Annotated in this window: 44 protein-coding genes (1 of these 44 only partly in view); 17 read left to right on the top strand and 27 right to left on the bottom strand. The window is 73.0% G+C overall.

Going from position 1 to position 57,671, the window contains the following annotated elements:
• The 6 genes from ACIRF8_RS02545 to ACIRF8_RS02520 all read right to left on the bottom strand — a co-directional run.
• A protein-coding gene (locus tag ACIRF8_RS02545) for a CDP-glycerol glycerophosphotransferase family protein (protein ID WP_404210058.1) crosses the window boundary here: on the bottom strand, positions 1-281 show its 5' portion. The gene continues 2,455 nt to the left of window position 1, outside the view; the window shows 281 of its 2,736 coding nt (coding positions 1-281); its start codon is at positions 279-281; its stop codon lies off the left edge, out of view.
• Positions 278-3,736 (bottom strand): CDP-glycerol glycerophosphotransferase family protein, encoded by a 3,459-nt coding sequence (locus tag ACIRF8_RS02540; protein WP_404210056.1) that lies wholly within the window; start codon positions 3,734-3,736, stop codon positions 278-280. The genes ACIRF8_RS02545 and ACIRF8_RS02540 overlap by 4 nt, the downstream gene beginning before the upstream one ends.
• 102 nt (positions 3,737-3,838) lie before the next feature.
• Positions 3,839-4,657 carry a TylF/MycF/NovP-related O-methyltransferase gene (locus ACIRF8_RS02535; RefSeq protein WP_404210054.1) on the bottom strand — a complete coding sequence of 273 codons (819 nt, stop codon included), beginning with the start codon at positions 4,655-4,657 and terminating at the stop codon, positions 3,839-3,841.
• Positions 4,658-4,696: 39 nt separating this feature from the next.
• Complete coding sequence (locus tag ACIRF8_RS02530; RefSeq protein ID WP_404210052.1) at positions 4,697-5,854, bottom strand: acyltransferase family protein; 1,158 nt, start codon at positions 5,852-5,854, stop codon at positions 4,697-4,699.
• Positions 5,851-7,686, bottom strand: coding sequence for a hypothetical protein (locus tag ACIRF8_RS02525; RefSeq protein WP_404210050.1), 1,836 nt, complete (start codon positions 7,684-7,686; stop codon positions 5,851-5,853). The genes ACIRF8_RS02530 and ACIRF8_RS02525 overlap by 4 nt, the downstream gene beginning before the upstream one ends.
• A gap of 99 nt (positions 7,687-7,785) precedes the next feature.
• Positions 7,786-8,199, bottom strand: coding sequence for an organic hydroperoxide resistance protein (locus ACIRF8_RS02520; protein ID WP_404210048.1), 414 nt, complete (start codon positions 8,197-8,199; stop codon positions 7,786-7,788).
• Positions 8,200-8,339: 140 nt separating this feature from the next.
• Between ACIRF8_RS02520 and ACIRF8_RS02515 the strand changes: the two genes are divergently transcribed.
• Genes ACIRF8_RS02515 through ACIRF8_RS02505 form a run of 3 tightly spaced genes read left to right on the top strand, consistent with a single transcriptional unit; the run spans position 8,340 to position 11,751 of the window.
• Positions 8,340-8,798 carry a MarR family winged helix-turn-helix transcriptional regulator gene (locus ACIRF8_RS02515; protein ID WP_404210046.1) on the top strand — a complete coding sequence of 153 codons (459 nt, stop codon included), beginning with the start codon at positions 8,340-8,342 and terminating at the stop codon, positions 8,796-8,798.
• A 43-nt stretch (positions 8,799-8,841) separates the two neighbouring features.
• Complete coding sequence (locus ACIRF8_RS02510; protein WP_404212238.1) at positions 8,842-10,107, top strand: glycosyltransferase 87 family protein; 1,266 nt, start codon at positions 8,842-8,844, stop codon at positions 10,105-10,107.
• A gap of 3 nt (positions 10,108-10,110) precedes the next feature.
• Positions 10,111-11,751, top strand: a complete 1,641-nt coding sequence (locus ACIRF8_RS02505; RefSeq protein ID WP_404210044.1) for a glycosyltransferase family 2 protein — start codon at positions 10,111-10,113, stop codon at positions 11,749-11,751.
• Here ACIRF8_RS02505 and ACIRF8_RS02500 read toward each other — a convergent pair.
• Complete coding sequence (locus ACIRF8_RS02500; RefSeq protein WP_404210042.1) at positions 11,745-13,175, bottom strand: threonine/serine exporter ThrE family protein; 1,431 nt, start codon at positions 13,173-13,175, stop codon at positions 11,745-11,747. The genes ACIRF8_RS02505 and ACIRF8_RS02500 overlap by 7 nt on opposite strands.
• A gap of 126 nt (positions 13,176-13,301) precedes the next feature.
• Complete coding sequence (locus ACIRF8_RS02495; protein ID WP_404210040.1) at positions 13,302-13,643, bottom strand: hypothetical protein; 342 nt, start codon at positions 13,641-13,643, stop codon at positions 13,302-13,304.
• 394 nt (positions 13,644-14,037) lie between these two features.
• On the opposite strand from ACIRF8_RS02495, the gene ACIRF8_RS02490 reads away from it, so the two are divergent.
• A complete protein-coding gene (locus tag ACIRF8_RS02490; RefSeq protein ID WP_404210038.1) occupies positions 14,038-15,789 on the top strand; it encodes a CocE/NonD family hydrolase in 1,752 nt (583 codons plus the stop codon).
• A 4-nt stretch (positions 15,790-15,793) separates the two neighbouring features.
• Here the strand turns inward: ACIRF8_RS02490 and ACIRF8_RS02485 are convergent, their stop codons facing one another.
• A complete protein-coding gene (locus ACIRF8_RS02485; RefSeq protein ID WP_404210036.1) occupies positions 15,794-16,495 on the bottom strand; it encodes a LuxR C-terminal-related transcriptional regulator in 702 nt (233 codons plus the stop codon).
• Positions 16,492-17,796 (bottom strand): PspC domain-containing protein, encoded by a 1,305-nt coding sequence (locus ACIRF8_RS02480; protein ID WP_404210034.1) that lies wholly within the window; start codon positions 17,794-17,796, stop codon positions 16,492-16,494. The genes ACIRF8_RS02485 and ACIRF8_RS02480 overlap by 4 nt, the downstream gene beginning before the upstream one ends.
• A gap of 196 nt (positions 17,797-17,992) precedes the next feature.
• On the opposite strand from ACIRF8_RS02480, the gene ACIRF8_RS02475 reads away from it, so the two are divergent.
• From ACIRF8_RS02475 to ACIRF8_RS02465, 3 genes are all read left to right on the top strand, one after another.
• Positions 17,993-19,303: a PspC domain-containing protein gene (locus tag ACIRF8_RS02475; RefSeq protein ID WP_404210032.1), complete on the top strand. Its 1,311-nt coding sequence runs from the start codon at positions 17,993-17,995 to the stop codon at positions 19,301-19,303.
• Positions 19,293-19,502 carry a hypothetical protein gene (locus tag ACIRF8_RS02470; RefSeq protein ID WP_404210030.1) on the top strand — a complete coding sequence of 70 codons (210 nt, stop codon included), beginning with the start codon at positions 19,293-19,295 and terminating at the stop codon, positions 19,500-19,502. The genes ACIRF8_RS02475 and ACIRF8_RS02470 overlap by 11 nt, the downstream gene beginning before the upstream one ends.
• Before the next feature lie 182 nt (positions 19,503-19,684).
• Positions 19,685-21,679 (top strand): glycosyltransferase, encoded by a 1,995-nt coding sequence (locus ACIRF8_RS02465; protein ID WP_404210028.1) that lies wholly within the window; start codon positions 19,685-19,687, stop codon positions 21,677-21,679.
• A gap of 37 nt (positions 21,680-21,716) precedes the next feature.
• Here the strand turns inward: ACIRF8_RS02465 and ACIRF8_RS02460 are convergent, their stop codons facing one another.
• Complete coding sequence (locus ACIRF8_RS02460) at positions 21,717-22,253, bottom strand: DoxX family protein (protein WP_404210026.1); 537 nt, start codon at positions 22,251-22,253, stop codon at positions 21,717-21,719.
• Between the two features lie 102 nt (positions 22,254-22,355).
• Positions 22,356-23,627: a hypothetical protein gene (locus ACIRF8_RS02455; RefSeq protein ID WP_404210024.1), complete on the bottom strand. Its 1,272-nt coding sequence runs from the start codon at positions 23,625-23,627 to the stop codon at positions 22,356-22,358.
• Positions 23,628-23,804: 177 nt separating this feature from the next.
• Between ACIRF8_RS02455 and ACIRF8_RS02450 the strand changes: the two genes are divergently transcribed.
• On the top strand, positions 23,805-24,668 hold the full coding sequence (locus ACIRF8_RS02450) for a DUF4429 domain-containing protein (protein ID WP_404210022.1): 864 nt from the start codon (positions 23,805-23,807) through the stop codon (positions 24,666-24,668).
• Positions 24,669-24,720: 52 nt separating this feature from the next.
• Here ACIRF8_RS02450 and ACIRF8_RS02445 read toward each other — a convergent pair whose 3' ends face one another.
• Positions 24,721-25,512, bottom strand: coding sequence for a class II aldolase/adducin family protein (locus ACIRF8_RS02445; RefSeq protein WP_404210020.1), 792 nt, complete (start codon positions 25,510-25,512; stop codon positions 24,721-24,723).
• Positions 25,513-25,629: 117 nt separating this feature from the next.
• Between ACIRF8_RS02445 and ACIRF8_RS02440 the strand changes: the two genes are divergently transcribed.
• Positions 25,630-26,109, top strand: a complete 480-nt coding sequence (locus ACIRF8_RS02440; protein ID WP_404210018.1) for a pyridoxamine 5'-phosphate oxidase family protein — start codon at positions 25,630-25,632, stop codon at positions 26,107-26,109.
• Positions 26,110-26,176: 67 nt separating this feature from the next.
• Here ACIRF8_RS02440 and guaA read toward each other — a convergent pair whose 3' ends face one another.
• Entirely contained in the window at positions 26,177-27,757 is a 1,581-nt protein-coding gene (guaA, locus tag ACIRF8_RS02435) for a glutamine-hydrolyzing GMP synthase (RefSeq protein ID WP_404210016.1), read from the bottom strand.
• A 335-nt stretch (positions 27,758-28,092) separates the two neighbouring features.
• Between guaA and ACIRF8_RS02430 the strand changes: the two genes are divergently transcribed.
• The 3 genes from ACIRF8_RS02430 to ACIRF8_RS02420 all read left to right on the top strand — a co-directional run bounded on the left by ACIRF8_RS02430 (position 28,093) and on the right by ACIRF8_RS02420 (position 32,105).
• Positions 28,093-28,374: a chorismate mutase gene (locus ACIRF8_RS02430; RefSeq protein ID WP_404210014.1), complete on the top strand. Its 282-nt coding sequence runs from the start codon at positions 28,093-28,095 to the stop codon at positions 28,372-28,374.
• A gap of 466 nt (positions 28,375-28,840) precedes the next feature.
• Positions 28,841-30,922 carry a glycosyltransferase gene (locus ACIRF8_RS02425; protein WP_404210012.1) on the top strand — a complete coding sequence of 694 codons (2,082 nt, stop codon included), beginning with the start codon at positions 28,841-28,843 and terminating at the stop codon, positions 30,920-30,922.
• Between the two features lie 133 nt (positions 30,923-31,055).
• Complete coding sequence (locus ACIRF8_RS02420) at positions 31,056-32,105, top strand: LPXTG cell wall anchor domain-containing protein (RefSeq protein ID WP_404210010.1); 1,050 nt, start codon at positions 31,056-31,058, stop codon at positions 32,103-32,105.
• A gap of 85 nt (positions 32,106-32,190) precedes the next feature.
• Here ACIRF8_RS02420 and ACIRF8_RS02415 read toward each other — a convergent pair whose 3' ends face one another.
• From ACIRF8_RS02415 to ACIRF8_RS02380, 8 genes are all read right to left on the bottom strand, one after another.
• Positions 32,191-33,984: a GMC oxidoreductase gene (locus ACIRF8_RS02415; RefSeq protein WP_404210008.1), complete on the bottom strand. Its 1,794-nt coding sequence runs from the start codon at positions 33,982-33,984 to the stop codon at positions 32,191-32,193.
• Positions 33,985-34,016: 32 nt separating this feature from the next.
• Positions 34,017-35,642: a succinic semialdehyde dehydrogenase gene (locus ACIRF8_RS02410; RefSeq protein ID WP_404210006.1), complete on the bottom strand. Its 1,626-nt coding sequence runs from the start codon at positions 35,640-35,642 to the stop codon at positions 34,017-34,019.
• A gap of 136 nt (positions 35,643-35,778) precedes the next feature.
• Positions 35,779-37,452 carry a serine/threonine-protein kinase gene (locus ACIRF8_RS02405; protein ID WP_404210004.1) on the bottom strand — a complete coding sequence of 558 codons (1,674 nt, stop codon included), beginning with the start codon at positions 37,450-37,452 and terminating at the stop codon, positions 35,779-35,781.
• A gap of 93 nt (positions 37,453-37,545) precedes the next feature.
• A complete protein-coding gene (locus ACIRF8_RS02400; RefSeq protein ID WP_404210002.1) occupies positions 37,546-39,123 on the bottom strand; it encodes a serine/threonine-protein kinase in 1,578 nt (525 codons plus the stop codon).
• Positions 39,124-39,181: 58 nt separating this feature from the next.
• Positions 39,182-40,816: a serine/threonine-protein kinase gene (locus ACIRF8_RS02395; protein WP_404212236.1), complete on the bottom strand. Its 1,635-nt coding sequence runs from the start codon at positions 40,814-40,816 to the stop codon at positions 39,182-39,184.
• Between the two features lie 123 nt (positions 40,817-40,939).
• Positions 40,940-43,204, bottom strand: a complete 2,265-nt coding sequence (locus ACIRF8_RS02390) for a protein kinase (protein ID WP_404210000.1) — start codon at positions 43,202-43,204, stop codon at positions 40,940-40,942.
• A gap of 156 nt (positions 43,205-43,360) precedes the next feature.
• Entirely contained in the window at positions 43,361-45,391 is a 2,031-nt protein-coding gene (locus ACIRF8_RS02385) for a protein kinase (protein WP_404209998.1), read from the bottom strand.
• 335 nt (positions 45,392-45,726) lie between these two features.
• Positions 45,727-47,433 (bottom strand): glycerol-3-phosphate dehydrogenase/oxidase, encoded by a 1,707-nt coding sequence (locus ACIRF8_RS02380; protein WP_404209996.1) that lies wholly within the window; start codon positions 47,431-47,433, stop codon positions 45,727-45,729.
• Between the two features lie 301 nt (positions 47,434-47,734).
• Here ACIRF8_RS02380 and ACIRF8_RS02375 point away from each other — a divergent pair, with 301 nt between their 5' ends.
• Positions 47,735-49,108 (top strand): nucleotide sugar dehydrogenase, encoded by a 1,374-nt coding sequence (locus tag ACIRF8_RS02375; protein WP_404209994.1) that lies wholly within the window; start codon positions 47,735-47,737, stop codon positions 49,106-49,108.
• 62 nt (positions 49,109-49,170) lie between these two features.
• Positions 49,171-49,716 carry a hypothetical protein gene (locus ACIRF8_RS02370; RefSeq protein WP_404209992.1) on the top strand — a complete coding sequence of 182 codons (546 nt, stop codon included), beginning with the start codon at positions 49,171-49,173 and terminating at the stop codon, positions 49,714-49,716.
• Between the two features lie 71 nt (positions 49,717-49,787).
• On the opposite strand, the gene ACIRF8_RS02365 is transcribed toward ACIRF8_RS02370, so the two are convergent.
• From ACIRF8_RS02365 to ACIRF8_RS02350, 4 genes are all read right to left on the bottom strand, one after another.
• Positions 49,788-50,912 (bottom strand): GuaB3 family IMP dehydrogenase-related protein, encoded by a 1,125-nt coding sequence (locus tag ACIRF8_RS02365; RefSeq protein ID WP_404209990.1) that lies wholly within the window; start codon positions 50,910-50,912, stop codon positions 49,788-49,790.
• A gap of 102 nt (positions 50,913-51,014) precedes the next feature.
• On the bottom strand, positions 51,015-52,520 hold the full coding sequence (guaB, locus tag ACIRF8_RS02360) for an IMP dehydrogenase (RefSeq protein WP_404209988.1): 1,506 nt from the start codon (positions 52,518-52,520) through the stop codon (positions 51,015-51,017).
• A 128-nt stretch (positions 52,521-52,648) separates the two neighbouring features.
• Positions 52,649-53,236, bottom strand: a complete 588-nt coding sequence (locus ACIRF8_RS02355) for a sigma-70 family RNA polymerase sigma factor (protein ID WP_404209986.1) — start codon at positions 53,234-53,236, stop codon at positions 52,649-52,651.
• A 299-nt stretch (positions 53,237-53,535) separates the two neighbouring features.
• Positions 53,536-54,147, bottom strand: coding sequence for a response regulator transcription factor (locus tag ACIRF8_RS02350; protein WP_003948568.1), 612 nt, complete (start codon positions 54,145-54,147; stop codon positions 53,536-53,538).
• A gap of 390 nt (positions 54,148-54,537) precedes the next feature.
• Between ACIRF8_RS02350 and ACIRF8_RS02345 the strand changes: the two genes are divergently transcribed.
• On the top strand, positions 54,538-54,879 hold the full coding sequence (locus ACIRF8_RS02345; protein WP_404209984.1) for a WhiB family transcriptional regulator: 342 nt from the start codon (positions 54,538-54,540) through the stop codon (positions 54,877-54,879).
• A 79-nt stretch (positions 54,880-54,958) separates the two neighbouring features.
• Here the strand turns inward: ACIRF8_RS02345 and ACIRF8_RS02340 are convergent, their stop codons facing one another.
• On the bottom strand, positions 54,959-55,855 hold the full coding sequence (locus tag ACIRF8_RS02340; RefSeq protein WP_404209982.1) for a LysR family transcriptional regulator: 897 nt from the start codon (positions 55,853-55,855) through the stop codon (positions 54,959-54,961).
• Positions 55,856-55,937: 82 nt separating this feature from the next.
• Between ACIRF8_RS02340 and ACIRF8_RS02335 the strand changes: the two genes are divergently transcribed.
• Both ACIRF8_RS02335 and ACIRF8_RS02330 read left to right on the top strand, forming a co-directional pair.
• Entirely contained in the window at positions 55,938-56,615 is a 678-nt protein-coding gene (locus ACIRF8_RS02335; RefSeq protein ID WP_404209980.1) for an MOSC domain-containing protein, read from the top strand.
• Between the two features lie 62 nt (positions 56,616-56,677).
• Positions 56,678-57,451: an SDR family NAD(P)-dependent oxidoreductase gene (locus tag ACIRF8_RS02330; RefSeq protein ID WP_404209978.1), complete on the top strand. Its 774-nt coding sequence runs from the start codon at positions 56,678-56,680 to the stop codon at positions 57,449-57,451.
• Positions 57,452-57,671 lie beyond the last annotated feature (220 nt).

Genomic DNA, 57,671 nt, shown 5'->3' with positions numbered 1-57,671 from the left:
CAGCGGAGGGCCGCCGCGAGGAGGTTGCGGCACGCGTCGCGCTCCAGGAGTTCGCCGGGGGCCAGCGGCAGGACGTAGGTGCCGCGCGGGGCGCCCCTGTGGACCCGGTGGGCGTGGGCGTCGGCCGGGGCGTAGTCCGCGCCGTCACCGGTGAGGGCGATCTCCGTACGGGCGAGGGTCTGGGCCAGGGCCGAGCCGACCGTGGCCCTCAGGAGCGCCGGGTCGGTGCCCGCCGGGCAGTCGACGAGGACGCTGACGTCGAAGTCCCCGGCGGCGGTCATCGGCGGCCCTCGTCCGCGCCGTGGGCCAGCATCGCGTCGGCCACCTGCGCGGCGGCGGTGCCGTCGTCGAGGTCGCAGAACGCCTCACGGAACCGCGTGTACGCCTCCCGGTGCCCGGCGACCGCGGCGTCCGGGTCGAGCAGCGCGGCGATCACCTCGTCGCTGGTGCGCAGCAGCGGCCCGGGCGCCTGCGCGGTGAAGTCGAAGTAGAAGCCGCGCAGGGAGTCGCGGTAGTGGTCGAGGTCGTAGGTGTGGAACAGCATCGGGCGGCCCGTCTGCGCGAAGTCGAACATCATCGAGGAGTAGTCCGTCACCAGCACGTCGGCGATCAGCAGCAGCTCCGCCGCGTCGGGGTGGCGGGACACGTCGCGCACGAAGTCGCAGGTGGGCACGGAGCCGCCGACCAGGTAGTGGCGGCGGACCAGCAGGACGTGGTCGTCGCCGAGCGCCGCCCGCGCCGCGGCGAGGTCGAGCCGGAGGTCGAGGCCGTACCGGCCGGACCTGCGGGGCTGGTCCTCGCGCCAGGTCGGGGCGTAGAGGATGACGCGCTTGCCGTCGGGGATCGCGAGGCGCTCGCGCACGGCGGTGGCGAGCTTGTCGCGGTCGGGGGCGTGCAGGATGTCGTTGCGCGGATAGCCGGAGGCGAGGACGGGTCCGGTGTAGCCGAAGGCGCTGCGCAGGATCGGTGTGGAGAAGCTGTTCGGGGAGACGAGCAGGGACCACTGGTCGGCGCGGGCGGGCAGGGTGGCGATGTACTTGGCGTCGGCGGAGGCGTTGCCCAGGAGGTCGCGGCCGATCCGCTTGAGGGGGGTGCCGTGCCAGGTCTGGACGACGTACTGGCCCTCGGCGCGCTCGAACCACTCGGGCAGGTGCGTGTTGGTGACGACGTAGCGGCAGCGGGCCAGCGCCTCGTGCCAGTCGGCGCTCCACAGGGCGACGGGCGTGGCCCCGGGCGGCAGCTCCACCTGCTGGTCGCGCACCGCCCACAGGTGTTCCCACTCCGTACCGCGCGCCACGAGTTCGTCGAAGATCGCGCGCGGTGAGTCGGAGTGCTGGCGCCCGTCGAAGCTGATGTAGAGGACGGCGTCGCGGCGCCGCAGGGTGCGCCCGTCGCGGTAGGCGTCGCGCAGCGCCTGCTGGGCGCCGCGTCCGCGGTCCCCCTCGGGCAGGGAGGTGCCCGAGGTGAGCAGGAGCTGGTCGTGGTGGCGGCGCTGCACGACGAAGTCCCGGCCGCCCAGCGGCTTGATGAGCGGCAGCTCCGGGTGGCGGGCGGGGGCGACCAGTACGGGCACGCCGGGGTCGCCGTCGCCGCTCGCACGCAGGTACGGGTACCAGTGGCCCTCGGCGAGGGGCAGGGTGCCGGCCGGGCCGGGGAGCGCGTGCGGGTGCAGGGCCGTCTCGAAGCGGCCGTCGGCGTGGGTGACCGGGACGACGGCCTCCTCGTCGTGGCCGCTGTGCACGAGCACCAGTTCGCGGCGGACGGCGTCGGGGTAGCTGCCCGCCAGGACCAGGCGGCCCGACTCCTCCCAGCGGAGGGTGTCGACGACGGGTCGTACCGTCTGGTCGCGCAGTTCGGTGTTGCCGGACGGGTTGGCCAGCAGCATCAGCTCGCGCCCCCCGTCCAGGCCGTAGCGGCCGGGGGCGATGTCGGGGTGGACCGGGAGCGGGGTCCAGGTGCCGTCGGCGTCGACCAGGCCGACGCCCCAGGGGTCAGCGGGCCCGTCGCTGCCGCCGAAGAGGGCGAGGGGCACGTCGGCGGCGAAGGTGCGCCCGCTGACGGTGACGGGCAGGTCGCGGGCCTCCTTGGTGCGCCAGTTCTCGACGCGCACGGCGACCGGCGGCCCGTGCTTGGCGCGCCGCAGCTCACCCGTGAGCCGCACCCGCCGCCCGTCGCTCTCGTGGGCGACGAGCCGTGCGGGCAGCCGCTCCACGCGCAGCCGCAACCGTCCGCCCCGCAGGGTGGGCGCGATCCGCAGGAAGTCGTCGAGGTAACGGACGGGCAGCGGACAGGTGCCGTTCATCCGGACGGGTCCGGTGCGCGGCAGCGGGCCGCCCGCGGGGACGGCGATCTCCAGGTTCCAGGTGGTGGAGGCGCGCCGGGTGACGAGTCTCGCCGGGTCGACGACGGTCTCGAACCCGGCCCGGTCGTAGCTGTGCAGGCCCTGCCTGGAGGCGAGGGTCGCCTCGCGCGAGCGGACGGTGCGCAGCCGCAGCGGTACGGCCCGGCGGCGGCCCGCGCGGAGCCAGGCGATGCGGGCGCGGGCGGCGATGCGGCCCGCGGGCACGTTGCGTACGTAGGCGAAGCCCTTGAGCCGCAGCATGCCGTCGTCGCTCCAGGCGGCGTGGGTGACGCGGGCCTCCAGCGGCAGGTCGGCGCGGGTGAGGGCGAGAATGTCGCGGGGCAGCGGCCGGGTGAGGACGGGGTAGTCGGCCCGGCGCCCGCGCGGCCCGCGCCGGGCCCGGAAGGCGCCCGGGTTCGCCGCCTCGTACGCCATGAGGGCGAGCAGCTCCGGGACGCGGCGTTCGCGGATGAGCTGCCAGCGCACCCGCAGGCCCAGCGGCAGTTCGGCGAGGACGGCCGGGTCGACGCGGTCGGCGAAGGAGTTGGCCTCGTCGAGGAAGGCCTCGTGGTAGGCGCCGTCCCCGTCGGGCAGCGCCTCCATGAACATCCACAGGTCACCGGCGAGCACGGAGGCGTCGTAGCGCCGCTTGGCCTCGCGCCACTCGGGCCGCCCGGCGAGGAAGGTGCTGACGTGGGTGACGGAGGCGGTGCGGTCGCGGACGGCGCGCGGGACGGCGCGCCGGTTGGAGATCGAGCCGTCGCGGTCGCGCCACAGGTAGACGGTGTCCTGGAGGACGTCGACGGAGCGGGCCAGGAAGTGGGCGGGCAGCACGAGGGGGATGTCCTCGAAGAGCACGCCCTCGGGGAAGGCGAGGGCGTGCTCGTCCCAGAAGGCGCGCCGGAACACCTTGTTGCAGGCGATCCGGTCGGTGAGCAGGTCCCAGTCGCGGGTGACGTGGGTGGCCGGGCGGGTGGTGGCCATCGCCTTGCGGAACATGGGCGACTGCTCGGTGGTGCCGTCGGCGCGCAGCCGGAACACGTTGCCGGTGACGAAGTCCGAGCCGGTCTCCTCCAGGGTGGCGAGCATCAGCTCGTACGCTCCCTCGGGGATCACGTCGTCGCTGTCCACGAAGGCGAGATGGGTGCCGGTGGCGTGCCGGACGCCGGTGTTGCGGGCCGCGCCGAGACCGGCGTTGGCCTGCTCGACGAGCCGGAACCGGGCGTCGCGGGCGGCGAACTCGCGCGCGATCGGGCCGCTGCCGTCGGTGGAGCCGTCGTCGACCATCACGACCTCGATGTCCGGCACGGTCTGCGCCGCCAGCGAGTCGAGGCAGGCGCGGAGGTAGTCCTCGACGTTGTAGACGGGGACGACGACGGTGAGGCGGGGTGTCATGCGCTGCGCACGTTCCTTCCGGCGAACGGTGAGGGGCCTGCCCGTGCACAACCGGCACCGCCGTTCCCGGTCACCGGTCCTGGGCCGTACGGGTGAGCGCGGCTACGGCTTGACCGCGATGCGCCCCTCGTCCATCCGCAGGAGCAGCAGCCGCTCGCCGGTCCGCTCCAGGAACTCGTCGACGGCCTGCCTGCTGCCCTGCCAGTAGCCGTAGTCGTCGATGAGCAGGACACCGCCGGGCACCAAGCGGTCGTAGAGGTGGTCGAGTTCGTGCTTGGTGGAGGCGTACCAGTCGGTGTCGAGCCGCAGAATCGCGATCTTGTCGGGGGCCTCGCCCGGCACTGTCTCCTCGACCTTGCCCCGGACGTAGTGGATGCGCTCGGCCGGGTAAGGGACCGACGCGAAGCCGGACTTGACGTCGTCGAGGGTGGCGTACGCCCAGATCGCCTTGTCCTTGCCGTGGCGCGCGAGGATGTCGGCGGCGGGCGTGCCGTCGCGCCGCAAATCCTCGTCGGTGGGCGGCGTCATGCCGTCGTAGGTGTCGAAGAGGTACAGGTCGCGGTCGGTCGCGCCGCAGCCGAGCAGCGTCTTCGCGCACGCCTGCATCGAACCGCCGCGCCACACACCGCACTCGACGATGTCGCCCGGGATGTCGTGGCGGACGACGTGCCGGGTGGCGAGGATGAACGCGTTGAGCCGCTCCGGGGAGGTCATGGTCCACGGCTTGACCGCGCGGATCGTCTCCTTGGCCTCGTCGTCGTAGTCGACGGGGAGCTGGAGCTCCTTGCGCGCGGCGGGCGCGGGCGGCGCGGGCTCCGGGGCCTTCGGTGCCTCGACGCGCGGGGCGGGCACCTGCGGCCGGGTGAGCTGGTATCCGATGAGGGTCCGGAGTGCGCCGTTGACGGCTTTCTTCCATGCCATGAGGCCGGACACTACGCGCATTTCACCCTCAATGTCACGCTAAGTCAGCGTATAGTCACTCCGCGCGCTGCGGCGCCCGCTCCACCAGCGCCGGGCGGGCTCCTCGACGTAGGTGTACGCGGCCCAGGACAGGGCGACGACGACGGACGCGACGCCGAGCAGGGTGAACACGGACAGGTTCGTGGGCTCCTGACGGCCCCAGTGGTCGAGGATCAGCCGGTTGACGGTCTGGTGCAACAGATAGAAGGCGTACGACCAGGCGCCGAGCCGCACCATGACGGGCGTGCACAGCCAGCCGCGCCGGCCGGCCCGTTCACGCCGTACGTACGCGACGATCAGGAGCGCGGAGAAGACGGCGACCAACGGGCGCACCGAGTACCCGAGTTGTGCGGCGACGGCGTCGGAGCACCAGGCGTCGCGGTGGACGTACACCACCGTGTACGCGGCGAAGGCGGCCGTGAGGACGACGGGTCGCAGCGGGACGCGCAGGCCCCTGCCCACGGCGAGTGCGAGGGTCAGGCCGAGGACGAACTCGGGCAGCCGGACCGGCGGGAGCCGCATCAGCCATTCCCGGTGGAACGGTGAAAGGTGCGCGGCGGCCCACCAGTTGACGGCCCACATGGCGAGCAGGCCCGAGGCGGCGAGAGCGAGCAGGGTCCGGGTCCGCAGCCGGTAGGCGCCCCGGACGACGAACGGGAACAGCAGGTAGAAGAAGGCCTCGACGCTGAGCGTCCACGACACGCCGTTGCCGGGGAACATCGGGACGACGCCGGGGAACCAGGTCTGCACGAGCGCGAGCGACGCCAGGAAGCTCGGAAGGTCCCACGGCACGCCGCCCCACACGTGGAACACCCAGACGCACGGCACGGTCGCGGCCAGGTGCAGCGGCAGGACGCGTCCCGCGCGCCGCCGGTAGAACTCCTTGGCGCCGGTCCCCGACCGGTGCCCCCAGGCGAGCAGGAAACCGGAGAGGACGAAGAAGAACCCGACGCCGTTGACGCCCATCGTCGAGTACGGGAACAGCGCGGGCGCGTGGGCGACGCCGCCGGACGGGCTCGCACCCGTGAAGTGGTGCGTGAAGACGGCGAACGCGGCGAGGAACCGCAGCCCGGTGAGCGAGTCCAGGCGCCCCGCCCCGGCCGCCTCCCGGGCGCGGCGGCGCGGCGGCTGCCGGGAGGGCAGCAGGGTGGCGGTCACAGCTCCACCCCCCGGGCGGCGGCGGGCACCACGGGGACCGGCCGCGGGGTGGCGAGCGGGATCGGCCTGACGTCGCCGCGCGGGGGCGGCGCCGGAAGCCGGGCCGGGGTGGCGGCCGGGGCCTGCGCGGGCCGGTCCGGCAGGAGGCGGGCCCCGCAGTCGCCGAGGTGGCCGCGCTCGTGGTGCTTCGCGCGGGTCATGCCGTCGAGGCGGGGGCGCGCCCAGTCCCGGACGGCGTCGATCCGGTGCGGGCCGCCGGGGACGGCGGAGGCGAGGACGTAGTCGCCGCCGTTGCCCTCCCGGTACAGCGGCACGTACCCGGCGGCAGCGAGGCGGGCCGCGGTCAGACCCGTCCTGACCGTCCAGGGGCCGTGGGTGTGGAGGAGCTCGGGGCGGGCCTCGGTCAGCACGTACCGGGTGAGGGCGGCGCGGTCGTGGGCCGCGTACGCGTCGGCGATCGCCCGATCGGTGAGGCCCGCGAGGTCGACGACGCGCAACCGGCTGGTGAGCAGCATGCCGCCGAGGTCGGGCAGCGCGGCGGTGGCGCCGGGGCGCAGGGCGAGCCGGTCGGCGTAGGCGTCGAAGGTGCGGCCGTAGCGGTCGGCGACCCAGCACATGGAGAGCGTCGGCTCGCGCCTGAACCCCTCGCCGCGCACGCCCTGCCCGGCGACGGAGAGGACGAGCGCGCCCGCCACGGCGCAGCCGAGCAGCACCCTTGCCCGGGTCCCCGCGCCACTCGCGACGGCGGTGAGGGCGAGGGCGGCGACGGCGGAGCCGAGCACCCACACCGGGGTGGCGAACCGGTACAGCGGCATCCAGTCGCGGGCGAGCGCGCCGTACGCGAGGAGGGTGAGGGTGAGCGGCACGCAGAGCACGCCGACCGCCCGCCGCACGGGTCCTGGGCGGGCCATGACGAGCCCGGCGCAGGCGACGCAGAGCAGGACCGGCGCCCAGCCCGCGTAGTCGAGCAGTTCCCCGACCTTCGCCAACTCGGCGACGGTGGGCGGCTGTTGTGATTTGGCGACGGCCGTGTTCGGCACCCAGCGCCCGAACTCGGCGTGCCGCCACAGCAGGAAGGCACCGTATCCGGCGCCGAACACCGCGGCGCTCAGCAGCGCCGACCGCAGGGCGCCCCGGCGCCGCAGCAGCAGCACGGTGGCGGGGTGGGCGGCGGCGAGCACGGCTCCGTCGGGGCGGGTGAGCGCGGCGAGGAGGGCGAGCCCGGCCGCGGCGCACGCGGCGCGGGACCCGGTGCCGCCCCGGACGAGGAGGAGGGCCAGGGCGGCGGCGAGCAGCCCGTACAGGGAGTTCTCCAGGCCCGAGAAGCACCAGACGACGTAGGACTCGTTGGCGGCGAGCAGGGCTCCGGTGCCGAGCGTGACGAGCGGGGCCCGCCGGGGCAGCGCCACCCGCGCCACGCCCGCGACACACGCCAGGGTCCCGGCCACGCAGCCGAGCGCGAGCGCCTTCGGGAACAGCGCGAGGTCGCTCACCCCGGACCAGGCGCCGTGGTCGAAGAGGCCGAGGACCCGGCCGACGAGCAGCAGCGCGAGCCACACCGGGTTGGAGTACCCCTCGACGGGCCCGGCGCCCGGCTGCTGCACCGGGCCGAGTCCGTCGCCGACGCTGCGGACGTAGGCGAAGGTGACGGCGGCGTCGTCGACGATCCACTGGCCGAGGCGGGCGGCGCGGAGGGCGACGAGGGCGGCGGCGCCGAGCACGGCGAGGGGCAGGGCCCAGGAGCGGGCCTCGGCACCGGGCGGCGCGCCGGGGCGGCGGGCGCCGGGGACGGCGGAGCGGGGCGGGGCGGAGGGCCGGTTCAGGAGCTTCATCAGGGGACCAACACCCACGGCCCCGCGCGGTCACTCGCACTGGCCCGCCCGGGTGACGCGGCGAGCCGGTCGAGCCGGGCGGGCGAGCGGGGGGGGCGATTACTCGATGACGAGGTCGACGTCGATGTTGCCGCGGGTCGCGTTCGAGTACGGGCACACCTGGTGGGCCTGCTCGACCAGCTTGCGGCCCGTCTCGGCGTCGACGGAGTCCGGCAGCTCGACGCGGAGCACGACCGCGAGGCCGAAGCCCTCGCCCTGCTTGCCGATGGAGACCTCGGCGGTGACGGCCGCGTCGGCGACATCCACCTTGGCCGCGCGGCCGACGAGCCCGAGGGCGCTGCCGAAGCAGGCCGCGTACCCGGCGGCGAAGAGCTGCTCGGGGTTGGAGCCCTGGCCGTTGCCGCCCATGGCCGTGGGGATGCCGAGCTGGAGGTCGATCACGCCGTCGGAGGAGACGGCGCGCCCGTCGCGGCCGTGGGTGGCGGTGGCGACGGCGGTGTAGAGGGCATCCATGAGGGGCTCCTTCAGAGGTCGGTCGGTCTGCGGGTCGTGCGGTAAGTGGGTCGTGCGGTCGGTCGGTACGAGGACCGAGATAAGTAGAGCACGCAATTCAATTGTGCACAACTAAGTGACGCGTTCGGTACGCTGGAACCATGACCAGCGCCCAGGACCTCCTCCGACTCGACCGGCAGATCTGCTTCTCGCTGAACGCGGCCTCGCGGGCCTTCGGCGGCGTCTACCGCGTCCTCCTCAAGGATCTCGGGCTCACCTACCCCCAGTACCTGGTCATGCTGGCCCTCTGGGAGGAGCCCGAGGGCGGGGCGCTCCCGGTCAAGCGCCTCGGTGAGCGGCTGCGTCTCGACTCGGGCACCCTCTCCCCGCTGCTCAAGCGCCTGGAGGGGAACGGGCTCGTGCGGCGCGAGCGCAGCGCCCGCGACGAGCGCTCGGTGATGGTGTCGCTCACCGGGGCGGGCGCCGCCCTCAAGGAGCGCGCGGCCGAGGTGCCGCTCGGCATCGCGCGGGCGACGGGCTTCGAACTGGCCGAGATAGAGGACCTGCGGGAGCGCCTGAACCGTCTGACGGAGGCACTGGACGCCGCGACGCTCGGGTGAGCCGTAACGGACAACATGCGTCATAAGCTCCCATGCTGTGACAATCGGCACTGAGAATCGCCCCGCCGCCATCGGCCCGGTCCACACCACCTGGGCCCGCCCCGCCCACACCGCGCTCCCCGTCACCTGGGCGCTGACCCGCGCCGCGATGCTCCTGCTGCTCGCCCTGGACGAAACGTTCCCGCTCGGGGTCGGCGGCGTCGCCCGCGAGGTCCACCAGTTGTACGCGCGGTGGGCCGCCACCCTCGCCCAGGGCACGTTCCCCGTCGGCGATCCGCTGTGGCAGTACCCGCCGGGCGCGGGACCGGTGCTCCTCGCGCCCGACCTGCTGCCGGGCCTCACGTACTTCCAGGGGTTCGTGGCGATGACCCTGGCCGCGGACGCGCTCGTCACGTATGCGCTGGTGCGCGGCGACCGCGATCCGCGCGGCGCCTGGCTTTGGACCGCGGGACTCCCGCTGCTCCTGCACATCCCGCTCGCCCGCTACGACGTCGAGGTCACCGCGCTCGCCGTCCTCGCCCTGCTCACCCTGCACCGCGCACCCCGCGCCGCCGGCGGCCTCGCGGCGCTCGGCGCCCTGGTGAAGGTGTGGCCCGCGCTGGTCCTGCTGGGCGTGGAGCGGGGGCGCACCGCGCGGCAGGCGTGGGGGGCGGCGCTCGGCGCCGCGGCCGCCATGCTCCTGGTCCTGACGCTGGCCTTCCGCGCGCCGTTCTCGTTCCTGCGCGAGCAGGGCGGGCGCGGCGTGCAGATCGAATCGCTCGGCGGGACGGTGCTCGCGGGCGCGCGCATGCTCGGCCGGCCGGGGCGGGTCCGGTACCGGTACGGGGCGATGGAGTTCCTCGGGCCGCAGGTGGGCGTCGTCGCGACGGCCTCACTCGCGCTGACGGCGGTGGCCTTCGGGGTGCTGCTGTGGTGGCGGGTGCGGGCCCGGCGGTACTCGGCGGCGACGCCGTACGACGCCGCGCTGTGCGCCGTGCTGATGTTCACCGTCACCAGCCGCGTGATCAGCCCGCAGTACCTGGTCTGGCTGCTGGGCCTGGGCGCGGTCTGCCTGACCTCGCGGCAGACCACCCAGCGTCCGGTCGCCCTCCTCGTCCTCGCCGCGGCGGGCGTCAGCGCGCTCGCGTACCCGGTGCTGTACGCGGACGTGACGGGCGGGACGGGGACGGGGCTGGCCGTGATGGTGGTACGCAACGCCCTGCTGCTCGCGGCGGCGGTGCTCTCGTTCCGCCGCCTGTGGGCCGCGACAGCGGCGAAAGAGCGCGAGTCGCCTTTAACCGGACAATCAACCCAAACCACTAATATCTAGCTGATGAATTTCCTGGAACCCGCGGACATCCCGGCCCCGACCGTCACCGTGGTCGTCATCGGTTACGACGACGCCGCCCATGTCGCCGACGCGGTGCGCTCCGCGCTCGACCAGGGCCCCGCGGTGCGCGAGGTGATCGCGGTCGACGACTGCTCGACGGACGGCAGCGGCACCCTCCTCGACGAACTGGCCGCCCGCGAACCCCGGCTGACCGTCGTCCACCGCGCGACCAACAGCGGCGGCTGCGGCACCCCCCGCAACGACGGGATCGCCCGCGCCTCCTGCTCGTACGTCATGTTCCTCGACAGCGACGACATCCTGCCCCCGGGCGCCGTCGACGCGCTGCTCGACGCGGCCCGCCGGCACGACGCGCAGGTCACCGCGGGGCTGTGCGTACGGCGGGAGATCCCGTCCGGGCACGAGGTCCCCTGGCAGCCCGAGCTGTACGCCGAGCCGTCCGTGGTCGCCCGGCCCGACCGGCGCCCGCGCCTCGTCCACGACACCCTGTGCGTCAACAAGCTGTACCGCACCGACTTCCTGCGCGCGCACGCGATCCGCTTCCCCGACGGCCGCTTCGTCTACGAGGACTTCGTGTTCACGGCGCGCGTGCTCGCCGCCGCCCCGCGCATGGCGCTGATCCCCGACCGGGTCTACGTCTGGCACGTGCGGCGCGCCGCGCGGAAGCTCTCCCTCTCCCTGGACCGGTCCGGCATCGACAACTGGCAGGCCCGCCTCGACGCCCACCGCCAGTCCGTCGACATCCTCCTCGGCGCCTCCCACAAGCGGCTCGCGCGGGCGGCCCGCTCGTACTTCCTCGACCACTCCCTGCGGATGTACGCGCGCGAACTCGATCTGCGCGGGGCCGCGTACCGCGCCGAGTGGTGGACCAGGACCCGCGCCTACCTCGCCTCCTTCGACACCGCCGACTTCGAGGCGGCGCCCGCGCCCGGCCGCGTCGTCGGCCGCCTCGTCCTCGCCTCCGAGGCCCCCCGCGACCTGCCCCGCGTCAAGGAACTCGCCGCCCGCCCGGCCCGGTTGCTGCCCCCGTACGCACGGCTGCCCGACGGCACGCCCGTCTGGTCGCCCGATCTGCCGCAGGTCTCCCTCGAACACCTCATGCACCGCCCGATGGAGCTGCTGCCGGTCGCCGTCGACGGTGAGCTGCGCCCGGGCGCCCGCCGCACCCGGCTCACGCTGGTGCTGCACGAGCTGTACGGACGCGTCGCCGACGCGGGCCCGCACACGGTCGAGGTGGACCTCGTCGACCGGCGGCACGGCACGGTGCTCCAGCGCAGGACGGCGACGTTCACCGCGGCGGCGTCCCCGGACCCGGACGGCTCCGCTTCCGGCGACGGGGCGTGGGTGGCGACGGCCGTGCTCGACCTCTCCGCGCTCGGCCGCCCCGGCACCTGCGACCTCCGGCTCCGCCTGCGCTTCGCCGACGGCACCCACCGCGACGCCACGGCACACGCCGTCCGGGGCCCGGGGCTGCTGCGCCGCGTCGCCGTGCCGAGCCGCCGCCACGGAATCCTGCTCGCCCAGCCCTACGCCACCCACTCCGGGGCCCTCGCGCTGCGCACGGCCACGGGGCCGCGCGGGGTGCTGTCGGTGCTGCGGCGCAGGGTGGCCCGGTTTCTTCACTGAGCCGCACGGCCGCCCGGTTCCGGGGCTCCCGCCCTCCGGCCCGTCCGCACCCTGCGCACCAACTGCCCCACTTCCCCCGACAGTCCGACCCCGACCGCCAGCGCCAGCGTCACCGCCGCGACGTTGACCATCCCGCCGATCCCCACGGTGGTGCGGCCCGAGGCGAGCGCGCCGAGCGCCGCGTACAGGGCGCCGCCCGGCAGCAGCGGGGCGATCCCGGGGACGACGAGCGGCAGCGCCGACTCGCGGCGGCGCCGGGCGACCCAGTGCCCGGCGCCGCCGACGACCGCCGCCACGAGCGCCGTGCCGAGCAGCGAGGAGAACCCCAGCAGCTCGAACTCGACCGACACCACGAACCCGCCGAGCCCGAGCACCGCGGCGGGCAGCCAGTCCCGCCTCGGCGTGCGGGCCCGTGCCGCCACGGCCACGGCGAAGACGACGGCGCCCACGCCCGGCGCCCCGAGATGTTCGGACCGCCTGACCGACGGCACGATCGGCACGCCGAGACCGAACAACTGCCCGACACCGAGCACCGCCACCACCCCCGTGACGACGGCGGCGAAGACGAGCAGCGCGTCGAAGAGGCGCCCGACCGCGGTCAGGTAGTGCCCGGCGAGCGCGTCCTGCACGGCGCTCACGAACGTCACGGTGGGCAGCAGCCCGAGCACCCCCGCCACGACGACCGCCTGCACGGCGGAGGCGGGCGCCACCCGGCTGACGGCGAGGGCCAGCACGGCGGCGGGCATGGCGGCGACGGCGAAGCGGTAGAACGCCGGGACCCCGTTCCGGCCGAGCCACCCGCCCAGCAGCGAGCCGAGCGCCCCGGCCACGAACGAGCACAGCGAGGTCAGCGGGCCGCCCCCGAAGACGGGCCCGCCACCGGCCGCCACCAGGCCGGTCTGCACCGGTACCCGCCACCGCGCCCCGCGCCCGCCGACGGACGCCGGAGCGTCGAGCACGCGCCCCGCCTCGGCCCGCGCCTCCTCCAGCGACAGCCCGTGCCCGCTGATCCGGTCGACCAGGGCGTGCATACGGCCCAGGGCGCGGAAGTCGGTGTCGTGCCCGCGGATGGTGCGGGTCGCGTGCAGCGGGGTCAGCTCACCGGGCGCGTACGCGGACAGGGAGACCGACCCGAGCGTGACGCCCGGCTCGCAGTAGCACAGCCCGTACGTCTCGGCGGTGACGAGCATCCCGGCGACGGCCTCCTCGGCGGAGGCCCCGTAGGACAGGAGCGCCTCCCCGACCCGGATCGCCAGGTCGACGACGCGCGCGCCGTAGGCCTGGAGGTCGGCGCGGCCGTCGTCGTGGAGCAGCTCACCGGCATAGCCGTAGCTGCTGATGGGTTCGAGGCCGCGCAGTCTAGGCAGGGCCTGTGTCAGCCAAGGGGTGGAGGGCGGGGCGGCGGTGTGGTTCCTCACAGGCATACAGATGGATCGTAACGGACATAACACCCATACGGACCAGTAACCTCGCGAGCCTCAGAGCCCCGGACGTCACGCCGAAGGGGGCCCGCACGTCCTCGGCGGGCCCCCTTCGGTGCGACGTCAGAACTACTCGCCGTGCTCGCCGTGGCCCTCGTGGTCGTCGTGGTCGCCGTGGTCGTAGTGGTCGCCGTCGTCGCCCGCGCCGCGGCCGTAGCCCCCGGTGATACCGGCGGGACCACCGAGGTTCTCGTAACCGGCCTCCCAGAAGTGACGGCCGCCGTGCTCGCCGCCGTCGCCCTCGCCGTAAGCGGCGAAACGGGTGATCCCGGTGGGCCCACCCAGGTTCTGGTAGGCGTAGCCGGCCTCCCAGCCGTGATCGTTGTCGTCGTGGGCGAGGGCGGTACCACTGGCGCCCATCACGGCGGCGGCGGCGAGGGCGGTGGCAGCCAGGGCGGTACGAATACGCACGGGGTTCCCTTTCGGATTCATGGACATGACGTTTGCCCAGGTCATTCCCGCTCCCCCGAGCACGCAGACCTGCCCCACGGCATTTCACCCGGTCAGCCTCACCCAGAAGAATCGGAAGAGATATTCAGGTGGTCCGGGGTCGAAATCATTGAACAGGATAATGAATTGCTCCGCTCCGCTTACTGCGGTCGCCGAGCGAGAACTGGCCATTCAGAAGCCCGCCCTGAAGCCCCATTGACGGTCAAATTCGCGACGGACATCCTTATGCGACGGGACATCACCGCACGAAGCGGAATTCCGGCTCGACCGGAATATCTCCTCCCGTAAGGCGACCAGGTGAATTCGCGGCGACATCCGCATCCTTCGTACAGCCGTCCGAAAGGAACACTCCGCCATGACCGAGCGCACCCTCTGGGTACGACGCCTCGCACAGGACCCGGTGAGCCTGCTGGCACTCAACGCCCCGACCGAGGGGGCCGGGCCGTCGCGGTCGACCGGTGAGGCGAGCACCTTGCAGGTCCCGCCCATGGCCGGCCTGTACATCGCGCCCGAGGAGACCGACCTGCCCGGCGTCGCGCGCGCCCTGGAGACGGGCGACACCGCGGGGCTGCCGCCCGCCCTCGCCGCCGAGGTGGAGGAGGCGCGCGCCACGATCCGCATGAGCAGGGTCCGGGTACCGGGACACGAAGGGGCCGCGCTCGACGCCGTCCAGTGGATCCATGATGACGGCAGGCCGCGCCCGGCCATCGTGATGCCGTCCCCGTGGGCGGACATGGGCTGGCTCGCCTACGCGGTCCAGGGCCTGCGGTTCGCCCTCAAGGGCTATGACGTGCTCGCCTACAGCGCCCGCGGCTTCGGCGACTCCGAGGGCGAGGTCGAGGTGGTCGGCGAGGAGGACGTCCAGGACGGGATGCTGGCGCTCACCCATCTCATCGGCGCGCTCGGCCGGACGCCCACCAGGGTGGGTTTCCTCGGCGACTCCTACGGTTCCGGGATCAGCCAGATCGTCGCCGCCAAGGACCCCCGGGTCAGCGCCGTCGTGGCGATGAGCACCTGGGGCGACCTGGGCAAGGCGTTCTACGAGAACCGCACCCGCCATCTGGCCTCCGTCACCGCGCTGCTCGGCGCCGCGAAGAACGCCCGGCTCAGCAAGCGCACGCAGGAGATCTTCGACCTGGTCCTGGCCGGTGCGGACATCGACAACATCCTGCTGTGGGCCAAGGACCGCTCGCCGCTGACGCACATCGACGGCCTCAACCGGCGCGGCGTACCGGTCCTGTTCGCGCAGGCCTGGCACGAGACGCTGTTCCCGCCCAATCAGACGCTGGAGATGTTCAACCGGCTCGAAGGCCCGAAACGGCTCCTCTTCTCGGTCGGCGACCACTCGGGACCCGAGATGTCCGGCATGCTCGGCCTGCCCAACCGGATCTGGGCCGCCGCCGACAAGTGGTTCGACCAGCACCTCCTACGGCAGGACACCGGCGGCGCGGACGAGCACGGGATCGTCAGCCAGATCATGTGCTCCCGGGTCCTTGAGACCCACGCCGACTGGGACGCGGTGACCGCGAGCACCCGCAGGCTGTACCTGACCACGCCCGCCGAGGGCGGGGACGACGGACGGCTCGCCGACACCGAACCGGCAGGCTGGGAGCGGTCGTTCCAGGTCGGCACCCCCACCCTGGCCGAGGTCGCCGACACCGTCATCTGGACCGGGATGGCCGAGATGCTGGGCCGCCCCAAGATCTACGCGACGGCCGACATCCCCCGCTCCGACGCCCTCGTCTGGACGGCCCCGCCGGCCCCCGAGCGCCTGCGGCTGCGCGGCATACCCGGGCTGCACGTCACCGTCACCGGCAGCGCCCGCGAGGCCACCTTCATCGCCTACCTGCTGGACGCGGGGGCCGACGGCAACGCGCGGATCATCACGCACGCGCCGTTCACCGCGCCCGCCGCCACGGCCGGCGGCTCCGCCACCGTCGACCTCGAACTCCAGGCCACCGGCTACGACTTGCCCGCCGGACGCCGCCTGATGCTCGTCATCGACAGCAAGGACGCGTTCTACAGCGACACCAACGAGGCACCGCACACCCTCACCGTCAGCTCCCCCGACGGCGACGCGTCCTTCCTGGAGATCCCGCTGGGCTGACCCGTCACACCAGCCGGCGCGCCGTCGCCCACCGCGTCAGCTCGTGCCGGTTGGAGAGCTGGAGCTTGCGCAGCACCGCGGAGACATGCGACTCGACCGTCTTCACGGAGATGAAGAGCTGCTTCGCGATCTCCTTGTACGCGTAACCGCGTGCGATCAGCCGCAGCACCTCGCGCTCGCGCTGCGTGAGACGGTCGAGGTCCTCGTCCACCGGGGGCGCGTCCGTCGAGGCGAAGGCGTCCAGGACGAAACCCGCAAGGCGCGGGGAGAACACCGCGTCGCCGTCCTGGACCCGGAAGATCGAGTCGACCAGGTCCGAGCCGGTGATCGTCTTGGTGACGTAGCCGCGCGCGCCGCCGCGGATCACGCCGATGACGTCCTCCGCCGCGTCGGAGACGGACAGGGCGAGGAAGCGGACCGGGCTCTCGGCGTCCGCCGCCAGCGGGGCGCAGCGGCGCAGGACCTCGACGCCGCCGCCGCCCGGGAGGTGGACGTCGAGGAGGACGACCTCGGGGCGCGTCGCCGTGATGACCGTGACCGCCTGGTCGACGTCGGCCGCCTCGCCGACCACCTCGACGCCCGTCGTCTCCGTGCGGCCGATCTCCGCCTGGACGCCCGTACGGAACATGCGGTGGTCGTCCACCAGGACCACCCGCACGTGCCGCGCCGGGCCGGTCCCCTCCGTGGATGTCGTGGGTGCCGTCATGACGTCTTCTCCGCCCTCTTCATGGTCAGTTCGACCTCGGTGCCACCGTCCGGCACCGCCCGCAGCCGGGCCGTCCCGCCGTTGCGTTCCATCCGGCCGATGATCGATTCTCTTACGCCCATGCGGTCGACAGGGACGGACGCGAGATCGAAGCCGGGCCCCCGGTCCCGTACGGACACGAACACCTCGCCCCCAGGCCCGCCCTCCACCTCCGCGAACACCTGGACGGCGCCGCCCTCGCCACCGTACTTCGCGGCGTTCACCATCGCTTCCCTCGCGGCCTGCATCTGTGCCCGCAGGCCCTCGTCGAGCGGGCAGTCGCCGACGACCACGACCTCAAGGGGCACGCCGTGCTGGTCCTCGACCTCGGCCGCGTGGCGCTTGACCGCCTCCGCGACCGTCTCGGGCTCCTGCGGGTTCTCGGCGGCGGCCGGCTTGTACAGCCAGGCCCGCAGGTCGCGCTCCTGGGCGCGGGCGAGACGGCGCACCTCGGAGGCGCTGTCGGCGTTGCGCTGGATCAGGGTGAGGGTGTGCAGGACCGAGTCGTGGACGTGGGCCGCCACCTCCGCACGCTCCTGGGCGCGGATGCGCATGAGGCGTTCCTCGGACAGGTCCTGCGTCATGCGGATGAGGTACGGGCCCGCCAGCAGGGCGATGCCGACCAGTACGGCGAGCGCCGCCTGGAGGATCGAACCGAGGTGTTCGGTGGCGCCCTGGGTGACGAAGACGCCGGTGACGCCCGTGCCGACGAGGACGACACCGGCCGCGGCGCGCGCCACGTGCAGGGTGCGCCTGCGGCGGCCGACCTCGGCCCAGCGGGCGCGGCGCGCGTTGTCCGCCTGGCGCCACACGAGGGCGACGCCCGCGCCGACGAGGACCGTGGGGACCAGGTACGCCTTGGTGTTGCCGGTGAGGTTCACGTTCTGCACGAAGATCATGGCGACGATGACCATGAGCACGAGGGCGAGGATCTGCCCCTTGTCGGGGCGGCGCGCGACCAGTCTGCGGCGCCCGTCGGCGGCCGTCTCCGTGGTGAGCACGGGCGGCCGGTCGCCGTCGACACCGCCGACGCCCAGCGGCACGAAGAACCAGAACGCCGCGTAGAGCAGGGCCCCGAGGCCGTCCCCCATGAACAGGCCCACGAAGACCAGGCGTACCCAGACGACCGGCAGCCCCAGGTGCCCGGCGAGACCGCGCGCGACCCCGCCGAGCCAGCGGCCGTCGCTGCTGCGGTAGAGCTTGCGCGGCGGCCTCGGATCACGCGTGTCTTCGGCGAGGGGGACGGTCGCTGCTTCCGGCATGCCCCGATCGTCACACGCCGTCGGAGGGCCGGGCATCAGGGTCGGCCCCGGATACGCCCCGGATACGCCCCCCTGAGAACCGGCCCGCTCGGCGCCGCCCACCGGTCGCGGGACCGAGGACGTCAGGGGTGATCTCAGGGTCCGGCCAGGGTTGTCCCGGCTGCCGCCGGGGGCGCGGGCCCGTCACCATGGGCGTATGACGGAGCACGCCCCGCACGACGCGGAACCATCCGTGGCCACGGCCCCCGGGCCGCAGCCGCCCGCCCGGCCGCGCCGCTTCCGCCGGGACCGGCGGTACAAGCAGCTCGGCGGGGTCTGCGCGGGGCTCGGGCGCCACTGCGACATGGACCCGGTGATCCTGCGTATCGGCCTGGCCGTGCTCGCCGTGACCGGCGGCGTCGGCCTGATCGCCTACGGCTTCGCGTGGCTGCTCGTGCCCTACGACGACGAGGACGAGAACGAGTTCCGCAAGCTGCTGACCGGCCGGGTCGACGGGCCGGGGCTCGCCGCCATCGTCACCGCGCTGGTCGGCTGCGGCGTCTTCCTGTCGATGCTGAACAACGGTGGCGTGCTCACCTTCGCCGCCGTCCTCGCCCTGCTCCTCGCGGGCGCCGGCTACTGGTCGCAGCAGCGCCGCACCGCCGCCCCCGACCCGGTCGCCGCGCAGGCCGTCGCCGACGCCCCGCCCGAGGCGCAGGCGCCACCCGTCTCCCCGTCCCCCTCCTGGTGGCGGGACCCGATCGTGAAGGACGGCTCGCCCGGCACCTACGGCGGCTCCACCGGCTACCTCTGGGGCCCGGCGGACATCGAGGACGCCGCGCCGCAGCGGGCCGCCCGACGGCGCGGCCCCGCCGCCGGGCGGCCCGGGACGCGCGGCCCCCGGGGCATCGGCGCCCTCACGTTCCTGGCGGCGCTCGTCGCGGGAACCGCCGGCACCGGCGCCTCCTGGGAGTCCCGCTCGTTCGGCGACAGCCTCCAGACCGGACTGGCCTGCGCCCTCGGCGTGTTCGGCCTCGGCATCGCGGTGAGCGCGTTCCGCGGCCGGACCGGCGCGGGCTCGATCGTCCTCGCCGTCGTCACGGCCGGGCTGCTCGGCGCGTCGGCGGCGCTCCCCGCCAACATCGACACCGAGTGGGTGCGGACGGACTGGAACCCGGCGAGCGCGGCCGATCTGCGGCCCCAGTACGAACTGGGCTCCGGGGTCGGCACGTTGGACCTGTCACGGGTGGATGCGGCCGGGAGCCGGACGCTCGCCACGCATCTGGAGGTCGGGGCCGGGCAGGCGAAGATCGTGGTGCCCGCCGACGCCACGGTGGAGTTGCACGTCGAGGTCGGGGTCGGCGACATCCAGCTCCCCGGCGACCGGCCGGACGACGTGGACGTCCGGCCGGGCGTCGACAAGCACGTCACGCTGCGACCGCCCGCCGGCACGAAGACCACCGGCGGTGCACTGGAACTCCACGTCGAGGTCGGCGTCGGACAGGCGGAGGTGTCCCGTGCGGCATGACTTCTCTCCCGGCCGGCTGATCGCGGGCCTGGCACTGATGGCCACGGCGATCGTGTACTTCGGCGACGCGGGCGGCGCGTGGGACACCCCGTGGTTCGTGGTCTTCCCGCTGGTGTGCGGGGGGTTGGGGCTCGCGGGGGCGGTGGGGACGGTGACGCGGGTGGTGCGGTTGCGGCGCCGCCGCCCGGCGTGCGAGTGAACATGTTCGTCAAGGGACCGCAAAACATGCGGGGCAACCATGGAGCCGTTTCGGGTATCTAACCCCCCGTACTCCGTCATTCCCCACGATTACGTGACCTCGAAGCAGCCGCGCCCCGACCGGGGCGCCGCGGCCCGGGGGCAGCGAGTACGCACCCACTGCCGCCGAGCCCGAGGAGAGCGATGCCCCAGCCCCGAGTCAGTGTGATCGTCCCCGCGTACAACGCCCTGCCCGAGCTGACCGACTGCATCAAGTCGGCGATGGACCAGACCATCGGCCTGGACCGAATCGAGATCATCGCGGTGAACGACGGCTCGACCGACGGCACCGGCAAAGAGCTCGACCGGCTCGCCGAGACCTGCCCCTCGCTGCGCGTCATCCACCAGGAGAACTCGGGCACCGCGGCGGTCCCGCGCAACGTCGCCCTGGACGTGGCCCGCGGCGACTACGTCTTCTTCCTGGACTCCGACGACTACCTGGGCCCCGACGCGCTGCGCCGCATGGTGGCCATGGCCGACGAGAACCGCACCGACATCGTGCTCGGCAAGATGGTCTCGGTCGGCGGCCGGGCCGTGCCCACCGCCGTCTTCCAGAGCACCCAGCCGCGTACGGACATCTTCTCCTCCGCCGCCTACCGGACCCTCGGCTGCTGGAAACTCTTTCGCCGCTCGCTCATCGAACGCCTGGAGCTGCGCTTCCCGCCGTTCCGCAACACCGAGGACAAGCCGTTCACCGCCGCCGCGTACCTCAACGCGGACGGGATCTCCGTCGTCGCGGACTACGACTGCTACTACCACCGCAACCGTGAGAACGGGAACAACCTCACCCTCACCGCGCAGAACCTGAGCCACCGCATGCGGGGCACCAGGCTCTGCTTCGAGACGGTCGCCCGCCACCTGGAGCCCGGCCCCCGGCGCGACCAGATCATGCGCAGGCACGTCGAGTGGGAGCTGTGCGGCCCGCTGTGGTGGCTGCTGCTGCGGGAGAGCGAGGAGGACATCCGCGAGCGCATCTACCCGGAGGTCCGCTCCTGGGTGGCGAACTGGGTCACCGACCCGATCGTCCAGCGGCTCGAACCGCGCGACCGGGTCCTCCTGCACCTGCTGCGGGCCGACCGGTTCGACGAGATGATGACGGTCATCCGCGACGCCAAGAAGGACGCCGGACGCGGTCACGTCGTCGAGGCGGGGCGGGTCTACTGGGACCATCCGCTCTTCCGCGACACGGCCGTGGGGGTGCCGGACAGCGCCTTCGACGTCACCGGCCGGCTTCCGGTGCACCACCGGACCGCGTCGGCGGACTGGCGGGAGGGCGGCGTGCTGCGGCTGACCGGCCACGCCTACATCGAGCACGTGGCCTCCCGGGACGCCGCCACCGAGCTGGTGCTGCGCTGCCACGACGCGGACCACGCGGAGGTCCGCGTCCCCGCGCGGGTGCACGCCGTCGCCGGGCTCCCGGACGACGAGCGCTACGCCGACGCGGGCTTCGTCGCGGACATCCCCCTGCCCACGGCGGCGTCCGGCGCCCCCCTGGGCCGCGGCCGGTGGGACCTCCACCTCGACGTACGGGCGCAGGGAGTCAGCCGTACCGTCAGGCTCAAGAGCCCCGGGGCCGAGCGGACACCACCCCCGCGCGCGATCACGGCGCCGGACCCGGCCCGGCCCCTGACCGTCACCCCGTACACGACGAAGAGGGACGGCCTCTCCCTCAGCGTGGGCCGGGAGGTACCGCGCGAGGACAGCCCCTACCGGGTGTCCGGGGTGTCCTGGCACGGATCGCGCGGGGCCACGCTGGTGGTGGGCGGCACGCTGGCCGGCGCGGACGCGCAGGAGGCCGCAGCGCTGCGCCTGCGCGCGGAGAACGGCAGCGGCGACCACCGTGAGACACCGGTCTCCCTCGACCGGGCCGACGACAGGTTCACCGCGGAACTCCCGGTCAGGGGCCTGCGTCCGGGCCGCTGGACGATCACCCTGACCGTCCCCGGCTCCGCGCCCGTCGCCGTCCCCTACCGCGCGGGCCTGGGCCGCACCCAGTGGTTCCACCTCGCCCGCCCCTACGCCGCCCGCCCGGAGAAGGCGGCGTCGGAGACCACGCTGGTGGTGGAGGTCCGCCCGGTGGACGTGCGGCGGGTCGCGCGGCAGAAGCTACGGGGTCTCGTGCGCAGGGTGCGCGGATGACGCGCGGGTGACGGAGGCCGGGCGCGGGCCCGGCCGGTCACCGGCCCCGCCCCGGCAGCCGGCCCCGCCGCCGCTCCTCGATCAGGGCGTCCACCGACCAGTAGGGCGCCCCCGCCAGGATCAGCGGCAGCCACGCCATCAGGTAGGCCAGATCGTTGCCCAGGTAATACGGCTCGGCCGCCCAACTGATCGTGAGCCACAGGCTCAGGGAGATCAGGGCGCCGCCGACCGCTGCGAGGCGGGCGAGGACGCCGAGGAGCGTGCCGATGCCCACCGCCAGCTCGCCGAGGGCGATCGCGTAGCCGAAGCCCGTCGGCGACTTCAGTGCCAGGTCGACGAGTTGCGGGATCGCGGAGCTGTCGCGCACCGCGTGCATCTGCCCGCCGATGGAGCCGGTACCGCTCGCGTGGAAGAACGCGCTGTCGGTGAGCTTGTCGAGGGCCGCGTAGACGAAGGTGATGCCGAGGAAGAGGCGGAGCGGCAGCAGGGCGTACCGCTGGGCGGTGTCCCGTCGGCCGCCGCCACCGCCCCTGGCGTAACCGCCGTGCGGGCCCGTTCGCATCCCGTGCGCCATCGCTGAACCGCCACCTCTCCCGCGCCGACCGCTCCGTCACTCGATCACTCGCCCACCCGACCATACGTACGACAGGGCGGCCCGGCTCACCTCGCGCGCCGGTCAATCGACGACGTCGATGGCGCAGCGGTTCGTCTCGACCCCCGCCGCCGTGATCACCTGCACCTCGACCCGGCCCGGCTCGACCTCCACCGGCACCGTCACGGTGAGCAGTGCGTCCGCCGGGTTGGTGAAGCCCCCGGGGACGGGGACGAGCGGCACGTGGACGTGGACGGTGCCGATGCGGACGGCGACCCGGGCGAGCTGGTCGGCGGAGCCCGCGCCGGGCGGTACGAACCCGGCGCCTCGGATCTCGATGTCGTCGCCGGTGCGGATCGGCGCGTCCAGGTCGCCCGCCTCGCGGGAGCGTACGACGGAGAGGACGACGGGGCGCCCGCCCTCCGCGTACTTGCCGCAGAGGTACGTCGCCGCGGAGACGCCCACCAGGACGGCGAGGCCCCACGGCAGGTCGGGCAGCGCGTCGGGGCGGCGGGCGAGGCGGGCCCCGGCCCACACCAGCGCGGCGGCGCACACCGCCACGTACTGCGCATCGGTGAAGCTGCCGCGCCCGGAGTCGTCGGTGAGCAGGTCGGCGGCGCGCGGCCGGGTGGCGGGCACCTTCTGGAGGCGCTGGGCGAGAACGCGCAGGCCGACGACGCGGCGTACCAGGACCGCGACCGCGCAGACCACGGCCAGGACGGTCAACAGCCCTGCGCCGTCGGCGAGTTCGAGGCCGTCGATGAGGTGGTCGCGGGCGGCGGGGCCGGACGCCGAGGCGAGTTCACCGGCGAGCACGAGGACCGCGTAGACCGCGAGGAGCACGGCGGCGCCCGCCACCGCGCGGGACGTCGAGAGCCGGTTGTCCTCGCCGATCACGGGTGCGAGGACGCCGCCCCGCGTGCGGTGCGCGGACGCGGCGCCGCTGAGCAGCCCGGCCAGGACGACGGCGGCGACGAGCCCGGCCGTGCGGGCGTCGCTCCAGCCCGCGCCGATCGCGGTGAGCGCCTGCACGAGGAGCAGCGCGAGGACGCCGCCCCACAGCACGTACAGGGTGCGCGGCCACAGACCCGTGAGCCAGGCCGCGCCCTCCTCCCGGCCGCGCGCGGCCACGGCCTGCGCGGACTGGGTGAGTTCGTCGGAGATCCACTGGCGTGAGGCGCCCGCCGAGTGGGCGACGGCGGGCGGCAGGCCGCTCCCGGCCGCCAGTTCGTCCCGCTTCGCGAGGAACGCGGCCACGGCCCTCCGGTGTCCCTCGCGCGCCCCGTGCGGGCAGTCGCCGCACGTGCATCCGCCCTCGTGCGTGCCCTGACCTTGTCGCGCTTCTTGCATCGCCACCGCGACGCCCCCACCCTCAGCCTCTGCGTGACCCGTCAACTGGCCGTCAACTTCGTTGTGACGAGAGGGAATTGTGCCGCACCCGGCGCACACTCCGGCGCACGGGTCCACCTCCGTGGGATGAACCGTATGCGCCCGCCTTGACCGGAGTGTTGACGTCGCTGCGAGAATTTCCGTATGGCCGAGATCATCCAGCGTGACGGAACCTGGGCCTTCGACGGAACGACCATCCGCATCACCCCAGGTCTGCACCGCAGCGTGGCCCTGTTGCGGCAGACGTACGGCGAGATCAGCGTGCCGCTCACGGCCGTGTCCGGGGTGGCCTACGAACCCGAGCGCAGGCGCGGCAGGCTCCGCCTCACCCTGCGCGAGGCGGCCGACCCCCTGTTACAGGCCACCGGCGGCCGACTGCCGGACGCCGCGGACCCCTACCGGCTCGCGGTCGACGCGGACGGCTCAGGTGTCGCGGAGTACGTCGCCGAGGAGATCCGCCGGGCGCTGCTCCTCGAACAGCTCCCGGAGGGGCCCGCCGACACCTACCTCGTGCCGGGCCCCGCCGTGCCTCTCTCCGTGCGCTCCAGCGACGGCATGGTCTCCTTCGACGGCAGCCGCGTCCGGATCGACTGGAGCGACACCTCGGACCGCGTGAAGCGGGCGACGGGCCCGCGCGTCATCGCGCTCGGCGACCTCGACGGCGTCGACTGGGTGCCCAACTCCGGTTACGAGGACGGCGTGCTGCGGTTCGTCCTGAAGGACTCGGCGTACGCGAAGCTGCCGCCGGAGAAGGACCCGTACGCCCTCGACCTGTGGGGCAACGCCCGCAAGGACCTGCTGACGGCCCTTGTCGCGGCGGCCGTCACGGCCCGCCTGCCCCACCCCTCCACGCCCCGCGACCCGGCCGCCCTCGCGCCGCCGCACCGCACCGACCACGACACGCTCCTGCGCCGGTTGCGCGAGCTGGGCGACCTGCGCCGCCAAGGCGTGCTGACCGAGGACGAGTTCGCGACGACCAAGCGGGTCGTGCTCCGCGACTTCCGCTGAGAGCTTGTGAGCCTGAGAGCCTGAGAGCCTGTGAGCCTGTGAGCCCGGGGCCTCAGCCGAGGAGGTCCGGTTCGCTGCGGGTGATGTCCTGCCACAGGGACTGGTAGTTGATCCAGGCGACGAGGTCACCGCCCGTGCGGTCACGGGTCGCGACGGCCAGGTGCCGGTCGATGAGCACGGGGCGCCCCGCCGCCCGCGCCACGAGCTGCGCCTGGCAGCAGCGCTCCAGGGCGATGAACCACCAGGCCGCCGCGTCCACGGAGTCCCCGACGGTCAGCACCCCGTGGTTGCGCAGGATCAGCGCCTTGTACGTGCCGAGCGCGACGGCGATCCGCTTGCCCTCGTCCGCGTCGACGGCGACCCCGGTGTACTCGTCGAGCAGCGCGTGGTCCTCGTAGAAGGCGCAGGCCTCCTGGGTGATCGGCTCGATCAGCTCGCCGAGCGCGGACAGCGCGCGCCCGTACGTGGAGTGGCAGTGCGCCACGGCGACCAGCTCGGGCCTGGCCCGGTGCACCTCGGCGTGGACGGTGAACGCGGCCTGGTTGACGTGGTGGCGGCCCTCGACGACCTGCCCGTCCCCGTCGGCGAGGACGAGGTCGCCGACGGTGATGTGGCGCAGCGGCATGCCGAACGGGTTCACCCAGTAGCAGTCGTCGTACTCCGGGTCCCGCGCCGTGATGTGCCCCGACACCCCGTCCTCGTAGCCGAGCCGTCCGAAGATCCGTAGCGCGCCCGCCAGCCGCTCCTTGCGGTGGCGGCGCTCGTCGGCCACGTCGGCGTGGACCGGCGGCATGGCGAAGTGCAGCCGGTCGGTGGGTATCGGGGCGGGGTTCTGCGTCGACATGGAGCGGAAGGTACCTCCGTGACCTCCAGGGCGACAGGCCCCCGCGGTGAAGAGAATGCGCCTGGACACCTGCGATACCGGACAGGAGGTGTCGGGTATCGGCGCCAGACTGGGCGTATGACGTCGAACTGGGCTCTCTTCTCCACCGCCGAACCGGACCTCGCGAAGACCGTCGAGGCCCGCTTCGCCCTGCACCCGCACCACGTCCTCGCGACCCTGCGCAAGGACGGCTCACCCCGCACCTCCGGGCTCGAAGTCCGTTTCCTGGACGGCGAGTTGTGGCTCGGCATGATGCCGGGCTCGCTCAAGGCCCGCGACCTGCTGCGCGACCCGCGCTTCGCACTCCAGGCCAATCCGGGCGAGGGCACGGGGACGGGCGGCGGCGATGTGCGGATCAGCGGGCGCGCGTTCGTCGTCGAGGACCCGGCGGTCGTCGCCCGCTACACCGGGCAGGTCCAGGTCCCCGACCCGGACGACTTCCACCTGTTCCGCACGGAACCGGCCGAGGTCACGCGGACGTACGTCGAGGACGACACGTATCTGGTGGCCCAGGTGTGGAAGCCGGGCGAGGCCCTGAGCACCCTGCGGCGGAGATGACCGAAGGCGCCGCCCACCCTCGCGGGGAGCGGCGCCTTCGGTCACGCGGCGGGTACGGCGGTGGGGACTACTCCCACTCGATGGTGCCCGGCGGCTTGCTCGTCACGTCGAGGACGACGCGGTTGACGTCCTTGACCTCGTTGGTGATCCGCGTGGAGATCTTCGCGAGCACCTCGTAGGGCATCCGCGTCCAGTCCGCCGTCATGGCGTCCTCGGAGGAGACCGGGCGCAGCACGATCGGGTGGCCGTAGGTGCGGCCGTCGCCCTGGACGCCGACCGAGCGGACGTCGGCGAGCAGCACGACCGGGCACTGCCAGATCTCGCGGTCGAGGCCGGCCGCGGTCAGCTCCTCGCGGGCGATCGCGTCGGCCTCCCGGAGCAGGTCGAGGCGGTCCTTGGTGACCTCGCCGACGATGCGGATACCGAGCCCGGGGCCGGGGAACGGCTGGCGCTGGACGATCTCGTCGGGCAGGCCCAGCTCGGCGCCGACCGCGCGGACCTCGTCCTTGAACAACTGGCGCAGCGGCTCGACGAGCTCGAACTCGATGTCGTCGGGGAGCCCGCCCACGTTGTGGTGGGACTTGATGTTGGCGGTGCCGGTGCCGCCGCCGGACTCGACGACGTCCGGGTAGAGGGTGCCCTGCACGAGGAAGGCGACCTCGGGGCCGTCCTCCTGGAGGATCTCCAACTGCGCCTGCTCGAAGACGCGGATGAACTCGCGGCCGATGATCTTCCGCTTCTGCTCGGGGTCGGAGACCCCGGCCAGCGCGGACAGGAAGCGCTCGCTGGCGTCGACGACCTTGAGGTTCGCGCCGGTCGCGGCCACGAAGTCCTTCTCGACCTGCTCGGTCTCGCCCTTGCGCATCAGGCCGTGGTCGACGTAGACGCAGGTGAGCTGGGAGCCGATGGCCTTCTGGACGAGGGCCGCGGCGACCGCGGAGTCGACGCCGCCGGACAGGCCGCAGATGGCGCGCTTGTCGCCGACCTGCTCGCGGATCGCGGCGACCTGTTCCTCGATCACGTTGCCCGTGGTCCAGGTGGGCTTCAGGCCCGCGCCCCGGTACAGGAAGTGCTCCAGGACCTGCTGGCCGTGGGTGGAGTGCATCACCTCGGGGTGGTACTGGACCCCGTACAGCTTCTTCTCGTCGTTCTCGAAGGCGGCGACCGGGACGACGTCCGTGGAGGCCGTCACGGTGAAGCCCTCGGGCGCGGCGGAGCAGGCGTCACCGTGCGACATCCACACGGGCTGCTCGGCCGGGGTGCCCTCGAAGAGCGTCGAGTCGGTCTTGGTGACGGCGAGCGGGGTGCGGCCGTACTCGCGGGCGCCGTTGTCGTCGACGGTGCCGCCGAGGGTCGTCGCCATGAGCTGGAAGCCGTAGCACATGCCGAAGACGGGGACGCCGGCCTCGAAGAGCTCGCGGTCCAGGCGCGGGGCGCCCTCCGCGTACACCGACGAGGGGCCGCCGGAGAGGATGATCGCCGCCGGGTTCTTGGCGAGGATCTCCGCGACGGGCATGGTGCTCGGCACGATCTCGCTGTAGACCCGGGCCTCACGGACACGGCGGGCGATGAGCTGGGCGTACTGCGCACCGAAGTCGACGACCAGGACGGTGTCGGGGGCGGCGGCAGCGGAAGTCGCTGATGACACGGGTTGCCTTCCGGCGGCTTTTGCAGGGGGTCGTACCACCGATTCTACCGGTTCGGCTCTGCTGCCCCTCGGGTCACGGGGCTCCGCCCCGGCCCCCGCTCCTCGATCGTTCGGAGGGGCTTGATTTTCGGGGGCGCTATACTGGCGCCCATGTTCTCGCAGACGACCTTCGTCTTTACCTATGGCAGCCGGCCCGCCGGATGCCATGGTCGTGCTGCTTGAGCCACTGACAAGCGACTTCCCAGGCGCCCCGGGCCGACAAGGCCCGGGGCGTCTGTCGTTTCCGGGTCCTGACCGTCCGGGGTACCGCCTCCACGAGACCGGAGCCCGACCTCATGACCACGCCCACGACCCCCACCGCCGGACCCACCGACACCGCCGCTGTGATCTCCGACGCGCGCGCCCGCATCGACGCCCTCGACGACCGGATCATCGGTCTCGTCCAGGAACGCATGGCCGTCTCCGCCGTCGTCCAGGAGACCCGGCTCGCCGCCGGGGGGCGGCGGGTGCACCTGTCACGCGAGATGGAGGTGCTGAGCCACTACAGGGACGCGCTCGGCAAGCCGGGCACCTCGCTCGCGATGACGCTGCTCGAACTGTGCCGGGGCCGCGTCTGACCCCGGATCCCAGTTCGGTTCGGCACTCACCCGTACGGCGCGTGACCCGGACGCGGCGGGCTTCGTTGGTCCCGGTGGCCGCGCCAGCCAGGGGCGGACCGATCACCACCCCGCGTGGCTCCGCTGGAGCGATGAGACGTCACGGCCCTGCCGTACGTCGTGGGACCTCGCTCCAGTGCAGTGACCGGACGGCAGGGGACAGCAGCCCGGTCACCCAGGAGAACGGCCGGCTCCGGGGACGCCCGGGGCCGGCCGGCCGCTTTCCGTACCGCACGGGCATGGCTTTTCGAACCACCGACGGCGATGCTCGACAAGCGCATGGGGAACGGGAGTTCGGTCGCCGAACTCGGAAGCGGAACATAAGCCTCAATCTGTGACTCCTGCCACATAGGGCAACTTTTCCCGCCCCGCAGGTCTCAACCAATGGGCGAGTCGCCAGTGACTCACCTCCTGGGGGAGACCACACGTGAAGATCGTCTTTCTGATCAACAACGCGTACGGGATCGGTGGCACCATCCGGGCCACGGCCAACATGTCGGGCGCCCTCGTCACGCGGCACGACGTCGAGGTCGTCAGCGTGCACAGGACCGCCGACCGCACGGGGCTGCCGTTCGACCCGCGCGTACGGATGACCACCCTCGTCGACCTGCGCGAGGACAGTCCGGCGTACGCGGGCGACGAGCCGCTGCTCGAACAGCCCTGCACGATGTTCCACGAGAAGGGCACGAGGGAGGGGCGGCTGCGGTACACCGCGCTGCACGACCGGCGCCTCGCCGGTTTCCTCGCCGAGACGGACGCGGACGTCGTCATCGCCACCCGCCCGATCCTCAACGGCTACCTGTCCCGCTACGGCACCGACAGCTACCTGCGCGTCGGACAGGAACACCTCTCGCTCGCGGGCCACGCCGACGACGTACGCCGCGACCAGAATGAGGCGATCGGGCGCCTGGACGCGTTCGTCACCGTCTCCGAGGCGGACGCCGCGCAGTACCGCGCCGCCCTGCCCCAGGTGCGTACGACCATCACCTGCGTACCCAACGGCGTACCGGCCGGTGGCGTCCAGCCCTCCACGCGCGACTCCAAGGTGATCGTGGCGGCCGGGCGGCTCATCCCCGTCAAGCGCTACGACCGGCTCGTCGACGCCTTCGCGAAGGTCGCGGGCGACCACCCCGACTGGACGCTGCGGCTGTACGGGCGCGGTCCCCGGAAGGCGGCGTTGCGCGAGCGGATCGACGAACTGGGCCTGTACGAGCGGGTGTTGCTGATGGGCCCGGTCTCCCCCATCGAGACCGAATGGGCCAAGGGCGCGATCGCGGCGGTCTCCTCCGACATGGAGTCCTTCGGCATGACCATCGTGGAGGCCATGCACTGCGGGGTGCCCGTGGTCGCCACGGACTGCCCGCACGGACCCGCCGAGATCATCACGCACGGCGAGGACGGCCTGCTCGTCCCGGTCCGGGACGACGACAGCGGCGTCCAGGCGTACGCCGACGCGCTCGGGCTGCTCATGTCCGACGCGGAGCTGCGCGACCGGCTGGGCGAGTCGGCGCGCGCCCGCGCCGCGGACTTCGAGCCCGCCGTCGTCGCCCGCCGCTACGAGGAGCTGTTCCGGCGCCTTTCGGCCGGCCGCCCGCAGAAGAAGGCGGTGCGGGAACCACGGCGCCGGTCGTGGCTGTGGCGTCTGACCAGGGCCGTCGAGCCGTCCCTGCCGCCCGAGCCGCCCGTCGAGCCCGTGTCACCGCTCGCCCCGATCGCGTTCGCCCGGTCCACCGCCGACGGCGGCTGCACCGTGCGGTTCGACGCGGCGACACTGCCGCCCGGCGCACTCGACTTCGTGACCCGCCTGCGCCGGGACCCCAAGGGGCGGGAGATCCGGATACCGGTCCCCGACGTCGCCACCGCGCCGGACCTCGGCGCGATCACCGTCACCCTCACGCCCGACGACCACGTCCTCGCCGAGGGCCGCTGGGACTGCTACGTCGCCCGCCGCGGCACCGACCGGCGCGTCCGGCTGGTCTGCGGGCTCGCCGAACGGGCCCGCCGCGTGGGCGCCGCGCCGCGCACCGGCCCCGACGGGGTGGCGGCCGCGCTGCCGTACGCCACCGTCGACGGTTTCCTCGCGCTGCGCGCCTGGCACCGCCCCGCGCACGCCGAGGTGTCGCGCGTCGAGATCGACGAGGAGCGCGCCACGATCGGCGCCGTGCTGCTCGGCGCGCGGACCACCCTCGACGGGGCGCGGGTGGTGGCCGTCTCGCGCACGGGCGAGAACCGGGACTTCTCCGTCCCCGTGACGCGACTGGGCGGCGACGCCTTCGAGTTCACGCTGCCCTACGTCGAGGCGGCCCGTCGGCGCGACACCGAGCGCGACCACTGGGACCTGCGGCTGCACCGCGCCACCCCCGATCCGGCGCCGGTGCCGCTCGGCCGGATCGGCGGCGACATCGTCGACCGCAACAAGACCGACCTGTTCCCCGAACGCGGCGATCAGGGCGTGCGGGTGTACGTCACGGCCGCCAACGACCTGGCACTGAGCGCGCACGGGGAGTGATCCAGTTCACATAAAGATCATGTGAGGTCCAGGACAACCGTTACCGCCCATCACGGGTCACACGTTCTGTATCAACGGCCACGCCCGCGACCGCCACCGCGGAGGCCTCCACTTCGTATTGATCGAGGTCCAGATGAAGCTTCGCCGCGCACTGGTGACGGCGGCCGCAACGGCCGCCATAGCCCCGATCGCGCTGCTCTCCGCGCCGGCCGCGTTCGCCGACGTGACGCCGGGCGCCACCGTCGCGGCCACCGAGCCGGACCCGTCCGCGTCGCAGACCGGTTCGGCCGAGCCCGAGCCGGGCGCCACCGAGACGGGCGATCCCGAGCCCGGAGCCACCGAGACGAGCGATCCCGGGACGAGCACGCCCGACCCGACCGGGACCGCGACGGACCCGGAGGAGACGGAGACACCGCCCGCGGAGTCCCCCGAGCCGACCGACACCGCCACGCCGCCCTCCTCCCCGGACCCGACCGAGTCCGAGGAGCCCGGTGACGAGGAGGAGTGCACGGACTACGAGGACAGCCCCGGCACCCTCGCCGAGCTGCGCGGACTGCCGTCGAAGATCGTCGCGGGCGACGGCTGGCACGGCTTCTCGTTCCGCGTCACGAACAAGACGGACGTGGCCTTCGAGTCGGTCTCCGCCGACCTGTACGCCTTCGCGTACGCCTACGACGCGAACACCACCGAGATCACCAAGTACCTGCACGTGCAGTACTCCGACGCGTCCGGCTGGCACGACCTCGACACGGGCCTCTACGCCGACAACACCCTGTCGTTCGGCGCCGCGGGCGCCCTCGCGCCGGGGGAGCACGCCGACCTCAAGCTGCGTATCCAGGTCGGCGCCAAGGCCCCGACCGGCATCGGCGGCTCGGTCGCCTTCGCCACCAGCGTGAACACCGACGGCGTCTGCGGCTTCAACGTCCCCGAGGACCAGGAGTACCGCTTCGAGATCCTCGCCGCGGGCAGCGAGCCCGGCAAGGTGCCGCCGGCCACGAGCGCGCCCCGGCCGAGCAACACCCCGGCCCCGCAGTCCAGCAGCACCCCGCTCGCGGGCTCGCTGGCCGAGACCGGTTCCAGCTCGATGCTGCCGACCCTCGGCCTCGTCGGCGGCGTCGCCGTCGTCGCCGGTGCCGGTGTCGTCTACTCCGTGCGTCGCCGCAAGGTGAGCAACGAGGCGTGAGCGTGAGCCCTCGGGCACCGCGCACGTAGGGAAGGACCCGCACTCGGAGGGGGGTGCGGGTCCTTTCCGTTCCACTGCCGCGTCGTCAGTCCTTCTTGGCGGGCACCGCGGGCATGCCGAGGAACGGCAGCTTCAGCGCGCCGAACGCCTCCGCAGGGACGACGGGGCTCCTGGGCTCGACCGGCGCGAGCCGTTCGTAGGCCGCCCCGGAGCGGGGGCGCGGGTCGGCCTCGCCCTTGTTGGGCCAGTACGACATCGCGCGCTCGGCCTGCGCGGTGATCGTCAGGGACGGGTTCACGCCCAGGTTCGCGGAGACCGCCGCGCCGTCCACGACGGAGATGCCGGGGTGGCCGTAGAGCCGGTGATACGGGTCGATCACCCCGGTGTCCGCGCTGTCGCCGATGGGGCAGCCGCCCAGGAAGTGGGCGGTCAGCGGGGTGCCCATCAGCTCGCCGACGTTCGACCCGGCGAAGCCGTTGATCTCTGCGGCGATGGCGGCGGCGCCCAGCGAGGCCGCCTTGATCTGCTTCGGGTTGGGGGCGCCGTGCCCCTGGGCCGCGGTGAGCAGGCCCTTGCCGACGCCGTCCGGCTTCAGATACGTGGTCAGCGAGTTGTCCAGGGACTGCATGACCAAGCCGATGATGGTCCGCTCCGACCAGCGGCGGTTGGACAGGGACCGCACCATCAGGCTCGGGTGCTTCGCCACGTTCAGCAGCCAGCCCGCGACCCGCGACGACTTCTCCGCGTAGGGCACCTGGAGGATGGACAGGCCGCCCATCGCGTTCGAGCCCTTGCCGTAGCGGACCGGCTCGATGTGCGTGTTCGCGTCCGGGTGGATGGACGAGGTGATCGCGACGCCCTTGGTGAAGTCGACCTTCGCCGCGCCGTGCCGCTTGCGGTAGCGCCGGTCGGTGGTCTGCGCGCCGACGAGCGCCTCGGAGTTGGTGCGGGTCAGCTCCCCCAACCTGGCGGAGATGTACGGGAGTTGCCCGCTCGCCTTCATCCGGTGCAGCAGCGTCTGCGTGCCGTAGGTGCCCGCCGCGACGACGACCTGGCGGGCGGTGAAGACGCGGCCCGCCGACTTCCTCCTGTCGTCGGTGGGCAGCGTCGCGATCGCGTAGCCGCCCTGCGAGTCGTCGGTCACGGAGACGACGGTCGTCATCGGGTGGACGACCGCGCCCGCCTTCTCGGCGAGGTACAGGTAGTTCTCGTTGAGGGTGTTCTTCGACCCGTGCCGGCAACCGGTCATGCACGAGCCGCACTCGGTGCACGCCGTGCGCGCGGGTCCCACGCCGCCGAAGTACGGGTCCGCGGCCCGCTGTCCGGGCGCGGCCGTGGTGCTCCCGTCGGCGTCCTCGCCGTCACCGAAGAAGACACCGACCGGCGCCATGTGGAAGGTGTCGCCGATCCCCATGGCCTGGGCCGCCGCCTTCAGATGGACGTCGGCCGGGGTCATCGTCGGGTTGAGCCGCACGCCGAGCATCCGCCGCGCCTGGTCGTAGTACGGCTTCAGCTCCTCCTCCCAGTCCGTGATGTCCTTCCACTGCGGGTCCTCGAAGAAGGGCTTCGGCGGTACGTAGAGGGTGTTGGCGTAGTTGAGCGAGCCGCCGCCGACCCCGGCGCCGGCCAGCACCATCACATTGCCGAGCAGGTGGATGCGCTGGAGCCCGTACATGCCGAGCTTCGGCGCCCACAGGTAGTTCTTCACGTCCCAGGAGGTCTTCGGGAGCGTGTCGGGGGTGAACCGGCGGCCCGCCTCCAGGACACCGACCCGGTAGCCCTTCTCGGTCAGTCGCAGGGCGGACACCGATCCGCCGAAGCCCGAGCCGATGACCACCACGTCGTAGTCGTGGCCGTGGTCGTTGCCGTCCTGAGTCACGTGCGCGTTCTCCTTCGAACGATCGACGTCGCCTACTTGAGCCGGAGCTTCTTCATCAGTCCCAGGCTGCGCGTCATGAACCGGGCGTACTGCTCGTCGTCCATGCCGAACGAGGGCGCCATCGGCATCACCCGCTGGTGGGCGACGGTCTGGGCCTCGGTGTACTTCAACAGGCCCTCGCTGCCGTGGCGGCGGCCGAGCCCGGAGTCCTTCATGCCGCCCATGGGCGCCTGGACGCTGCCGTACGCGGGCGCGTACCCCTCGTTGATGTTCACGGTGCCGGTGCGAAGGCGCGCCGCGACCTCGTGGCCGCGCTTGGCGTCCTTCGTCCAGACCGACGAGTTGAGGCCGTACGGCGTCGCGTTGGCCAGGGCGATGACCTCGTCCTCGTCGGTGAAGCGGTAGACGGAGACGACCGGGCCGAAGGTCTCCTCGGTGCAGACGGCCATCGGCGCCTGGACGCCGTCGAGGATGGTCGGCTCGAAGAAGTACGGGCCGATGTCGGGCCGCGCCACGCCTCCGGCGACGAGCGTGGCCCCCTTGGCGACGGCCTCCTCGACGTGCGCCTTGACGGTCGCCAACTGCCGTTCGCCGACGAGCGATCCCATGTCCGCGCCGTACGCGAGCGACGTGCCGAGCCGCATCGACCTGGTGCGGGCGGCGAACCGCTCGACGAAGGCGTCGGCGATCGACTCGTGGACGTACAACCGCTCGATGGAGATGCACAGTTGACCCGCGGAGGAGAAGCAGGCGCGGACGGCTCCGGCCGCGGCCTTCTCCACGTCGGCGTCCTTGAGGACCAGCATGGCGTTCTTGCCGCCGAGTTCGAGCGAGACGCCGACGAGGCGGGCGGCGGCCCCCTGTGCGACCTCGCGGCCGGTGCGGGTGGAGCCGGTGAAGGAGACGTAGTCGGCGTGCCGCACCAACTCCGGTCCCACGACGGGGCCTTCGCCGAGGACGACCTGGAAGACCTCGGCGGGCAGCCCCGCCTCGATCAGGAGGTCGCGCGCCCACAGCGCGGTCAGGCAGGTCTCCGTGTCGGGCTTCATGACCACGGCGTTGCCCGCGACGAAGGCGGGCAGCGCGTCGCCCACGGACAGTTCGAGGGGGTAGTTCCAGGGCGCGATCTGGCCGACGACCCCGCGCGGCTGGCGCAGCTCGGTCACCTTGGTGAGCGTCGGGACGGCGCCGGTGTGCCGCTTGGGCCGCAGGTACGAGGGCGCCTTGCGCCCGTAGTGCCGGGCCGCGACAGCGACCGCCTGCACCTCCTCGTGGGCGTGCAGCCGCGCCTTGCCGGTCTCCAACTGGATGAGGTCGAGCACCTCGGCCTGGCGGGCCAGGACCAGGTCGTGGAAGCGCAGCAGCACGGCCGCGCGCTGCCGCACCGGCGTCTTCGCCCACACCTCCTGGGCGGCGCGGGCCCGTTCGAAGGCGCTCGCGACGTCCTCGGGCGTCGACTCCGGCAGATCGGCCAGTTTCTCCCCGGTGAACGGCGTGTGGTTCACCGTTCGCCCGGAGCCGACCACGCCCCGGGTGAGCTGGGCGACCAGCTCGGGCGTGACCACGTCGGCAGCCGTGCGCACGCCCGCGGGGGCGGCGGCCGTCGGGTTGGTCCCGGTCTTCTGTACGGTCTCGGGCGTGACCTGCGACTCCGTCATGGAGGGGAGCGTATGCCGAAGCGGACGCTTTCGGTACCCATCGGTAACAGGCTTTCACCGCGCACACACATCACGCCAGTGATCGCTGGCAGCAAAGCCGCTGATCAGCGGCTTTGCTGCGCGGTGCAGGGCACCCTCACAACTTTTCGGCGATGTCCAGATTGGCCAGGACCTCATCGGCGACCTCGCGGCCCCGGTCGGTGAAGTCGCCCTTGCCGGGATAGCTGACCGACACCCGGTACATGTCACCGGCCTTGTTCTTGTAGTAGAAGAACCGGATCTCGCGCGGCCGGGGGTCCACGCTGTCGTCCGTCCGGTACGCGACGGTGTTCTGCGCGGCGTCCTCGTCCTTGAACTTGGCGTCGTCGTCCGGCGCGGTTCTCGCCCCCTTCGGCATGTCCAGGTTCGAGTCGCCGCTGGCCTTGAACGTGGTGTCGTCGTCGTACATCTGCGCCCGCGCGGAGCCCTTGATCCGGTTCAGCGCGTCGTCCTTCTTGCGCGACACGTTCACCCCCACCCGGACGCTGCCGCTCCAGTCGGTGTACGTCACCCAGTTCTTGTCGGTGTCGGTGTCGGTGGGCCTGCCGGGCTGATAGTCCTCGGGCACCGCGAGCGTCACCCCGAGCGCCTTCTCCTCGTGCCGCGTCCAACCGTCCGGCAGCGGCCCGGCGAACGGGTCCGCGACCACCAGGTACGCGACCGCGGCCAGGGCCACGACCCCGGCCGCGATCCCGGCAAGCGCCTTCCGGCCGAGCCGCGGTCCGCTCCGGCCGTCGGCGGTCCGCACGGTCTGCGTCGGCTCCGGGGCCGGCGGCTCCGCGGCACGCTCCAGCAGGGCGCGGACCCGCGCCGCGTCCGGCCGGCGCGCCGGGTCCTTCTGGAGCAGCCCGTCGATGGCGTCGGCCAGCGGGCCCCGGGCGGCGGCGGGCGCGGCCGGGGTCGCGTTCAGCACGGACTGGAGGGTGGCGGGCGTGTTGGTGCGGCGGAAGGGGGAGACGCCCTCCGTCGCCGCGTACAGGACGACACCCAGCGACCACAGGTCGGAGGCGGGGCCCGGCCGCTGCCCCAACACCCGCTCGGGCGCGATGAATTCGGGCGAGCCGACGAATCCGCCGGTGTCGGTCAGGTTGGTCTCGCCCTCGATCTGGGCGATGCCGAAGTCGGTGAGGATCACGCGGTCGTGCCGGCCGAGCAGGACGTTGTCGGGCTTCACGTCGCGGTGCAGGATGCCCGCGGCGTGGGCCGCCTCCAGGGCGCCGAGCACCTGGAGTCCGACGCGGGCGGCGTCCCGCGCGCCGAGCGTGCCCTCCTGGAGCGCGGCGCCGAGCGAGCGGCCCTGCACGAACTCCATGACGATCCACGGCCGGCCGTCCTCGACGGCGACGTCGTGCACGTTCACCACCGCCGGGTGGTCGAGCCGGGCCGCGGCCCGCGCCTCGCGCCGCATCCGCTCGAAGACGGTGGCCCGCTCCCGGTCCGGCAGGTGGTCGGGCACCCGGGGCTCCTTGACGGCGACCTCGCGGCCCACCGTCTCGTCCTCGGCCCGCCACACGGTGCCCATGCCGCCGTGCCCGAGCTTGCTCAGGAGCCGGTAGCGCCCGGCCACCAGGCGGCCCGCGCCCGGGTCCGGCTGGTCCGGCACGACCTGCGTGGGCTGCCGCGGCGGCTGCCGCGGCGGCTGGTGGGGCGGGGCGGTCACGGCGTACGGGTTGCCCTCGTGCGGCACGTGCGCGGGTGCCGGGCGCGGTGGCTCAAGACCGAAGCTGGTGGGTTCGTTCGGGCCGTAGGAGGCTCCCCCGTTGTCACTCATGGGGTCATCCCTACCGTGCGGGCGCCTCCGGTTCCACTCGGGTCACGGAGTTGTGACCGCCCTGGTGCCCCACCTGTCGCCCTTGCCCCACGATCACCCCGCGGACGGGACGAAGGTGTCGACGGCGGCGTCGAAGTACGCGCGCGCCTCGTCGACCCTGCCGACCGGCGCCGACACCCACACGTCGTACATCCGGCCGCCCTCCTCCCAGCACAGGTCGACGGTGTGCCGGGGCCCCTCGGTGTCCGTGAACCCGTCCCAGGTGAACTCCCACAACGCGGCGTCGTGCTCGTCGTGCGAGGTGTCGGTGACCTTTCCGTCCCGGTAGCCAGGGTTGGTGCGCGGCCCCTCGGCCGCCGCCTCGCGCTGTGCGGCGGCGGGCCCGCCGGGCCGCGGCCGGGAACTGCGCACACCGATGCGGAAGGTGCGGTCCGGCGACATGTAGAACACCCGCGGCCCGTCGAGCGAGCGGGAGAACCCTTTCGGCACCGCGAGGGCGAACCCCTTCGGATCCTGGACGGTCCGGTACCCGGGCGGCGCCGTGGGCCGCGGTGTCGTGGTGCGGGTCTCCTGCCGGGTGACCGTGACGGTCGGCGTGGGCGAGGCCGGTGCCGTGCCCGTGCGCGAGGGCCCCGACGCCGAACTGGGGGGCTGCCGCGGTGTGTCGTCGTCGCGCCCCGCGAGCAGCGCGGCGGCGGAGATCCCGGCCCCGGCGACCGCGGCGACCAGGGCGGCGGCCACCAGCAGCACCCGCGTCGGGATCCTGGGCCGGTGCCCCGCCGCGCCGCCCCCCGGGGTCCGCTCGTACGGCGTGCGCGGCGGGGCGGGCTGCGGGGTCGCGCCCGTGGCGACGTAGGCGCGCAGCAACCGCTCGGCCTCGTCCAGGTCCATCCGCCGGGCGGGCACCCGCTCCAGCAGGCCCCGGACCACCGGGAGCAGCGGGGCGGCCTCGGCGGGCGGGCGGAGCTCCTCGTACACGACGGCGTGCAGGATGCCGCCCAACGAGTCGCGCCGGAAGGGGGACTCGCCGGTCAGCGCGGCGCACAGCAGCGCGCCGAGCGACCACAGGTCGGCCCCGGCGCCCGCCCCGTCCCCCGCCATCCGCTCCGGGGCGGTGTACTCGGGCGAGCCGACGAACCCGCCGCTCTCGGTCAGGGTGGTGGCGCCCTCGACCTGGGCGATCCCGAAGTCGGTGAGCACGATGCGGCCGGTGCCGGTCTCCAGGAGCACGTTGGCGGGCTTGAGGTCGCGGTGCAGGACCCCGGCGGCGTGGGCGACGCGCAGCGCGCCGAGCAGGGCGAGCCCGATCCGCGCGGCCTGCACGGCGTCGACGGGGCCCTCCTGTGCGATCCGGTCGGCGAGCGATCCGCCGTCCACCAGGTCCATCACGATGTACGGATGTCCCTCGTGCAGCACGACGTCGTGCACGACGACGATGTTCGGGTGCCGCAACTGGGCGACGGCCCGCGCCTCGCGCAGCATCCGCTCCCGCTGCTGGGCGGCCTCGTCCGCGGAGAGCGTCTCGTCGACGGCGAGTTCCTTGACGGCGACCTGTCGCGTCAGCAACGTGTCGGTGGAGCGCCAGATGACCCCCATCCCGCCCCGGCCGATCACGGCTTCCAGCCGATAACGCCCGCCGATCACACGGACGTTGGCCCCCTCGGTCCCCATGCGCCCCATCATGCCGCACCCCTGCGGGCCGGGACTGTCCGGTTCCGGTCAGCAACGGTTACGGCGGCGGCTGCCAGCCGCGCAGGATGGCGTCGAACTGCTCCCGCGCACCGTCCCACTCCTGTGCCGGGACGGACAGGTAGATGACGTACTCCGTACCGTCGGCGTCCCGGTACATCTCCTCGATGGCGTGCCGCGGTCCTGACGTCGCGTCCTGCGTCCCTGCCGTCCAGGTGAACTCCCAGAGCGAGCCGGGCCGGTCCCGGAAGGTGTTGGAGTCGAGCGAGACCCGCCGGTAGGCGTGCAGCTTGACCCGCAGGTTCTTCTCCAGGTCCAGTTGGTGCTGGTAGGAGTCGGGCCACTGCGGCGCCTTGTCGACGGCGATCCGCACGAACCGCCGGCCGCCGTCGGGCGTGTAGTCGATCTGCTGCCCGTTCGCCTGCCGCTTCCAGCCGGGCGGCAGCCGCAGGCTGAACCCCTCGACGTCGTCGATCTGTTGCCAGTCGTCGGGTATCGCCCCGGCCGCGGTCCCCTGCTCGCCCTGTTGGTCGCCCTGCTTGTCGCCCTGCTTCCCGCCGGATCCGTCCGCGTCCTGCCCTCCGACGCTCTGCCCGGTCGAGGTCCCGCCGCTGTCGGCGCCGTCGTCGGCGGAGTACGTGACCGCGGCCAGCGCGCCGCCGCCCCCGAGGACGAGCGCCGCGACCAGGACGGCGACCACCCGGGGCCAGGTCCGCCGCCGCGGGGCCGCCGGTGCGGGGACGGGCCAGGCGGGGGCGGCCGGTGCGGGCCCCGGCAGCGGTGTCGGGGCCGTGGCGGTCCCCGGCGGGCCCGGAACCGTGTGCACCTGCGTCGGCACGTACGCCTGCGCCGCGCCGGGGCGTCGGCCCTCCGCCGCCTCGGCGAGCATCATCTCGGCCTCGTCGGCCGTGGGCCGGGCGGCCGGGTCCTTGCGCAGCAGCGCGCTGATGACAGGAGCCAGCGCCCCGGCGTTCTCGGAGACCCTGGGCTCCTCCTCGATGACGGCCTGCATGGTGCTGATCGGCGAGGTGCGCCGGAAGGGCGAGATGCCCTCGACGGCCGTGTAGAGGGTGGCGCCGAGACCCCACAGGTCGGAGGCGGGCCCGGGCTCGGCCCCGCTCACCCGCTCCGGGGCGAGATAGTCGACGGAGCCCACGATCTCGCCGGTCCTCGTGATGGTCGAGTCGCCCTCGACCTGCGCGATCCCGAAGTCGGTCAGCTTGACCCGGCCGTCCCTGGCCAGCAGCACGTTGCCCGGCTTCACGTCGCGGTGCAGCACCCCGGCGGCGTGCGCGGCGCGCAGGGCCCGCAGCGTCCACAGGCCGATGCGCGCGGCCTCGGCGGGCGGGATGCGACCGCGCTCCTTGACGGCGTCGGCGAGCGAGGGCCCCTCGACCAGCTCCATGACGATCCACGGCCGGTCGTCGTGTTCGAGCACGTCGTGCACGGTCACGACGGCGGGGTGGTTGATGCGCGCGGCGGCCCGCGCCTCCGTCTGCGTACGCGCGAGCAGGACCGCGCGATCGGCCTCGGCCACCCACTGAGCGGCCGTCAGCTCCTTGACGGCGACCGACCGGTGCAGCACTTCGTCATGCGCGCTCCACACGCGGCCCATGCCACCGCGGCCGATCGATTCACCGAGTCGGTAGCGGCCCGCGAGGAGCCGGCCCTGCATCTGATTCACGTTCCCACCAATGGTCTTGACGAGGCCACACTAGGGAGCGGGCGCCGCTCAAGGAACAGGTGGGGTGCCATGGAGACAGCACTGTGACGCGGGTCGCGTCCGGTATTTCCCGGTTCAGCCGCCGTACTCGTAAGTAGCCGACGCCTGGTCGTACAGGCGTGTCACCTCGTCGCGCTCCGCCTCCGGGCCACGCACCTGGACGACGTGGTACTTCCCCCCGACGACCATGGCCAGATTGCGTACGAAGACCTCCCGCCCGTCGGAGCCCTGCCAGGTGAACTGGCCCTCGGCCATGGTCCGTCCGCCGACGTCGATGGACTTCATACCGCTCGACGTGGCCCAGGTCGAGTCGCGGAACGGCTGGAGTTCGCGCTCGTCCTCCCGCTGGTACTTCATCGGGTCGCGGCCGTACGTGGCGGTGGAGTCCCGGCCGGGGACCACGAGCAGCTCGAAGTTCCCGTGCGTGTAGAGGACTTGCCCCCGCCCGTTCTTCCCCTGCCGCTGCCAGCCCTTGGCGACGGCGACCTCGAAGCCCTCGGGGTCCTTGCGGAGCGCGAACCCGGCGGCGATGTCGGACTGCGGCTGCGTGCTGGAGGGTTCGGAGCTGTTCTCGCCGTCGGGCGACGCGGTGGGCCGGGGGGCGGGCGGTTTCGCGTCGTCCTTCTCCTCGGACGCGGACGGCGAACGCTCCGGCGCCCCGCCGACCGAGCCGGCGTTCTCCTTCGTCCCCTGGCCGCTGTCATCCTTCGGCATGAAGACCATCGCGTACGCCACCGCGCCGACGAGGCCGAGCAGGACCAGCACCAGCAGCCACCGGCCGAGCGATCGGGGCTGCCGATCCCGCCGCTGTTCCCTGGGCGCCTGCCGGGCTTTCGGCGCCCGCGAAGCCTTCGGGGCCCGCGGGGCCTTCGCGGCCCGCTGCGGCCTCGGCGCGCGCTGCGGCTTGGGTGCCCGTTCGGCGCGGCCCCGCTTGTGCCGGGCGCGCCTGCGGACCAGTTCGCCCCGGCGCCGCACGATCGGCAGCCGGGCCGCGTCGAACGGGGGCGCGGGCACGACGTTGACCCCCGCGTCCGGCTCCGGGGCCGAGCGCACCAACGACCGCAGCCAGCCCCGCAGTTCCTCGAAGTCGAGCCGCTCGGTCGGGTCCTGCCGCAGCAGGGACTCCACCACGGGCCGCAGCGGCCCGCACTCCTCGGCGAAGGCGGGCGGCTCCGCGCACACCATCTGCACGAGCTCCGGCGTGGACTCCTCCGGGTAGGGCGCGTGCCCCTGCACGGCGCGGAAGAGCAGCGCGCCGAGGGCCCACAGATCGGTGGACGGTCCCACGGGCGCCGCCAACTGCCAGCTCTCCTGCACGGGGTACGCCTGCTCGGGCGCCCACCGCTCGGTGACGGGCCCGACCACGGTCATCCGCACCTGCCGGGCCCGCTCGGCGGCGACCCCGCTGGGCCCGCTCCGTGCCTCGGTCGGCGCGGCCGGGACCGGCTCGAACTCCGCCCCCGCGGCCACCAGTTCGTTCCACCGGGCGGGCCGTACACCGGCGTCGGGGGCCGCCCCGACCTCACCGCGGGGCCGGGGCGCGGCCCCGTGCCAGGCCTCCCCGCCCGCGGCGGCCCGAGCCCCCTCGCGGTAGGCGGCGATGGCCCCCGCCCGGGCGGCCCGGAAATCGTCGGGGTCGGGCGCCCCGTCGGGCCGGGCGTCGGGCGCGGCGTCCGGCACGGCCGGCGAGGAGGAGACGGGGTCCGCCCCGGCCCCCGCCCCGAACTCGGGCTCCCCCGAGAAGGATCGCGGCCGCGGATCGTACCCGCACAGGGCCTCCTCGGCGGCCCCCGCGGCCATCCCGGTCAGCACGATGCGCCCGTCGTCGCAGACCAGCACGGTCCGGGCGGTGATGTTCCGGTGCACCCAGCCGTGCGCGTGCAGCGCCCGTAACGCGGTCAGGACGTCGGAGGCGACCTCGGCTGCCCGGTAGGGGCTCAGCGGCGCCTCGGCCAGCACCGCGGCGAGGGTCCTGGCCGCGACGACCTCGCTGACGACCCACAGCGACCCGCCCTCGGCGAACACGTCGAAGACCTGCTCAAGGCGCGGGTGGTCGGGTATCTGCGCGGCGGCCTGCGCGGCCTCGATGGCGCGCGCCACGGCGGGCTCCGCCGACCTGCGGGCGGCGGGGGCGCCGGGCCTGAACCCTTCCGGCAGCCCGTCCGCGTCGAGCACCTCGGCCTCGACGACCTCCGGCAACGGCACCTGCCGGACGAGGACTTCCTGCCCGCTGTACGTGTCGAAGGCGCGGCTCTCCGCGAACTCGAACTCGTACGCGTCGGCGTCCGGAACGGGCAGCCGGTAACGGTCGGCGAGCACCCGTCCCGCGTACTCGTCCACGACGCCTCCCCAGCTCCGCCCTGCGGTCAATTCCGTTCGCTCTGTGCCCAGTTGTACGAACTGTTGCGTCACGACGCTTCCCGATACGGCTGCGTACGGTCCGCAAGCACTCACGATACGTGCCGAGGGGCCTCCTGGTTCAGGACTCGTCAGCTTTCACGACTTGGGCTTGAAGGACTGAGTGAACGTCTTCCAGGTCGACTCGCGTCGCTCACCGCTCCAGTCGGCGTCCTTCGCGGTGTACATCAGCCCGTACCCCAGCGAGCCGCTGACCACGAAACCGCGGTCTATCGAGTGGTACTTGGTGCCCCCGTCGACGTAGGTGAACTCCCAGTCGGCCGTCTTCCAGCCGCGGTAGTCGACCGCCGCTATCCGGATGCGGTCGTACTGGGCACGCCGCATGTAGTTCTCCTGGTTCTGCCAGTCCCTGACCGGGTCTGACTTCGGCGTGCCGGTCCAGCCGACCAGCAGCTTCTGCCCGTCGGGGCCGGTGAAACGCGCCCCGGCCGCGCTGGTGGAGGCGTACTTCCACCCCTTGGGCAGATCGATGGAGAAGCCCTGGGCGTGCTTGTACGTCGCGGCGTCGGCGTCGGCTCCCGAGCCGGAACCCTTGCTGCCGGGTGAGGCGCCCTGGCCGGTGGCGGTGGCCCCGCCCTCGTCCGGCTCCTTCTCGCCGGGCGATGTCTCGTCCGGGCTCGAATTCTTGCCCTTGTCCTGGCCCGCGCCCGCGCCGGAGTCCTTGCCCTGGCCCTTGTCGTTGTCGTGGTCGGCGGAGCCGGTGGCCCCGCCGGAGACGGCCTTGTCGCCGCCCTTGCCCGCGTCGCCGCCGCTGTCACCGTCGCTGAGGGAGAAGGCCAGGACGACGCCGATGACGACGAGCGCGACGACGGCCGCGATGATCGCGAGCGTGCGGCGCGGCACGACATCGGTGATCGACGCCTTGGTGGAGGGGGTGCGCGGCGGTCCGCCGGGCTGGGCGGGGATGCGTCCGGAGGAGACCGGCGCCGAGGCGGGGGCGGTGGTCGCGGGGGGCTTCTCCCGGGCGGCCGTCGCGGCGACGGCCGCGTTGCGCACCGACTTGAGGGCGCCCCGCAGCTTCTCCGCCGCTTCCTCGCCCTTGCCGGCGACGGCCGAACCGCCCTTGCCCTGGGCCTTCTCGGAGCGGGGCAGCGGCGGCAGCGGCACGACCTTGGTGGCGTCGGCCGGTTCCGGCTCGGGAGCCCGCTTCGGCACGGGCGCGTGGAGGATGTCGGTCAGCAGCGCCCGGGCGCCCGCGTCGTCGAGGCGCTGCGCCGGGTCCTTGGCGAGCAGTCCGTAGATCACCTGCTCCAGCGGGCCCGCGTTCTTCGGCGGGTCGACCGGCTCGGTCATCACGGCGGTCAGCGTCGCGATCGCCGACCCCTTGTCGTAGGGGGGCACGCCCTCCACGGCCGCGTAGAGCAGACCGCCCAGTGACCACATGTCGGCGGCGGGGCCGGGCTTGTGCCCCCGGGCCCGCTCGGGCGAGATGTAGGAGGGCGCGCCGACGAGCATGCCGGTGGAGGTGATCGACGGGTCGCCCTCGACCTGGGCGATGCCGAAGTCGGTCAGCACGACCCGGCCGTCCTCGGCGATCAGCACGTTGGACGGCTTCACGTCGCGGTGCAGGATGCCCTCACGGTGCGCCGAGCGCAGCACGTCGAGGACGGCGAGGCCGACCTCGGCGGCGCGCTTCGGTTCGAGCAGCCCGTCCTCGCGCACCACCTCGGCGAGGGACTTGCCCTCGACGAGTTCCATGACGATCCACGGCCGGTCGTCCTCGTCGACGACGTCGAAGACGGTGACGGCCCCGTTGTTGCGGATCCGGGCGATCGCCTTCGCCTCGCGCAGCGTACGGGTGATCAGGCGCCGCTTCTCCTCCTCGTCGATGCTCGACGGGAAGCGCAGCTCCTTGACCGCGACCGTGCGCCCGAGTGTCTCGTCCTTGGCCCGCCAGACGGTACCCATGCCGCCCCGGCCGAGCACGTCGCCCAGGCGGTAGCGCCCGGCGAGCAGCCGTCCGGTCGTCTTCTGGCCGGAAGAGGAGTCCCGGTCGGAGGGCTCCTGCCCGTCCCGATCGTCGCGTACGTCCGACACGTCCTTCGCGGACGAGTCCTGACGAGCGCTCTTGCCTTGACGGGTCTCGCCCGCCCGCTCCGCCTCCGACATGCGTCCCCTCTGCAACCCGCCCTGACAGAGCCTTCATTGTCCCTCACGCGAGGACCGTCCGACGCCCAGGGTCGCCCCCTCGGGCGCGGTCCCCGGTTACGTCCCGCTCTGTCTGCATCCGGGCAGCACGCCACCCGTTGATCCTTCTGTGGAGGCCACTCTTCCGTTGCTCGTCACCAAGGGCAAGGCCCTGGGGAGCGCCCTCGTGACCACGGGAGGAACAGGGGACCGCTCCACCACCACGTGCCCCCGCTCCCACCCGAGCCGGTCACTTCCGGGCGCGGGCCGCTCCACGGCTGCCTCAACCGGACGGATCGGGACGCTTTCTGACATCGTCACAGGGGCGCGATGTCGGGCGCGCCCAGGCGGGCCGCGTCGGCCGTGAGGTCGTCCGGCTGCAACTGGGACTCCCGCTCGGCCTCCACCCGCTTCTCGTAGTGCGCGACCTCCCGCTCCACCTGGTCCTTGTCCCAGCCCAGCACCGGCGCCATCAGTTCGGCCGCCTCCCGCGCGGACCGTGTCCCGCGGTCGAACGTCTCGATGGAGATGCGGGTCCGCCGGGTCAGCACGTCGTCGAGGTGCCGGGCCCCTTCGTGCGAGGCCGCGTAGACGACCTCGGCCCGCAGGTAGTCCTCGGCGCCGCCGAGAGGCGCCCTGAGCCCGGAGTCGGCGGCGATGAGATCGAGCACCTCCTGCGCCAACGCCCCGTACCGGTTGAGCAGATGCTCGATCCGTACGACGTGCAGGCCGGTCCGCGCGGCGATCCGCGCCCGCGCGTTCCACAGCGCCCGGTAGCCCTCGGCGCCCACCAGGGGCACGTCCTCGGTCACGCACTCGGCGACCCGCTGGTCCAGGGCGTGCACGGCCTCGTCGACGGCGTCCTTCGCCATGACCCGGTACGTCGTGTACTTGCCGCCCGCGACCACGACGAGGCCCGGCACGGGATGCGCCACGGTGTGCTCGCGCGACAACTTGCTGGTGGCGTCGGACTCCCCGGCGAGCAGGGGCCGCAGACCGGCGTACACACCCTGCACGTCGTCCCGCGAAAGGGGCACGCCGAGCACGGAGTTCACATGTTCCAGCAGGTAGTCGATGTCGGCGCTGGACGCGGCCGGATGCGCCTTGTCGAGGTCCCACTCGGTGTCCGTGGTGCCCACGATCCAGTGCCGGCCCCACGGGATGACGAACAGGACGCTCTTCTCGGTGCGCAGGATCAGCCCGGTCGTCGAGTTGATCCGGTCCTTCGGCACGACGAGGTGGATCCCCTTGGAGGCGCGTACGTGGAACTGCCCGCGCTCCCCGACCATGGCCTGCGTGTCGTCGGTCCACACCCCGGTGGCGTTGACGACCTGCTTCGCCCGGATCTCGTACTCGCCGCCGCCCTCCACGTCCCGCACGCGCGCCCCGACGACCCGCTCCCCCTCGCGGAGGAACCCGGTGACGCGCGCCCGGTTGGCGACCTTGGCCCCGTACACCGCTGCGGTCCGCACCAGCGTCGCGACATAGCGGGCGTCGTCCATCTGGGCGTCGTAGTACTGCAGGGCGCCGACCAGCGCGTCCTTCTTCAGGCAGGGCGCGACCCGCAGCGCGTGCCGCCGCGACAGGTGCCGGTGCATCGGCAGCCCGCGCCCGTGCCCGCGGGCCATGGACATGGCGTCGTAGAGCGCGACGCCCGAGCCCGCGTAGAGCCGCTCCCAGCCCTTGTGCCGCAAGGGGTACAGGAACGGCACGGGCTTCACGAGATGCGGCGCGAGCCGTTCGAGCAGCAGCCCCCGCTCCTTGAGCGCCTCCCGTACGAGGGTGAAGTCCAGCATCTCCAGGTAGCGGAGCCCGCCGTGGATCAGCTTGCTGGACCGGCTCGACGTGCCCGAGGCCCAGTCGCGCGCCTCGACGAGGCCGGTGGACAGGCCGCGCGTCGCCGCGTCGAGGGCGGTCCCCGCGCCGACCACGCCCGCGCCCACGACAAGGATGTCCAGCTCGCCCTCGGCCATCGCCGCGAGGTCCTCCGCACGCTGCCCGGGTCCCAGTGTCGCTGCCTTCACTGCTGCCTCCCGCTGTCGTCGGCGCCGGCCTCACCGGCAGATGTACCCGAGCTCACGGGGCGCAAGCAGGACACCGGATGCGGCATGTCCCGATTCTTCATCCGTTGCCCGATTCCAGCCATACGCCGCCGGGCGGCCACCCCGGGCAACACTCCGTGCCCTATTGCGGCGCAATACCGTATATCGGTCATATTTACTCCTAGTGTGACAGTGCGCTCGCTCGTCCTGTCCACCGGGCTTGCGCACTCGTCCCGCTCCGGCTAGAAGCCGGGTCCGCCTCCCGGGAAGGACGGCCACCGCCATGCCCGCAGATCTCGGCCCTGTCGGGGGCTCCCCCGCGGCGTCGCGACGCCCGGCACGCCCGCTCGCCGCACCGGCCGACACCACGCACCGCACCCCCCTCCTCCACCCGCGCGGGAACTCCCGGCGGGACCTGGCCGTGCTCGGCCTCGGCCACCTCGGCCTGCCGCTCGCGCAGGCCGCCGTCACCGCGGGGATCGCCACCGTCGGCCACGACCCGGTCCGCGCCCAGGACCTCGCCGCGGGCCGCGTCCCGGGCGACGGCGACGACGCGGCCCTGACCGCCGCCGACGTCCGCCGCATGCTCGCCGGCGGCTTCCGCCCCACCACGGACCCCGCCGAACTGGGCCGGGTCCGCACCGCCGTCATCTGCGCCCCCACCCCGCCGGGCGCCGACGGCACCCCCTCCCTGAGCCCCGTCATCGAGGCGACCTCCACCCTGGCCGCCCACCTCCGCCCGCACACGACCGTGATCATCGAATCGCCGGTCCCCCCGGGCACCACGGAGACCCTGCTGCTCCCCCTCCTCGAAGAGGGCTCAGGGCTGCGCGCGGGCCGCGACTTCCACCTGGCGCACGCCCCCGGGCGGCTCGACCCCGGCAACCGCACCCAGCCCTACGCCGCGATCCCCAAGGTCATCGGCGGCTACACCCCCGCGTGCACCGAGTCGGCGGCAACCTTCTACAGCCGCCTCACCGACAAGGTCGTCCGCGCCCGCGGCCCCCGCGAGGCGGAGACCGTGCACCTCCTGGAGACCAACTACCGCCACGTCAACATCGCCCTGGTCAACGAGATGGCCGTGCTCTGCCACGACCTGAACGTCGACCTCTGGGACGTCATCCGCTGCGCCGAGACCAAGCCCTTCGGCTTCCAGGCCTTCCGCCCGGGCCCCGGCGTCGGCGGTCACGCCCTCCCCCAGGACCTCACCTCGCGCCACTTCCCCACCCGCCCCCTGCGCATGGTGGAGCTGGCCCGCCAGGTCAACGACACCATGCCCGGCTACGTCGTCCAGCGCGCCGCGGCCCTCCTCAACGAGCACGGCAAGTCCGCCCGAGGCGCCCGCGTCCTGCTCCTCGGCATCACCTACAAGCCCGACCTCGCCGACCAGCAGGGCGCCCCCGCCCAGGAGATCGCCACCCGTCTGATGCACCTCGGCGCGGCCGTCAGTTACCACGACCCGTACGTCCCGTCCTGGAACGTCCTGGACCGCCCGGTCCCCCGCGCCGACTCCCTCTACGAGGCCGCCGCCGACGCCGATCTGACGATCCTGCTCCAGCACCACCGCACGTACGACCTCCAGGGTCTCGCCGTCAAGGCCCAACTCCTCCTGGACACCAGGGGTGCCACTCCGGCGGGCGCGGCCCATCGGCTCTGACTGCTACTGTGCGGCGACTTTGGGCACACCCGTGCCAGGTCTCACTCTTCGGGGGGAAACACATGACCCAGCCGCCACCGCCACAGGACACCAACCCGTACGCGCAGCAGCCGCCGCAGCCACAGCCGCCCCAGCCGTACGCCCCGTTCCCGCAGCAGCAGCCGGGACAGCCGATGGGCTTCCCGCCGGCGCCGCCGCAGCCGGCGCGCGGCAACCTGGGCCTCGGGGTCCTCGCCGGTTTCGTGACGATGCTGGCCGCGGCCGGCGCGTACGGCGGGATACTCGGCGGAACCGAGCACGAGATCGGCTACGCGGCCGTCGGCGTCGGTTTCCTGGTCGGACTCGTCACGGGCAAGGTCGCGGGCCGCAACCCCGCGGTGCCCGTGGTCGCCGCCGCGTTCTCGCTGATCGGCGTCTACTTCGGCCAGTTGCTCGGCGAGGCCATCATCGGCGCCAAGCAGCTCCCGGTGACGGTGAGCGAGCTGTTCCTCGAACACTTCGGCCTGCTCAACGAGGCGTGGAAGGCCGACGCCGACCTCCTCACCTTCGTCTTCTTCGCGGTCGCGGCCGTGGCCGCGGTCGGCGCCGCCAAGCGCGCGGCGGCCTGAGAACCCGCGGGACATGAGTGGGGCCCCGCCGATCCGGCGGGGCCCCACTCATGTCCTGCTACGACGCGGTGTCAGCGGCGGTGCTGCGAGTCGGCCACCGTGACCTCGACCCGCTGGAACTCCTTGAGCTCGCTGTAGCCGGTCGTGGCCATGGCCCGCTTCAGCGCGCCGAAGATGTTCATCGACCCGTCCGGCGTCGACGAGGGCCCGGTCAGGACCTCCTCGGTGGTCCCGACGGTGCCCAGGTCGACCTTCTTGCCGCGCGGCACGTCCTCGTGGACGGCCTCCATGCCCCAGTGGTGGCCGCGGCCCGGCGCGTCCGTGGCGCGGGCCAGCGGCGATCCCATCATGACGGCGTCGGCGCCGCAGGCGATGGCCTTGGGCAGGTCGCCGGACCAGCCGACGCCGCCGTCGGCGATGACGTGCACGTACCGGCCGCCGGACTCGTCCATGTAGTCGCGGCGGGCCGCGGCCACGTCGGCGACGGCGGTGGCCATCGGCACCTGGATGCCCAGCACGTTGCGCGTGGTGTGGGCGGCGCCGCCGCCGAAGCCGACGAGGACACCGGCGGCGCCGGTCCGCATCAGGTGCAGCGCGGCGGTGTACGTGGCGCAGCCGCCGACGATCACCGGCACGTCGAGCTCGTAGATGAACTGCTTCAGGTTCAGCGGCTCGGCGGCGCCCGACACGTGCTCGGCGGAGACCGTGGTCCCCCGGATCACGAAGATGTCGACGCCCGCGTCCACCACGGCCTTGGAGAACTCGGCGGTGCGCTGCGGGGAGAGCGCGGCGGCGGTGACGACACCGGAGTCGCGCACCTCCTTGATGCGCTGCCCGATCAGGTCGGCCTGGATGGGAGCGGCGTAGATCTCCTGGAGGCGCCGCGTGGCGGTCTCCGCGTCCAGCTCGCGGATCTCGTCGAGCAGCGGCTGCGGGTCCTCGTACCGGGTCCACAGACCTTCGAGGTTGAGCACGCCGAGGCCGCCCAGCTCGCCGATGCGGATGGCGGTCTGCGGCGAGACGATGGAGTCCATGGGCGCGGCCAGGAACGGCAGCTCGAAGCGATAGGCGTCGATCTGCCAGGCGATCGAGACCTCCTTCGGGTCGCGGGTGCGCCGGCTCGGTACGACGGCGATGTCGTCGAAGGCGTACGCGCGGCGGCCGCGCTTGCCGCGCCCGATCTCGATCTCAGTCACGTTGTGTGGGCCTTTCCCTCTGGGTCTGCCTGTCCAGTATCCCCGACACGCGCGTGAGGGGCGGCCCCGGCGATCCGGGGCCGCCCCTCACCGGCGTCGGTGCTACTTGCGGCTGTAGTTCGGCGCCTCGACCGTCATCTGGATGTCGTGCGGGTGGCTCTCCTTGAGGCCCGCGGACGTGATGCGCACGAAGCGGCCGTTCTGCTGGAGCTGCGGCACGGTCTGCCCGCCGACGTAGAACATCGACTGGCGCAGGCCGCCGGTGAGCTGGTGCACGACCGAGGCGAGCGGGCCCCGGTAGGGCACCTGGCCCTCGATGCCCTCGGGGATGAGCTGCTCGTCGGAGGCGACGCCCTCCTGGAAGTAGCGGTCCTTGGAGAAGGACTTGCGGTCGCCGCGCGTCTGCATGGCGCCCAGCGAACCCATGCCGCGATACGACTTGTACTGCTTGCCGTTGATGAACATCAGCTCACCCGGCGACTCCTCGCACCCGGCGAGCAGCGAGCCGAGCATCACGGTGTCGGCACCGGCGACGAGCGCCTTGGCGATGTCACCGGAGTACTGGAGGCCACCGTCGCCGATGACCGGGACCCCGGCCTCCTTGGCGGCGAGCGACGCCTCGTAGATCGCGGTGACCTGCGGGACACCGATACCGGCGACGACCCGGGTCGTACAGATGGAGCCCGGTCCGACGCCGACCTTGATGCCGTCGACACCGGCGTCGATGAGCGCCTGGGCGCCCTCACGGGTCGCGATGTTGCCGCCGATGACGTCGACGCCGCTCGCGTTGGACTTGATCTTGGCGACCATGTCGCCGACGAGCCGCGAGTGTCCGTGCGCGGTGTCGACGACGATGAAGTCGACGCCCGCCTCGACCAGCGCCTGGGCGCGCTCGAAGGCGTCGCCTGCCACGCCGACGGCGGCGCCGACGAGCAGCCGGCCCTCGGCGTCCTTGGCGGCGTTCGGGTACTTCTCCGCCTTCACGAAGTCCTTGACGGTGATGAGCCCCTTGAGCACACCGGCGTCGTCGACCAGCGGAAGCTTCTCGATCTTGTGGCGGCGCAGCAGCTCCATGGCGTCCACACCGCTGATGCCGACCTTGCCGGTGACGAGCGGCATCGGCGTCATGACCTCGCGGACCTGACGGCTCCGGTCGTTCTCGAAGGCCATGTCGCGGTTGGTGACGATGCCGAGCAGCTTGCCCGCCCGGTCGGTCACCGGGACGCCGGAGATACGGAACTTGGCGCAGATCGCGTCGGCCTCACCGAGCGTCGCGTCCGGGTGCACCGTGATCGGGTCGGTCACCATGCCGGACTCGGAGCGCTTCACGAGGTCGACCTGGTTGGCCTGGTCGGCGATGGACAGGTTGCGGTGCAGCACACCGACACCACCCTGCCGCGCCATGGCGATCGCCATGCGGGACTCGGTGACCTTGTCCATCGCGGCGGACAGCAGCGGGATGTTGACCCGCACGTTCTTCGAGACGTACGAGGAGGTGTCGATCTGGTCGGGCGCCATGTCCGACGAGCCCGGCAGCAGCAGCACGTCGTCGTAGGTCAGCCCGAGTGTCGCGAATTTAGCGGGCACTCCGTCGACGTTGGCAGTCATGACACCTTCCCCAAATGGCCTTGATCGGTGCGGATGTCCATGCTAACGGGAACAACAGGTGTCTCATTCCACGAGCAAGATCATCGGCCTACTTTGTACGTTCACACGTGCGCGGGCGGCCCGATCTGCTACTGCTCCGCCAGGGCCCTGAGCCGACTCAGCGCCCGGTGCTGCGCGACGCGCACCGCGCCGGGTGACATGCCCAACATCTGGCCGGTCTCCTCGGCGGTGAGCCCGACGGCGATCCGCAGGAGCAGCAACTCCCGCTGGTTGTCGGGGAGGTTCGCGAGGAGTTTCTTGGCCCAGGCGGCGTCGCTGCTGAGCAGCGCCCGCTCCTCGGGCCCGAGGGAGTCGTCCGGGCGCTCCGGCATCTCGTCGGAGGGCACGGCCGTCGAGCCGGGGCCGCGCATGGCGGCGCGCTGGAGATCGGCGACCTTGTGCGCGGCGATGGCGAAGACGAACGCCTCGAAGGGGCGCCCGGTGTCCTTGTAGCGCGGCAGCGCGAGCAGCACCGCGACACAGACTTCCTGGGCGAGGTCCTCGACGAAGTGCCGGGCGTCGCCCGGGAGCCGGGACAGCCGCGTGCGGCAGTAACGGATGGCCAGCGGATGGACGTGCGCGAGCAGATCGTGCGTGGCCTGCTCGTCACCGTCGACGGCGCGGCCGACGAGCGTACCGATGACCCCCCTCGGGGTCACTGCCTCGTCGTCGCGCATCGGTCCATGGTGCCTTGCCGACGTCTGGTCCGTCGCACCGCGGCCCTTGTTGTGCACCGAAGCGTTATGAGCAGGTGCGCCGGAACTCATCTCCTGCGCCCTCCCCTCTCGCTGACCCTGCTCGCCCGACTCGTCGTCCCCGAGGAACTCCACACCTCAAGGATGCGGCATCACTCGCGAAACGAGGGAGCGCCGTCCGTACTGCGCCCCCTCAGGAGCGCGGAGAACGGCGCGACCAGCCACGACGGAAGCCGCGGGAACGCACGGGCCGACCGGATGGCCGTACCCCCGGCGGAGTTCTAGCGGACCAGGCCCCAGCGGAAGCCGAGCGCCACGGCGTGCGCCCGGTCCGAGGCGCCGAGCTTCTTGAAGAGTCGCCGCGCGTGCGTCTTCACCGTGTCCTCGGAGAGGAAGAGCTCACGTCCGATCTCGGCGTTGGAGCGGCCGTGGCTCATGCCTTCGAGCACCTGGATCTCCCGCGCGGTGAGCGTGGGCGCCGCGCCCATCTCGGCCGAGCGCAGTCTGCGCGGCGCGAGCCGCCAGGTCGGGTCGGCCAGCGCCTGCGTCACGGTGGCCCGCAGTTCGGCGCGCGAGGCGTCCTTGTGCAGGTATCCGCGGGCACCGGCGGCGACGGCGAGCGCCACCCCGTCCAGGTCCTCGGCCACGGTGAGCATGATGATGCGCGCACCGGGGTCGGCGGAGAGCAGCCGCCGGACCGTCTCGACGCCGCCCAGTCCGGGCATGCGTACGTCCATCAGAATGAGGTCCGAGCGGTCGGCGCCCCAGCGGCGCAGGACCTCCTCGCCGTTGGCCGCGGTCGTCACGCGCTCGACGCCGGGTACGGTCGCGACCGCGCGGCGCAGCGCCTCTCGGGCAAGCGGGGAGTCGTCGCAGACGAGGACGGATGTCATGACCGTCCTCCGCAGGGGATGCGCGTCACCTTGAGCCTCCAGGCTGTGTACGAATCGTCACCTGTGCGGTCGACACTCGCAAGCGTTCGGACAGGTGCCCGAGCACTTGCTCTTTCAACCGCCACCGCACTCTCAACGACGGTCACTCGAAAGAGTTACGGGTCGGACGGCCGCGTTCGGCACTCTACGTGAGGGGCCGGACACAGGGCAGGCGCCGCCACGGACCCTCAAGGTTTCATCACAAGCCATGCCCCATTTAGCGGCTTTTCTTCCCTTTTGCTGGTGTCTGTAGCTAGATTCGCAAAGAGTCATATTTTCATCTCCTTAGATAGTAGATGTACGGTCATGGGCACCGTATCCGCGTCACAACGGCTACAAGGGGACAACGCAATGGCAGATTTCTCCCGCCTTCCCGGACCGAACGCTGATCTGTGGGACTGGCAGCTCCTCGCGGCCTGCCGCGGGGTCGACAGCTCGCTCTTCTTCCACCCGGAAGGCGAGCGAGGAGCAGCGCGCAGCGCGCGCGAGAACTCGGCGAAAGAGGTCTGCATGAGGTGCCCGGTGCGCGCGGAGTGCGCTGCTCACGCGCTACAGGTACGGGAGCCGTACGGCGTGTGGGGCGGTCTGACCGAGGACGAGCGGGAAGAGCTGATGGGGCGGGCCCGCAACCGGCTCGTCACGGCGTCGGCCGGGTCGGGCAGCGCTTCCCCGGCCGCCGCGGGCGACCACTGAAGGAACGTTTCTGCACGGATTCCGCCCGACCTCCGCGCCTTGAACGGGCGCGGGTGGGCCGGGGTGTGCCTGCCCCGGTTCAGCGCGTGGCGGCCTTCGCCAGGTGGTCGAGGGTCGCGGCGACCGCCGGGACCTGCGCCAGATCGGGCAGGGTGAGCGCGACGATCTCGCGCTGCACCGGAGGTTCGACGGTCACTGTGCGTGCACCCTTGGGGCGAACGGATTCGATGGCCAGTTCGGGCAGCACGGCAACCCCGAGCCCCGCGCCGACCAGTCCGACCACCGCCGGGTAGTCGTCCGTGGCGAAGTCGATGCGCGGGACGAAACCGGCGCCGCGGCACACCTCGACGAGCTGGCGGCGACAGCGCGGGCAGCCCGCGATCCACGGGTCGTCGGCCAGCGCGTCGATGGTCACCGAGCCCGCACCGGCGAGCGGGTGCCCCTCGGGGACCAGGCCCACGAGGCGGTCCGCGAGCAGGGGGCGCACGACCAGGTCGTCCCATTCCTCGGCGGCGTGGGCGCCTTCGTACCGGAAGGCTAGGGCCACGTCGCAGTCGCCCTCGCGGAGCATCTCCACCGAGCGCGGCGGTTCGGCCTCGACCAGGGAGACCCGGGTGCCGGGGTGCTCGGCGCGCAGGGCGGCCAGCGCCGTCGGGACCAGAGTCGAACTGCCGCTGGGGAAGGAGACGAGACGGACGCGGCCGGCGCGCAGGCCCGCGATCGCGGCGACCTCCTCCTCGGCCGCGGTGAGCCCGGCGAGGATGCCCGCCGCGTGCCGGACGAGGGCCTCACCGGCCTGCGTCAGGCGCATCTCGCGGCCCGTGCGGATCAGCAGCGGGGTCCCGGCCGATGTCTCCAGCGCCTTCATCTGCTGGCTGACGGCGGGCTGCGTACAGCCCAGTTCGCGGGCCGCCGCCGAGAAGGAGCCGGTGGCGGCCACGGCGCGCAGGACACGGAGATGACGGGCCTCGATCATGCGTCAATCATAAGCGTCGCTTGGGGGTCGCGCCGAATAACGCGTGGCGACTTTGGTCACGGGTCGGTTAGCGTGCGGTGCCATGAAGCTTCTCTCCCTGAATCTGGGGCGGCCCGAGGCCGTCGACTACACCGACCAGCCCGACGGCGTCACCGGCATCGACAAGCGGCCCGTCGAGGGTCCGGTGCGGGTGGCCGCGCCGGGGGCGAAGGGCACGGGCGCGAGCGGTCTCGCCGGGGACGCCGTGTGCGACACGCGCCACCACGGCGGCGACGACCAGGCGGTGTACGCGTTCGCGCGCGAGGACCTGGACGCGTGGGAGCAGATCCTCGACCGGACGCTGCCCAGCGGCGTGTTCGGCGAGAACCTCACCACCGAGGGCATCGACGTGAACGGCGCGAAGATCGGCGAGCGCTGGCGGATCGGCCCCGATCTGCTCCTGGAGGTGAGCGCGAGCCGCATACCGTGCAAGACCTTCCAGGGGCACCTGGGCGAGAAGACCTGGGTCAAGCGGTTCACGCGGGAGCAGCGGCCGGGCGCGTACCTGCGGGTGATCGAACCGGGCGAGATCCGCGCCGGGGACGCCATCGAGATCGTGCACCGGCCCGACCACGAGGTGACCGTCGCCTTCGAGTTCCGGGCCCTGATGACGGAGCGCGCCCTGCTGCCGCGCGTGCTGGCCGCGGGGGGCGTGCTGCACCCGGAGGTCGAGCGGGTGGCGCGGGAGTACGTGCGGAAGTACGGCGAGCCGTCGGCGTGAGCGGGGCGGTCCGGATGTCCCCGTGATCACGAGCATCGCCGGTCCGTCACTAACCTTGGCGCATGACTACGGCACTGATCACGGGATCCACCGCGGGCATCGGCGCCGCCTTCGCCCGGCGCCTCGCCGCAGACGGCCACAATCTGGTGCTCGTCGCGCGCGACACGAAGCGGTTGCGGGAGCAGGCGACCGAACTGCACGACCGGCACGGCATCGAGGCGGAGGTGCTCACCGCCGACCTCGCCACCGACGACGGCATCGCGGCGGTCGAGGAGCGGCTGCGGGACCGCAGGGCCGCGGTCGACCTGCTCGTCAACAACGCCGGGTTCGGCAACAAGGGCCGGTTCCTGGAAGTGTCCATGGCCGACGAGCTGACGATGCTGAAGGTGCACTGCGAGGCGGTGCTGCGGCTGACGTCGGCGGCCACGGAGGTGATGCGCGAGCGGGGGCGCGGCGGCGTGGTCAACGTGGCGTCGGTGGCGGCGTTCGTGCCGCGCGGCACCTACGGGGCGTCGAAGGCGTGGGTCGTGCAGTTCACGCAGGGCGTGGCGAAGGACCTGGCGGGCACCGGGGTGCGGCTGATGGCGCTCTGCCCCGGCTTCGTCCGTACGGAGTTCCACGAGCGGGCCGGGATGGGCACGGACAACATCCCGAACTGGATGTGGCTGGACGCCGACAAGCTGGTGAGCGCGGCGCTGGCCGATCTGAACCGGGGCAAGTCGCTGTCGATCCCAGATCCGCGGTACAAGGCGCTCATGGGTGTGGTGAAGGTGACGCCGCGGGCGCTGCTGGGCGGGATCACGTCGCGGACGGGGCGGAAGTACGGGCCGCAGTAGCGTTCAGGGCGGCTTGGTTCGGGGCGGCTCGGGGTGCGTTGCCGGGTGCGGGTGGGTGGGGGGGGGGGGGGGGGGGGGGGGGGGGGGGGGGGGGGGGGCCGCCCCCCCCCCCCCCCCCCCCCCCCCCCCCCGGCCCGCCCCCCCCCCCCCCCCCCCCCCCCCCCGGGCCGGGCGCCGTCACTGGTCCACCTCTGACGCGGCCCCCGCCTCACCCTTGACC

The sequence above is a fragment of the Streptomyces sp. NPDC102406 genome (genome assembly GCF_044765725.1).
Taxonomy (GTDB): Bacteria; Actinomycetota; Actinomycetes; order Streptomycetales; family Streptomycetaceae; genus Streptomyces.
The sequence above is the reverse complement of the archived record's forward strand: the minus strand, read 5'-3'. Positions and strand labels throughout refer to the sequence as shown.

Bases quoted from the DNA above. Each gene is read 5' to 3' on its own strand.
- ACIRF8_RS02540 (WP_404210056.1), bottom strand. From the start codon at position 3,736: ATGACACCCCGCCTCACCGTCGTCGTCCCCGTCTACAACGTCGAGGAC.
- ACIRF8_RS02370 (WP_404209992.1), top strand. From the start codon at position 49,171: ATGACCCAGCCGCCACCGCCACAGGACACCAACCCGTACGCGCAGCAG.
- ACIRF8_RS02480 (WP_404210034.1), bottom strand. From the start codon at position 17,796: ATGCCGGAAGCAGCGACCGTCCCCCTCGCCGAAGACACGCGTGATCCG.
- ACIRF8_RS02355 (WP_404209986.1), bottom strand. From the start codon at position 53,236: ATGCGCGACGACGAGGCAGTGACCCCGAGGGGGGTCATCGGTACGCTC.
- ACIRF8_RS02445 (WP_404210020.1), bottom strand. From the start codon at position 25,512: ATGTCGACGCAGAACCCCGCCCCGATACCCACCGACCGGCTGCACTTC.
- ACIRF8_RS02375 (WP_404209994.1), top strand. From the start codon at position 47,735: ATGCCCGCAGATCTCGGCCCTGTCGGGGGCTCCCCCGCGGCGTCGCGA.
- ACIRF8_RS02500 (WP_404210042.1), bottom strand. From the start codon at position 13,175: ATGCCTGTGAGGAACCACACCGCCGCCCCGCCCTCCACCCCTTGGCTG.
- ACIRF8_RS02520 (WP_404210048.1), bottom strand. From the start codon at position 8,199: ATGGATGCCCTCTACACCGCCGTCGCCACCGCCACCCACGGCCGCGAC.
- ACIRF8_RS02330 (WP_404209978.1), top strand. From the start codon at position 56,678: ATGACTACGGCACTGATCACGGGATCCACCGCGGGCATCGGCGCCGCC.
- ACIRF8_RS02420 (WP_404210010.1), top strand. From the start codon at position 31,056: ATGAAGCTTCGCCGCGCACTGGTGACGGCGGCCGCAACGGCCGCCATA.
- ACIRF8_RS02410 (WP_404210006.1), bottom strand. From the start codon at position 35,642: ATGACGGAGTCGCAGGTCACGCCCGAGACCGTACAGAAGACCGGGACC.
- ACIRF8_RS02395 (WP_404212236.1), bottom strand. From the start codon at position 40,816: ATGCAGGGCCGGCTCCTCGCGGGCCGCTACCGACTCGGTGAATCGATC.
- ACIRF8_RS02475 (WP_404210032.1), top strand. From the start codon at position 17,993: ATGACGGAGCACGCCCCGCACGACGCGGAACCATCCGTGGCCACGGCC.
- ACIRF8_RS02385 (WP_404209998.1), bottom strand. From the start codon at position 45,391: ATGTCGGAGGCGGAGCGGGCGGGCGAGACCCGTCAAGGCAAGAGCGCT.
- ACIRF8_RS02335 (WP_404209980.1), top strand. From the start codon at position 55,938: ATGAAGCTTCTCTCCCTGAATCTGGGGCGGCCCGAGGCCGTCGACTAC.
- ACIRF8_RS02515 (WP_404210046.1), top strand. From the start codon at position 8,340: ATGACCAGCGCCCAGGACCTCCTCCGACTCGACCGGCAGATCTGCTTC.
- ACIRF8_RS02430 (WP_404210014.1), top strand. From the start codon at position 28,093: ATGACCACGCCCACGACCCCCACCGCCGGACCCACCGACACCGCCGCT.
- ACIRF8_RS02405 (WP_404210004.1), bottom strand. From the start codon at position 37,452: ATGAGTGACAACGGGGGAGCCTCCTACGGCCCGAACGAACCCACCAGC.
- ACIRF8_RS02460 (WP_404210026.1), bottom strand. From the start codon at position 22,253: ATGGCGCACGGGATGCGAACGGGCCCGCACGGCGGTTACGCCAGGGGC.
- ACIRF8_RS02485 (WP_404210036.1), bottom strand. From the start codon at position 16,495: ATGACGGCACCCACGACATCCACGGAGGGGACCGGCCCGGCGCGGCAC.
- ACIRF8_RS02525 (WP_404210050.1), bottom strand. From the start codon at position 7,686: ATGAAGCTCCTGAACCGGCCCTCCGCCCCGCCCCGCTCCGCCGTCCCC.
- ACIRF8_RS02465 (WP_404210028.1), top strand. From the start codon at position 19,685: ATGCCCCAGCCCCGAGTCAGTGTGATCGTCCCCGCGTACAACGCCCTG.
- ACIRF8_RS02450 (WP_404210022.1), top strand. From the start codon at position 23,805: ATGGCCGAGATCATCCAGCGTGACGGAACCTGGGCCTTCGACGGAACG.
- ACIRF8_RS02440 (WP_404210018.1), top strand. From the start codon at position 25,630: ATGACGTCGAACTGGGCTCTCTTCTCCACCGCCGAACCGGACCTCGCG.
- guaB (WP_404209988.1), bottom strand. From the start codon at position 52,520: ATGACTGCCAACGTCGACGGAGTGCCCGCTAAATTCGCGACACTCGGG.
- ACIRF8_RS02535 (WP_404210054.1), bottom strand. From the start codon at position 4,657: ATGGCATGGAAGAAAGCCGTCAACGGCGCACTCCGGACCCTCATCGGA.
- ACIRF8_RS02490 (WP_404210038.1), top strand. From the start codon at position 14,038: ATGACCGAGCGCACCCTCTGGGTACGACGCCTCGCACAGGACCCGGTG.
- ACIRF8_RS02340 (WP_404209982.1), bottom strand. From the start codon at position 55,855: ATGATCGAGGCCCGTCATCTCCGTGTCCTGCGCGCCGTGGCCGCCACC.
- ACIRF8_RS02350 (WP_003948568.1), bottom strand. From the start codon at position 54,147: ATGACATCCGTCCTCGTCTGCGACGACTCCCCGCTTGCCCGAGAGGCG.
- ACIRF8_RS02505 (WP_404210044.1), top strand. From the start codon at position 10,111: ATGAATTTCCTGGAACCCGCGGACATCCCGGCCCCGACCGTCACCGTG.
- ACIRF8_RS02400 (WP_404210002.1), bottom strand. From the start codon at position 39,123: ATGGGGACCGAGGGGGCCAACGTCCGTGTGATCGGCGGGCGTTATCGG.
- ACIRF8_RS02345 (WP_404209984.1), top strand. From the start codon at position 54,538: ATGGCAGATTTCTCCCGCCTTCCCGGACCGAACGCTGATCTGTGGGAC.